Annotated in this window: 54 protein-coding genes (2 of these 54 only partly in view); 27 read left to right on the forward strand and 27 right to left on the reverse strand. The window is 60.2% G+C overall.

Annotated features, from left to right (window positions below):
- Positions 1-659, reverse strand: the 5' portion of a protein-coding gene (cynR, locus tag ACIQVE_RS02680) for a transcriptional regulator CynR (protein ID WP_402804247.1). It extends 229 nt beyond the left edge of the window; 659 of the gene's 888 nt are visible here — the first part of the coding sequence; its start codon is at positions 657-659; its stop codon lies off the left edge, out of view.
- Between the two features lie 120 nt (positions 660-779).
- Between cynR and cynS the strand changes: the two genes are divergently transcribed.
- Both cynS and ACIQVE_RS02690 read left to right on the forward strand, forming a co-directional pair.
- On the forward strand, positions 780-1247 hold the full coding sequence (cynS, locus tag ACIQVE_RS02685) for a cyanase (protein ID WP_402804250.1): 468 nt from the start codon (positions 780-782) through the stop codon (positions 1245-1247).
- Positions 1248-1307: 60 nt separating this feature from the next.
- The gene (locus ACIQVE_RS02690) at positions 1308-1958 is read left to right on the forward strand and encodes a carbonic anhydrase (RefSeq protein WP_402804253.1); all 651 of its coding nucleotides are present in this window, start codon (positions 1308-1310) and stop codon (positions 1956-1958) included.
- 120 nt (positions 1959-2078) lie between these two features.
- Here ACIQVE_RS02690 and ACIQVE_RS02695 read toward each other — a convergent pair whose 3' ends face one another.
- The 5 genes from ACIQVE_RS02695 to ACIQVE_RS02715 all read right to left on the reverse strand — a co-directional run bounded on the left by ACIQVE_RS02695 (position 2079) and on the right by ACIQVE_RS02715 (position 7547).
- On the reverse strand, positions 2079-3581 hold the full coding sequence (locus tag ACIQVE_RS02695; protein ID WP_402804257.1) for an aldehyde dehydrogenase family protein: 1503 nt from the start codon (positions 3579-3581) through the stop codon (positions 2079-2081).
- A gap of 201 nt (positions 3582-3782) precedes the next feature.
- On the reverse strand, positions 3783-4691 hold the full coding sequence (gene glsB / locus ACIQVE_RS02700; RefSeq protein ID WP_402804259.1) for a glutaminase B: 909 nt from the start codon (positions 4689-4691) through the stop codon (positions 3783-3785).
- 98 nt (positions 4692-4789) lie between these two features.
- The gene (locus ACIQVE_RS02705; protein WP_402804263.1) at positions 4790-6076 is read right to left on the reverse strand and encodes an ATP-binding protein; all 1287 of its coding nucleotides are present in this window, start codon (positions 6074-6076) and stop codon (positions 4790-4792) included.
- Complete coding sequence (locus ACIQVE_RS02710) at positions 6077-6784, reverse strand: response regulator (RefSeq protein WP_402804524.1); 708 nt, start codon at positions 6782-6784, stop codon at positions 6077-6079.
- A gap of 154 nt (positions 6785-6938) precedes the next feature.
- A complete protein-coding gene (locus tag ACIQVE_RS02715; RefSeq protein WP_402804266.1) occupies positions 6939-7547 on the reverse strand; it encodes a tRNA-(ms[2]io[6]A)-hydroxylase in 609 nt (202 codons plus the stop codon).
- 159 nt (positions 7548-7706) lie between these two features.
- On the opposite strand from ACIQVE_RS02715, the gene ACIQVE_RS02720 reads away from it, so the two are divergent.
- Positions 7707-8570: a universal stress protein gene (locus tag ACIQVE_RS02720; RefSeq protein WP_402804268.1), complete on the forward strand. Its 864-nt coding sequence runs from the start codon at positions 7707-7709 to the stop codon at positions 8568-8570.
- 155 nt (positions 8571-8725) lie between these two features.
- Here ACIQVE_RS02720 and ACIQVE_RS02725 read toward each other — a convergent pair whose 3' ends face one another.
- Positions 8726-9079 (reverse strand): DUF1428 domain-containing protein, encoded by a 354-nt coding sequence (locus tag ACIQVE_RS02725; protein ID WP_402804270.1) that lies wholly within the window; start codon positions 9077-9079, stop codon positions 8726-8728.
- Between the two features lie 2 nt (positions 9080-9081).
- A complete protein-coding gene (locus ACIQVE_RS02730) occupies positions 9082-10164 on the reverse strand; it encodes a hypothetical protein (protein WP_402804272.1) in 1083 nt (360 codons plus the stop codon).
- 302 nt (positions 10165-10466) lie between these two features.
- On the opposite strand from ACIQVE_RS02730, the gene ACIQVE_RS02735 reads away from it, so the two are divergent.
- Positions 10467-10742 carry a hypothetical protein gene (locus ACIQVE_RS02735; protein ID WP_402804274.1) on the forward strand — a complete coding sequence of 92 codons (276 nt, stop codon included), beginning with the start codon at positions 10467-10469 and terminating at the stop codon, positions 10740-10742.
- 57 nt (positions 10743-10799) lie between these two features.
- Here ACIQVE_RS02735 and ACIQVE_RS02740 read toward each other — a convergent pair whose 3' ends face one another.
- Entirely contained in the window at positions 10800-11012 is a 213-nt protein-coding gene (locus ACIQVE_RS02740; RefSeq protein WP_402804276.1) for a hypothetical protein, read from the reverse strand.
- 331 nt (positions 11013-11343) lie between these two features.
- Here ACIQVE_RS02740 and paoA point away from each other — a divergent pair, with 331 nt between their 5' ends.
- From paoA to paoC, 3 genes are read left to right on the forward strand one after another with little or no spacing between them, the layout of a single operon-like run.
- Positions 11344-12018: an aldehyde dehydrogenase iron-sulfur subunit PaoA gene (gene paoA / locus ACIQVE_RS02745; RefSeq protein WP_402804278.1), complete on the forward strand. Its 675-nt coding sequence runs from the start codon at positions 11344-11346 to the stop codon at positions 12016-12018.
- Complete coding sequence (locus ACIQVE_RS02750; protein WP_402804280.1) at positions 12015-12968, forward strand: FAD binding domain-containing protein; 954 nt, start codon at positions 12015-12017, stop codon at positions 12966-12968. Before paoA ends, ACIQVE_RS02750 begins: the two co-directional genes overlap by 4 nt.
- On the forward strand, positions 12965-15163 hold the full coding sequence (paoC, locus tag ACIQVE_RS02755) for an aldehyde oxidoreductase molybdenum-binding subunit PaoC (protein ID WP_402804283.1): 2199 nt from the start codon (positions 12965-12967) through the stop codon (positions 15161-15163). The genes ACIQVE_RS02750 and paoC overlap by 4 nt, the downstream gene beginning before the upstream one ends.
- A 300-nt stretch (positions 15164-15463) precedes the next feature.
- On the opposite strand, the gene ACIQVE_RS02760 is transcribed toward paoC, so the two are convergent.
- Complete coding sequence (locus ACIQVE_RS02760) at positions 15464-15940, reverse strand: cupin domain-containing protein (RefSeq protein WP_402804285.1); 477 nt, start codon at positions 15938-15940, stop codon at positions 15464-15466.
- A 145-nt stretch (positions 15941-16085) separates the two neighbouring features.
- On the opposite strand from ACIQVE_RS02760, the gene ACIQVE_RS02765 reads away from it, so the two are divergent.
- Positions 16086-16979, forward strand: coding sequence for a LysR family transcriptional regulator (locus ACIQVE_RS02765; RefSeq protein WP_402804287.1), 894 nt, complete (start codon positions 16086-16088; stop codon positions 16977-16979).
- Between the two features lie 5 nt (positions 16980-16984).
- On the opposite strand, the gene ACIQVE_RS02770 is transcribed toward ACIQVE_RS02765, so the two are convergent.
- Positions 16985-17929 carry an aldo/keto reductase gene (locus ACIQVE_RS02770; protein WP_402804289.1) on the reverse strand — a complete coding sequence of 315 codons (945 nt, stop codon included), beginning with the start codon at positions 17927-17929 and terminating at the stop codon, positions 16985-16987.
- A 112-nt stretch (positions 17930-18041) separates the two neighbouring features.
- Here ACIQVE_RS02770 and ACIQVE_RS02775 point away from each other — a divergent pair, with 112 nt between their 5' ends.
- Positions 18042-18812: an alpha/beta hydrolase gene (locus tag ACIQVE_RS02775; protein ID WP_402804291.1), complete on the forward strand. Its 771-nt coding sequence runs from the start codon at positions 18042-18044 to the stop codon at positions 18810-18812.
- Positions 18813-19019: 207 nt separating this feature from the next.
- Here the strand turns inward: ACIQVE_RS02775 and ACIQVE_RS02780 are convergent, their stop codons facing one another.
- Together ACIQVE_RS02780 and ACIQVE_RS02785 are read right to left on the reverse strand one after the other, a co-directional pair.
- On the reverse strand, positions 19020-20303 hold the full coding sequence (locus ACIQVE_RS02780; protein WP_402804293.1) for a Zn-dependent hydrolase: 1284 nt from the start codon (positions 20301-20303) through the stop codon (positions 19020-19022).
- 141 nt (positions 20304-20444) lie between these two features.
- Entirely contained in the window at positions 20445-21929 is a 1485-nt protein-coding gene (locus tag ACIQVE_RS02785; protein ID WP_402804295.1) for an NCS1 family nucleobase:cation symporter-1, read from the reverse strand.
- Between the two features lie 624 nt (positions 21930-22553).
- On the opposite strand from ACIQVE_RS02785, the gene hydA reads away from it, so the two are divergent.
- From hydA to preA, 3 genes are all read left to right on the forward strand, one after another.
- The gene (gene hydA, locus ACIQVE_RS02790) at positions 22554-23993 is read left to right on the forward strand and encodes a dihydropyrimidinase (protein WP_402804298.1); all 1440 of its coding nucleotides are present in this window, start codon (positions 22554-22556) and stop codon (positions 23991-23993) included.
- Between the two features lie 164 nt (positions 23994-24157).
- A complete protein-coding gene (locus tag ACIQVE_RS02795; protein WP_402804300.1) occupies positions 24158-25525 on the forward strand; it encodes an NAD(P)-dependent oxidoreductase in 1368 nt (455 codons plus the stop codon).
- On the forward strand, positions 25526-26800 hold the full coding sequence (preA, locus tag ACIQVE_RS02800) for an NAD-dependent dihydropyrimidine dehydrogenase subunit PreA (RefSeq protein WP_402804302.1): 1275 nt from the start codon (positions 25526-25528) through the stop codon (positions 26798-26800).
- A gap of 217 nt (positions 26801-27017) precedes the next feature.
- Here preA and ACIQVE_RS02805 read toward each other — a convergent pair whose 3' ends face one another.
- The 3 genes from ACIQVE_RS02805 to ACIQVE_RS02815 form a co-directional block, all read right to left on the reverse strand.
- Positions 27018-27638 carry a TetR/AcrR family transcriptional regulator gene (locus tag ACIQVE_RS02805; RefSeq protein ID WP_402804304.1) on the reverse strand — a complete coding sequence of 207 codons (621 nt, stop codon included), beginning with the start codon at positions 27636-27638 and terminating at the stop codon, positions 27018-27020.
- A gap of 89 nt (positions 27639-27727) precedes the next feature.
- Positions 27728-28870, reverse strand: a complete 1143-nt coding sequence (locus tag ACIQVE_RS02810) for an HlyD family secretion protein (protein ID WP_402804306.1) — start codon at positions 28868-28870, stop codon at positions 27728-27730.
- A complete protein-coding gene (locus tag ACIQVE_RS02815) occupies positions 28867-30531 on the reverse strand; it encodes an MFS transporter (RefSeq protein ID WP_402804308.1) in 1665 nt (554 codons plus the stop codon). The genes ACIQVE_RS02810 and ACIQVE_RS02815 overlap by 4 nt, the downstream gene beginning before the upstream one ends.
- A 385-nt stretch (positions 30532-30916) precedes the next feature.
- On the opposite strand from ACIQVE_RS02815, the gene ACIQVE_RS02820 reads away from it, so the two are divergent.
- The 6 genes from ACIQVE_RS02820 (at position 30917) to ACIQVE_RS02845 (ending at position 37119) form a co-directional block, all read left to right on the forward strand.
- Positions 30917-32152 (forward strand): OprD family porin, encoded by a 1236-nt coding sequence (locus tag ACIQVE_RS02820; RefSeq protein WP_402804526.1) that lies wholly within the window; start codon positions 30917-30919, stop codon positions 32150-32152.
- Positions 32153-32438: 286 nt separating this feature from the next.
- On the forward strand, positions 32439-33263 hold the full coding sequence (locus ACIQVE_RS02825) for an NAD-dependent epimerase/dehydratase family protein (protein ID WP_402804312.1): 825 nt from the start codon (positions 32439-32441) through the stop codon (positions 33261-33263).
- A 43-nt stretch (positions 33264-33306) separates the two neighbouring features.
- Positions 33307-34200 carry an SMP-30/gluconolactonase/LRE family protein gene (locus ACIQVE_RS02830; protein ID WP_402804528.1) on the forward strand — a complete coding sequence of 298 codons (894 nt, stop codon included), beginning with the start codon at positions 33307-33309 and terminating at the stop codon, positions 34198-34200.
- 60 nt (positions 34201-34260) lie between these two features.
- Positions 34261-35232, forward strand: coding sequence for a TRAP transporter substrate-binding protein (locus tag ACIQVE_RS02835; RefSeq protein WP_402804315.1), 972 nt, complete (start codon positions 34261-34263; stop codon positions 35230-35232).
- A 79-nt stretch (positions 35233-35311) separates the two neighbouring features.
- Entirely contained in the window at positions 35312-35839 is a 528-nt protein-coding gene (locus ACIQVE_RS02840; protein ID WP_402804318.1) for a TRAP transporter small permease, read from the forward strand.
- Positions 35839-37119 carry a TRAP transporter large permease gene (locus ACIQVE_RS02845; protein ID WP_402804321.1) on the forward strand — a complete coding sequence of 427 codons (1281 nt, stop codon included), beginning with the start codon at positions 35839-35841 and terminating at the stop codon, positions 37117-37119. Before ACIQVE_RS02840 ends, ACIQVE_RS02845 begins: the two co-directional genes overlap by 1 nt.
- A 48-nt stretch (positions 37120-37167) precedes the next feature.
- On the opposite strand, the gene ACIQVE_RS02850 is transcribed toward ACIQVE_RS02845, so the two are convergent.
- From ACIQVE_RS02850 to ACIQVE_RS02860, 3 genes are all read right to left on the reverse strand, one after another.
- A complete protein-coding gene (locus ACIQVE_RS02850) occupies positions 37168-37968 on the reverse strand; it encodes a sulfite exporter TauE/SafE family protein (protein ID WP_402804324.1) in 801 nt (266 codons plus the stop codon).
- 9 nt (positions 37969-37977) lie between these two features.
- Positions 37978-39222 carry an FAD-dependent oxidoreductase gene (locus ACIQVE_RS02855; protein ID WP_402804325.1) on the reverse strand — a complete coding sequence of 415 codons (1245 nt, stop codon included), beginning with the start codon at positions 39220-39222 and terminating at the stop codon, positions 37978-37980.
- A 172-nt stretch (positions 39223-39394) separates the two neighbouring features.
- Positions 39395-39736, reverse strand: coding sequence for an ArsR/SmtB family transcription factor (locus tag ACIQVE_RS02860; RefSeq protein ID WP_402804531.1), 342 nt, complete (start codon positions 39734-39736; stop codon positions 39395-39397).
- A 104-nt stretch (positions 39737-39840) separates the two neighbouring features.
- Here ACIQVE_RS02860 and ACIQVE_RS02865 point away from each other — a divergent pair, with 104 nt between their 5' ends.
- Positions 39841-40704, forward strand: coding sequence for an MBL fold metallo-hydrolase (locus tag ACIQVE_RS02865; RefSeq protein ID WP_402804326.1), 864 nt, complete (start codon positions 39841-39843; stop codon positions 40702-40704).
- Between the two features lie 2 nt (positions 40705-40706).
- Here ACIQVE_RS02865 and bkdR read toward each other — a convergent pair whose 3' ends face one another.
- On the reverse strand, positions 40707-41195 hold the full coding sequence (gene bkdR, locus ACIQVE_RS02870) for a Bkd operon transcriptional regulator BkdR (protein WP_096822555.1): 489 nt from the start codon (positions 41193-41195) through the stop codon (positions 40707-40709).
- A 185-nt stretch (positions 41196-41380) separates the two neighbouring features.
- On the opposite strand from bkdR, the gene ACIQVE_RS02875 reads away from it, so the two are divergent.
- The 5 genes from ACIQVE_RS02875 to ACIQVE_RS02895 all read left to right on the forward strand — a co-directional run bounded on the left by ACIQVE_RS02875 (position 41381) and on the right by ACIQVE_RS02895 (position 47603).
- Positions 41381-42616 (forward strand): 3-methyl-2-oxobutanoate dehydrogenase (2-methylpropanoyl-transferring) subunit alpha, encoded by a 1236-nt coding sequence (locus tag ACIQVE_RS02875; RefSeq protein ID WP_402804328.1) that lies wholly within the window; start codon positions 41381-41383, stop codon positions 42614-42616.
- Position 42617: 1 nt separating this feature from the next.
- Positions 42618-43676: an alpha-ketoacid dehydrogenase subunit beta gene (locus ACIQVE_RS02880; protein WP_402804330.1), complete on the forward strand. Its 1059-nt coding sequence runs from the start codon at positions 42618-42620 to the stop codon at positions 43674-43676.
- Positions 43677-44951, forward strand: a complete 1275-nt coding sequence (locus tag ACIQVE_RS02885; protein ID WP_402804331.1) for a dihydrolipoamide acetyltransferase family protein — start codon at positions 43677-43679, stop codon at positions 44949-44951.
- Between the two features lie 17 nt (positions 44952-44968).
- On the forward strand, positions 44969-46342 hold the full coding sequence (gene lpdA, locus ACIQVE_RS02890) for a dihydrolipoyl dehydrogenase (RefSeq protein WP_402804332.1): 1374 nt from the start codon (positions 44969-44971) through the stop codon (positions 46340-46342).
- Between the two features lie 241 nt (positions 46343-46583).
- Positions 46584-47603 (forward strand): branched-chain amino acid aminotransferase, encoded by a 1020-nt coding sequence (locus ACIQVE_RS02895; protein WP_402804334.1) that lies wholly within the window; start codon positions 46584-46586, stop codon positions 47601-47603.
- Between the two features lie 295 nt (positions 47604-47898).
- On the opposite strand, the gene ACIQVE_RS02900 is transcribed toward ACIQVE_RS02895, so the two are convergent.
- The 3 genes from ACIQVE_RS02900 to ACIQVE_RS02910 all read right to left on the reverse strand — a co-directional run bounded on the left by ACIQVE_RS02900 (position 47899) and on the right by ACIQVE_RS02910 (position 50802).
- The gene (locus tag ACIQVE_RS02900) at positions 47899-48723 is read right to left on the reverse strand and encodes a TIGR03915 family putative DNA repair protein (RefSeq protein WP_402804336.1); all 825 of its coding nucleotides are present in this window, start codon (positions 48721-48723) and stop codon (positions 47899-47901) included.
- The gene (locus tag ACIQVE_RS02905; RefSeq protein ID WP_402804338.1) at positions 48720-49940 is read right to left on the reverse strand and encodes a putative DNA modification/repair radical SAM protein; all 1221 of its coding nucleotides are present in this window, start codon (positions 49938-49940) and stop codon (positions 48720-48722) included. The genes ACIQVE_RS02900 and ACIQVE_RS02905 overlap by 4 nt, the downstream gene beginning before the upstream one ends.
- Positions 49941-50046: 106 nt before the next feature.
- On the reverse strand, positions 50047-50802 hold the full coding sequence (locus ACIQVE_RS02910; protein ID WP_402804340.1) for an ArsR/SmtB family transcription factor: 756 nt from the start codon (positions 50800-50802) through the stop codon (positions 50047-50049).
- Positions 50803-50881: 79 nt separating this feature from the next.
- Here ACIQVE_RS02910 and ACIQVE_RS02915 point away from each other — a divergent pair, with 79 nt between their 5' ends.
- Positions 50882-51991, forward strand: coding sequence for a cytochrome P450 (locus tag ACIQVE_RS02915; RefSeq protein ID WP_402804342.1), 1110 nt, complete (start codon positions 50882-50884; stop codon positions 51989-51991).
- A 61-nt stretch (positions 51992-52052) separates the two neighbouring features.
- On the opposite strand, the gene ACIQVE_RS02920 is transcribed toward ACIQVE_RS02915, so the two are convergent.
- Positions 52053-52577 carry a chalcone isomerase family protein gene (locus tag ACIQVE_RS02920; RefSeq protein ID WP_402804344.1) on the reverse strand — a complete coding sequence of 175 codons (525 nt, stop codon included), beginning with the start codon at positions 52575-52577 and terminating at the stop codon, positions 52053-52055.
- A 166-nt stretch (positions 52578-52743) separates the two neighbouring features.
- On the opposite strand from ACIQVE_RS02920, the gene ACIQVE_RS02925 reads away from it, so the two are divergent.
- Positions 52744-53514: a hypothetical protein gene (locus tag ACIQVE_RS02925; protein ID WP_402804347.1), complete on the forward strand. Its 771-nt coding sequence runs from the start codon at positions 52744-52746 to the stop codon at positions 53512-53514.
- Between the two features lie 74 nt (positions 53515-53588).
- Positions 53589-54152, forward strand: coding sequence for a hypothetical protein (locus tag ACIQVE_RS02930; RefSeq protein ID WP_402804348.1), 564 nt, complete (start codon positions 53589-53591; stop codon positions 54150-54152).
- Here ACIQVE_RS02930 and ACIQVE_RS02935 read toward each other — a convergent pair.
- From ACIQVE_RS02935 to ACIQVE_RS02945, 3 genes are all read right to left on the reverse strand, one after another.
- Positions 54142-54858 carry an alpha/beta hydrolase gene (locus ACIQVE_RS02935; RefSeq protein ID WP_402804349.1) on the reverse strand — a complete coding sequence of 239 codons (717 nt, stop codon included), beginning with the start codon at positions 54856-54858 and terminating at the stop codon, positions 54142-54144. The genes ACIQVE_RS02930 and ACIQVE_RS02935 overlap by 11 nt on opposite strands.
- A 191-nt stretch (positions 54859-55049) precedes the next feature.
- Positions 55050-56162 carry a succinylglutamate desuccinylase/aspartoacylase family protein gene (locus tag ACIQVE_RS02940; RefSeq protein WP_402804351.1) on the reverse strand — a complete coding sequence of 371 codons (1113 nt, stop codon included), beginning with the start codon at positions 56160-56162 and terminating at the stop codon, positions 55050-55052.
- Between the two features lie 201 nt (positions 56163-56363).
- Positions 56364-56978: the 3' portion of an ABC transporter substrate-binding protein gene (locus ACIQVE_RS02945; RefSeq protein WP_402804353.1), read on the reverse strand. 165 nt of this gene lie beyond the right edge of the window; 615 of the gene's 780 nt are visible here — the last part of the coding sequence; its start codon lies beyond the right edge, outside the window — the gene reads right to left on this strand; it ends in the stop codon at positions 56364-56366.

Consider the following 56978-nt stretch of genomic DNA (forward strand, 5'->3'; position numbering starts at 1 on the left):
ATGCGCACCTTGGGCGTGATGCCGTGCTGACGGAAATACTCATCCACCGATAACCGCGTGATGAAATCCGGCGCCAGCAGGGCAAAGTCCAGTTGCGCGATGTCGTCCGCCGTCAGCATCGAAGTGCTGTCGTACAACGGGTGCTCGCGCCCGACCATGATTCCCAAAACTTCGGTGAAGGCCGGAATGCACTCGATATCTGCATTGCGTACCGGTGTGAAGGCAATGGCGATATCCAGCGAGTCATTCGCCAAACCCGCCTCGATGTCGTCCATCGAAAGCTCGAAGATTTCCAGATGAATCCCCGGATATCGCGTCGTGTAGTCGCGCACCAGCGGCCCGACCAGATACGCCATGAACGTCGGCGTCATGGCCAGGCGCAAGGTGCCACGCGACAGATCTTTCACGTCATGCAGCGCCCGCTTGCCCGCCTCCAACTCCACCAGCACCCGCCGCGCGCATTCGATATAGGCCTCGCCGGCATCGGTCGGTTTGACCGACCGCGAGGTGCGATCGAACAGGTTCACCCCCAGGGTTTCCTCAAGTTGGCGAATCTGTTGTGACAGCGTCGGCTGTGAAACATGCAGCGCCTCGGCCGCGCGGGTGAAGCCGCCGTGATCGGCAACAGCGAGCAGATAACGCAAATGTCTTAACAGCATGAACACACCGTCTATAGGCAGGGCTTATGTGAAGCATTGTATATGGGTCTTGGACGCTATTGATCAATCGGCAGAAGATCAATCCCACACAGCAAGCCAACCCCTGAAAGGAGTGACACCATGCAACAGTCCCACGCCTACAACGACACCAGCCTGGCCCTGACCACCCGCATTCTCGACGCCAAGGCAGGCAAAAATCTGTCGTGGCAGGATCTCACCGACGGCACCGGCCTCAGCCTGGCTTTCGTCACCGCCGCCCTGCTCGGCCAGCATCCACTGCCGCAAAACGCTGCCCAAGTAGTTGCCGACAAACTTGAACTGGATGCAGACGATGTAGCGGCGATGCAGATCATCCCGCTGCGTGGCAGCCTCAGCGGTGTGCCGACCGACCCGACCATCTACCGTTTCCACGAGATGATCCAGATCTACGGCACCACCCTAAAAGCCCTGGTTCATGAGCAATTCGGCGACGGCATCATCAGCGCGATCAACTTCAAACTGGACATCAAGAAAGTCGAAGACCCGGAAGGCGGATCCCGCGCCGTGGTCACCCTCGACGGCAAGTTCCTGCCCCTGCGTCCATTCTGATGTGCCCCGGCCCGCACCGCTCGTGCGGGCCCACCGATCTCCATTGAAGAGGACATGCACATGAAAGCCCTGATCGACGGTTTCCTGAAGTTCCAGAACGAAGCCTTCCCGCAACGCACCGAACTGTTCAAACACCTGGCGACCACCCAGCAGCCGGGTACGTTGTTCATTACCTGTTCCGACAGCCGTGTCGTGCCGGAACTGCTGACCCAGCAGGAACCCGGCGAGCTGTTTGTGATCCGCAATGCCGGCAATATCGTGCCGTCTTACAGCCCGCATCCGGGTGGGGTTTCGGCGACGGTGGAATACGCCGTGGCGGTGCTCGGCGTGACCGACATTGTGATCTGCGGCCATTCGGACTGCGGTGCGATGACGGCGATTGCTAAATGCAAATGCATGGATCACCTGCCCGCCGTCAGCGGTTGGCTGCAGCATGCCGAGTCAGCGAAAGTAGTGAATGAGGCGCGGCCGCATGCCAATGACGCGGCGAAATTGAGTTCGATGGTGCGCGAAAACGTGATCGCGCAACTGGCGAATATCCAGACCCATCCGAGCGTGCGCCTGGCGCAGGAGAAAGGCTTGCTGAATTTGCATGGCTGGGTGTACGACATCGAGACTGGCTCGATCGATGCGCTGTCCTCTGATCGCCGCACCTTTGTGCCGCTGGCCGAGCAACCGGCGGTTTGTGCAGTTCAAGCAAAAGCCGCCTGAACAGACGATGATGAACCCTGTGGCGAGGGGATTTATCCCCGCTGGGGCGCGCAGCAGCCCCATCGGGGCGGTGCGACGTTTCGCTAAATCCCCTCGCCACAAGGACGATGATCGGCTCCTCTAGCGTTCTACCGTCAGGTCGACTTGAGTCATACGACTGCGAACAGTAAAGACCCCATCCCCCGAAAGAATCGCACTGCGTGCAAACAACCGCCCGCTTTCCCAGTTCGAAAGCCCCAGTTCTGGCTTGTTCAAGGCGTATTGGCCATCGACCCAACGGGTAATGCCATTGCCCACGAACGGCGCGTTGACCGCGTTGTAAAAGCGTTCCTGAACCTGCGCATTTTCGCTGATCAGCGACACGGTAAATTGCGGGCTATAACGGTTGAACAGCGCAATCGCCTGATCCAGATCGTCAACGATCATCAGGCTGACTTCCGGCGTTTCTTCCCATTCCCACTCGCGGCCCAACGCAGATTCCGCCAACAGTTCGGCCAGCGCTTCAGTCTGATAACCCTCGGCACGATAAACCTGCACCGTCGCGTTCTGCCATTCAGTCGGCAGGCAATTTTCACTGCCTTCGACGATGTGCAACTTGCAGCCCTGCCCGCGCGCGGTGCCGGCCTGTTGCAGTGCATCAAGGAACAGCGGCACCAGCTCAGCAGCACGTTCGCGCTGAATCAGGCAAACGTTCAGGGTGTTGCAGACCTTGCGATCCAGCGAATTGCGCACCACTGCCGCGAAGCGCTGAGCGTCAGCATCACGATCGGCAATCAGCCACGCGCCACCGGTGCCGTGCAGGCTGACCGCAGTGCCCGCCTGCTGCGCAATGCTGCCCAATTGACTGACCGCACGCCCCGACCCGCGAGCCACTGCCAGCGACAGACGCCGGTCGGCAAACATCGCCCAGCCCGCCGCGTGATTGACGCTCTCCACCAACGACACAGCGCCCGCCGGAAGACCCGCCGCAGCCAGCGCCGGGTTCAAGGCGTGAGTGACGATGGCTTGCGCCGTGCCCAACGCATCACTGCCAATGCGCAGCACCGCAGTGTTGCCGGTGCGCAATACACCGGCAGCATCGGCAAATACATTCGGGCGACCTTCGAAGACAAACGCGACAATGCCCAGCGGCGAGACTACTTGCTCGACCTTCCAGCCGTCGTGCTCGACACAACTGATGACTTTGCCACGCGTCGGCGGCGCATCACGCCAGGCTTGCAGACCGGCAATCATGTCGCGGCGCATGCGCTCATCGGCGAACAATCGCGTGGTGGAGCGCCCGCGAGCCTTGGCGCGTTCGATATCGGCGAGGTTGGCGGCTTCGATCTGCACCCAGCAATCGGCGGTTTGCAGACGTTGCGCGAACAGATCAAAGAATTGGCTAATCGCCTCGTCGGACACCGCCGACAATGCGCTAAACGCCGCAGCCGCACGCTCAATCGCCACAGCCGCCGCTTGTTGATCCACCACCGGAATCAGCAATAACTCGCCACTCACCTGCTCCACCAACAGGTGGTCACCGGGCTGAAAACGCGCGGCCAGTTCGGCGCTGACCACGGTGACGCGGTTACCAGCGAAAGGGATCGGCGTGCCAGCGACTAGACGTTCGAGCGCAAAAGACATGAAGCGGATTCACCATGCAGAGGGCGGTCGGAAAATGTAGCGGATTCTGCAATGAAACACACCCTATTCAAACACCACGGACTCTGTGGGAGCTGGCTTGCCAGCGATGAGGCCGGCACATTCAAAATTGATGTTGCCTGATCCGCCGCCATCGCTGGCAAGCCAGCTCCCACAGGTTTTTTCAGCGTTCGTGCTATAGGGTTAAAACACCGACCAGCCAATCCGCGAACTGAGCATCTCCAGCGCCGCCATGCCCGCCAGTGAATTACCCGCGGCATTCAGCTCAGGCGACCACACGCACACCGTGAATTGCCCCGGCACTACCGCGACGATCCCGCCGCCGACACCACTTTTGCCCGGCAGACCGACGCGATAGGCGAAGTTACCCGCCTCGTCGTACAAACCGCTGGTGGCCATGATCGAGTTGACCTGTTGGGTCTGGCGAGGCGTGAGGATCTGTTCGCCGCTGTGCTTGCAATAGCCGTCATTGGCCAGAAAGCAGAACGCCCGGGCCAGATCGATGCAGTTCATGCGCAGGGCGCAATGGCTGAAGTAACTGCGCAGCACCGTTTCGACGTCGTTGTGGAAGTTGCCAAAGGACTGCATCAGGTAAGCCATCGCCGCGTTGCGTGCGCGGTGCTGGTATTCGGAGTCGGCGACTTTGCCGTCGATCATGATCTGCGGGTTGCCCGACAGACGCCGGACGAAGTCACGCATCGACAGGGTTGGTGCGGCAAAACGCGACTGATTGATGTCGCAGATCACTAACGCGCCGGCGTTGATGAACGGGTTACGCGGGCGCCCGCGCTCGAATTCCAGCTGCACCAACGAGTTGAACGGCTGACCGGACGGCTCATGGCCAAGGCGTTCCCAGATCGCTTCGCCGGAATGATCGATGGCCTGCACCAGGCTGAATACCTTGGAAATACTCTGCACCGAGAACGGCGTCTCGGCGTCGCCGGCGCAATACATCTCGCCGTCATTGCCATACACGGCGATGCCCAGGGGCTTGGCCGGCACGGTGCCGAGGGCGGGAATATAGTCAGCCACCTTGCCCTGCCCGATCAGCGGCCGGACAGCGTCAAGGATCTCGTTCAACAGCGCTTGCATGCCGGGTTCCGAAGTCTCGCCCCATGGGATTGCGGGGACACAGGGGCTAGACGCTGCGGGCGCGTTTGGAATCACACCGGCCAGTGCCCGCGACAGCGTTAATCCAGATGCGCCCAGGTCATCCGAAACGACGCCCCGCCCCACGGTGAATCACCGACTTCAACCTGACCGCCATGGGACTGCGACACCCGCCGTACCAGCGCCAACCCCAAGCCAAAACCACCGGTGCGCCGATCACGACTTGCATCGAGCCGCGAGAACGGTTCGAAAATCTTCTCGCGACCATGCACCGGCACACCCGGCCCGTCATCGTTGACCCGCACTTCGTAATAATCTCCGGTTCGCACCAGCGTCACTTCCACGCGCTGCTCGGCATAGCGAATGGCATTGCGCAGCAGATTGATCACCGCCCGCGCCATGAAGCGCGGCTCGATGCGCACCGTGTCGAGCCGGCAATCACCAATCAACAACTGCACACCCGCTGCTTCCGCTTCCAGCGCCACGCTGCCGACCACGCTATCGAGCCAATTGGCCGCTTGGATGTTCTCGCGTTTGATCACCGTCGCACCCCGTTCAAGGCTGGCGTAGGTGAGCAGTTCTGAAACCATTTCCTCCAGCTCGCCAAGGTCGGCGTACATGTCGGCAATCAGTTCGCGGTTCTGGCTGGCGTCCGGCGACTGCTTGAGCTGGTCGAGTTCGAACGACAGCCGCGCAATTGGCGTGCGCAACTCATGGGAGACGGCGTTGGTCAGTTCGCGCTGATTGGCGATCAAGCCTTCGATGCGCGCCGCCATCAGGTTGAAGTGCTCGGCCAGATCACGGATGTTCGAGCGCTTGGACAACTGAATGCGCGCCGACAAATCGTTGTCGCCGAAACGCTCCGCCGCCAGGCGCAGCTTCTCCAGGTCACGCCAGTGCGGGCGCACCCAGAAAAACAGGACGATGCCGATCAACACCGCCAGCATCCCGTAAGCCGCCGCGATGTAGAACGGCATCAGGCTCGGTTCCGGCGGGAGCTTGATGCTGAGCACCTGCGAACCACCGTCGATATTGCTGATGAATTGCGTGTAGTTGTCGCGAATCACCAACATATTTTGCGCTAACTGGGCTTTTTCCTCTGGCGTCAGAGCCAGTTGATCGGCCTCGACCAGTTTCAGTGTCAGACCGTAATGTGGCCGCAAGCTCTCCAGTCGCTGCTCGCGATCGGCGCCTTGGCGTCCGCGCAAATGGTCCACCAACGACCACGCCTGACCGCGCACCGCCTCGCGGTTGTAGGCCTGCATCTGGTTGTCGAGCAACGCGTTGAAGGTGTGTTCGACCGTCTGCAACGCCAGCACCAGACCGACCGTCATCACCAGAAACAGCCCGAGGAATAACCGTAGCATCTACAACTCCCACGCAAACGGATTGAACAGATAACCCTTGCCCCAAACGGTCTTGATGCATACCGGTTCGCGGGGGTTGTCCTTGAGCTTGTTGCGCAATTTGCTGATGTACACGTCGACGCTGCGATTAAGCCCATCAAAGGCAATGCCGCGCATGCGATTGAGGATGTCATCGCGCGACAGCGTATTGCCGGCGGCACTGGCCAGCAGCCACAGCAGCTCGAACTCCATGGTGGTCAAATCGATGATCTCGCCCGCCAATCGCACTTCACGGCAACTGCGATCGATGCTCAACTGACCGAATTCAAGAAAATGCACCACGCCGCTGTCCGGCACCTGCCGGCGCTGCAACGCGCGCAATCGAGCCAGCAGCACCGGCGGTTTGATCGGTTTGATCACGTAGTCATCAGCACCGGACTCCAGGCCCAGAATATGATCGAGGTCGTCTTCCTTGGCCGTCAGGATGACAATCGGCGTGTCCGATACACTGCGTATTTCGCGGCACACGTGCAGACCGCTCTGCCCCGGTAGCATCAAGTCGAGTACCACGACTTTGGGCCTGAATTCCAGAAAAGCAGCCACGGCCAGATCTCCGCGATGCACCGTGCGCACCTCGTAGCCGTGTTGTTCGAGGAAGTGTGCGATCAGCGCGGCGAGGCGTTCATCGTCTTCCACCAGCAGGACTTTGCCAAAACCCAGGTTATCCATAACGACCATTAGCCAATCATCTGTGAAGTGGGCGGCATTATGGCGGCAATCAGGAGCAAGACGTTTATCGCAGGCAGCAAAAACCGGCCGCGTGGGCCGGTTTTCGGTGATGTTTCATACTCTTAAGAGTTTTTAACAGTTTTTGTGTACATGGCTACGCAGTGACGGGCACACCGCTGTGGAAACGGAATTCCTCATCCGGCGATTCGATCAGCTCTTGCTCGGCGGCCCGCACTCTCACGATCACCTGCTCAACGTCCTTGGCATCACCGTATTGATACGCCAGTTTCAGATAACCCTGGAAATGCCGTGCTTCGCTTTTCAACAGACCGAAGTAGAACTTGCCGAGTTCTTCGTCCAAATGCGGCACCAGTGCTTCGAAACGCTCGCAACTGCGCGCTTCGATAAACGCGCCGACCACCAGCGTATCCACCAGCTTCACCGGCTCGTGGCTGCGCACCACTTTGCGCAGGCTCGAAGCGTAGCGGCCGGCGTGGAGCTGGCGCAGTTCGATCTTGCGGCGTTTCATCAGGCGCATGACTTGTTCGTGGTGCACCAGTTCTTCCCGGGCCAGACGCGACATCATGTTGATCAGGTCGACGTGGGAATGGTACTTGGCTATCAGGCTCAGCGCGGTGCTGGCAGCCTTGAACTCGCAGTTCTTGTGGTCGATCAGCAGGGTTTCCTGATCGGCCAGTGCGGCCTGGACCCACGCGTCGGGTGTGCGGCAGCCAAGGAATTCGTGGATTTCGGGAAGGATCATGGGGCTCACGGTAAAAGGTGTTCGAGCGAAGGGCGCCGATTATACCGGCCTGTGGGCAGACCACCAGCGGCTGGCGTTGATATGCATCAAGTCGCAGGTGTTCAAGCAGCAACTATAGTTGTGCAACGCCGTGCCTTTTCTTTGCTGGAGACTCCGCTCATGCAAGCCATTCGCAGCATTCTGGTGGTCATCGAACCCGAACATTCGGAAAGCCTGGCGCTCAAGCGCGCCAAACTGATCGCCGGCGTGACCCAGGCCCATTTGCACCTGCTGGTATGCGACAAGAAGCACGATCACGCAGGCATGCTCAGCGTGCTCAAGACCGCGTTGCTGGCGGAGGGCTACAGCGTGACCACCGAACAGGCGTGGAACGAGAGCCTGCACGAAACCATCATCGATGTGCAGCAGGCCGAAGGTTGCGGGCTGGTAATCAAGCAGCATTTCCCCGACAGCACATTGAAAAAAGCGTTGCTGACGCCCGCCGACTGGAAGCTGCTGCGTCACTGCCCTACCCCGGTGCTGCTGGTGAAAACCTCAGGATCGTGGAAGGACAAGGTGATTCTGGCGGCTATCGACGTCGGCAATGCCGATGGTGAGCATCGGCATTTGCACACGACGATCATCGATCACGGCTTTGACATCGCCAGCCTGGCCAAGGCGCATCTGCATGTGATCAGCGCCCATCCTTCGCCGATGCTGTCGGCGGCAGACCCGACGTTGCAGCTCAGCGAAACCATTGCAGCGCGGTATCGCGAACAATGCCGGGCGTTTCAGGCCGAGTTCGACGTTGATGACGCGCACCTGCACATCGAGGAAGGTCCTGCGGATGTGTTAATTCCGTTTATGGCGCACAAGCTGCAGGCGGCAGTCACGGTAATTGGCACCGTGGCACGGACCGGTTTGTCAGGGGCGTTGATTGGCAATACGGCCGAAGTGATATTGGATGCGCTGGAAAGCGATGTTCTGGTGCTCAAGCCGCAGGAGGTTGAGGATCATTTGGTCGAGTTGACGGTGAAGCAATAGGGGGGGCGTTGATTGTCAGAACAGCCTCGCTGGCAAGCCAGACTCCCACAGGGATTGCGGTGCTTTCGGCACCACACTTAACCGGTGGGAACTGGCTCGCAAGGGTAGCGGGGCCTGGCAAATCGCGAGCGGGCTCACTCCCAAAGGGGATTTACTCAGGGTTCGATCAGGTACTGGAAGCCGCCGAAGATCATCCGCTGCCCATCAAATGGCATCGGGTTGACGTCCGGTTGCATGCGCGGGTCTTCCATCATTTTCGCCATGCCGGTATCGCGGGTGGCCTTGTCGGGCCAGATCAGCCAGCCGGACGCGACGGTTTCACCTTCCTTGAGTTTTACCGCCATGGGAAACGAGGTGAGCTTGCCGTCCGGCACGTCATCGCCCCAGCACTCGACCACGCTCAGGGCGCCGTATTCCTTGAAGATTGCTGCTGCGATTGCGGCGTGCTTTTTGTACTGTTCACGATTGGCAGTGGGGACCGGCGCAACAAAAATATCGATATAAGCCATGATCATTCTCCTGGGACGTTGGGTTCGATCTGCTGAGTAGTCGATTCCGGTGGACGCCATTCGACACGATTCGCCCCAAACCCGACCGACGGCTCTTCGCCCGCACCCAAGTTGCGCTCGACCTGCCCCGCCATGTGCAGCGTGCCGGCCATCACGCCAGTGGTCGGGTTCTGCACCAGTTTCAGCCAGGCCTTATCAAAGGTGTTGCCCAGGCTGCTGCGGATCAGCGCCTCACTGTCCGGCCGGTCGTTAGCCTGGAGGATCGCGCGAATGCCCATCACCCCGACGGAAATCATCGCCCCGGCCAGTTTGCCCGCCGCTGCGGCCACTGCGCTGGCGGCACCGCGCGGGGCCATTTCCGCCTCCATTCGCTGACTCGCGCGCTTGGCGACGGGCGCCATGCCGGCGTCGGTCGACGCAATGCCTTTGGCGCCGCCGTCGTTGTGAATTTTGTCGATCAAAGCGGCGTAGGCAGGCAGCGTATTCAACGGTTCGGTGCTGATCACCTTGTAAAGCGAGGCATCTCGCGCCGGCGGCGGCCCGAGGGCAATGGCCGGGATCTTCTGCAAGCGACCGTTGAGCTGGGCAACCGGCACGCCGTGACGCTGGGCGATGAGCGGCATCTGCCGGGCCATCAGCTCAGCGTAGAACGCCGTGGCCTGCCCCAGAATCGCATCCGGATCGACCTCCACCGCCACCGGTACCAGCACTTTTTTCTGATATTGATCAAGCAGATACGTCGCCAGGCGCTTGGCGGAAGCGTCCTGCTCGCCACCGGCGCTGATCGTGTACCAACTGACCTTCATCGACAGCCATTCCTGGGTCCAGTAGCTGCTGAACCAGGGGATGAAATTTTCTTCAGTTTGCTGATAGACGCGGGTGCGCCAATGTTCCATTGAGCCACGGGCGAACAATTTGACCTGCTCGGTGGCTTGTTGCGAAGCGCTGACGATTTCCCGGTCGATCTGTTGCCAGGTCGCGGGCGAAACCACAACGGTCTGCACAGCGATCACCGGAGCCCGGGGCGACGTGCCGCAACCGGCCAACAGAAACAGTGCGGCGACGACCAGCGCACGCAGGTTCACGGTGGGGGGTGTCCTTTAAATAGGGAGGGGGCAGATTTAAGTATAGGTCTGGGTGGTGAGCCGTTTGTCTGGTAGTCCTGTGTGCACATTCCCCTGTGGGAGCGAGCTTGCTCGCGAAAGCAGTTTGTCACTCAGAACACAAATGTTGACTGACCCGCCTCCTTCGCGAGCAAGCTCGCTCCCACATGGTTTTCTACCCACCATCAATGCCGTCGATATTCACCATCGCGACGATTGCCTTCCGTCCACCGCCCACCAAAGGCACGATTGCCCCATCCGAACCACAACGAGGAGTCCACATCATGATTCACACCATCACCCTCTCCGTGAGCTTCCCGGTGTTCGGCAGCAACTACTACGAACAACGTGTCGTGCCGCGCAAGGCGCAGACGCTGGTGTTCAACGAAGATTTTGCAGATCTGCTGATGCCCGCCGCCAGCAATCATTTCAGCAATGAAGTGGTCGGCATCAACGATCAGTTCCGTTTTCTGAGCGACATTCTCGCCACCCATTTGCTGGATCTCGAGGCCTCGGTGCCTGCGCGTTCCCGCGTCCAGGCGAGCGCTCATTTTATTTGATGACTGAAGGCCAATGATCGAGGGCGTTCCTTTGCGGGAACGCCCTCTTCAGTTCAATCAATCATCATCCCGATCGCGGTGATAGCGACGGCCATCGCGGCGGTCGTCATCGCGGTCATCCCAGCGCCGGTCATTGTCGTAATAGCGACCATGATCGCGATCACGGTCGTAATGCCGGCCGTGGCGGTGGTCATCATCAAAATCCGCCACACAGCCACCGAGCAATACGGCGGCGGTAACGGTCAGCAGCATCGTTGTAGCGCGCTTCATTCAATACTTCCCTAAAACCAAGGTCTTGACGACGGAATCAGCCACGCTGCCCTCCCCTTCAGGACGCGGTGCGCGCAGCCGTCAATACGACCGGGTAAAACAGGGATGATTCAGTGGCCACTGATGACCGTTTATCGCCTCGCCCGAACTGCCCGAACCGTGGGAGCGAGCCCGATCGCGAAGACGTCGGATCATTCAATCATGAATTTTCAACGCCTCAGAGGATTCATGAGCTGAGCACATAACTCTATAGCGCAAATCCGCAAAAACCTTTTCCTCTCTCCAGCAGTCACTCCTAGAACGAGACTGGCAAACATGCCGGCAAGCCCTTATGGGCCATTCGCAACCCTGCCGCCTGATTGAGAGAAAAAGGAATCGAACCATGCCGATTTCCCGACGTAAATTTTTGATTCTTGGCGCCGTGACCGCGACGGCATTCGCGATGCCGCCGTTTATCAGCCTCAAGGCCTACGCCGCGAACCTGGAGCAACCGGCCATGAATAAAGTGACCCTTCAAGTCAATGGCAAGCCTCAGGCCCTTGAAGTCGACAACCGCACCACTCTGCTCGACGCCCTGCGTGAACACCTGCACCTGACCGGTAGCAAAAAGGGCTGCGACCACGGCCAGTGCGGCGCCTGCACGGTGATCGCCAATGGCCGACGGATCAACTCATGCCTGACGCTGGCGGTGATGCACGAGGGCAGCGAAATCACCACCATTGAAGGCCTCGGCATGCCGGACAACCTGCACCCGATGCAAGCCGCGTTCATCAAGCACGATGGCTATCAATGCGGTTACTGCACGCCGGGGCAGATCTGCTCGGCGGTGGCGGTTATCAAAGAAATCCGCGACGGCATTCCCAGCCACGTCAGCCCCAGCCTGACCGAGTCGCCAAAACTGATTGCATCGGAATTTCAGGAACGCATGAGCGGCAATATCTGCCGCTGTGGCGCTTACTCGAACATCATCGAAGCCATCACTGAAGTCGCGGAGGTGCCGGCATGAGACCGTTCAATTACAGCCGCGCCGATTCTCCCGCCGCCGCTGCGCAAGCGGCGCAGATCGCGGGCGCGAAGTTCATCGCCGGCGGCACCAACCTGCTCGACCTGATGAAACTCGACATCGAAACCCCGCTGCACCTGATCGACGTTAATCACCTTGGCCTGGATCAGATCGAAGCCACACCCGAGGGCGGTTTGCGCATCGGCGCGATGGTGCGCAACACCGATCTGGCGGCCGACGCCCGGGTCAGAAAAGACTATGCCCTGCTCTCCCGCGCCTTGCTGGCCGGCGCTTCCGGCCAGTTGCGCAACATGGCGACCACCGCCGGCAACCTGCTGCAACGCACCCGCTGCCCGTACTTCTACGATACAAATCAGGCTTGCAACAAACGCAATCCGGGCAGTGGCTGTTCGGCGATTGGCGGGGTCACCCGGCAGTTGGGGATCATCGGCGTCAGCGACGCTTGCATCGCCACTCACCCGAGCGACATGGCGATTGCCATGCGCGCGTTCGATGCGCAGATTGAAACGGTGAAACCCGATGGCAGCACCCGCAGCATCGCCATCGCGGATTTTCATCTGTTGCCCGGCAACACGCCGAACATCGAAACCAGCCTCGGCGCCGGCGAATTCATCACGGCGGTGACGTTGCCCGCCCCCGTGGGTGGCACTCACATTTATCACAAGGTGCGTGATCGTTCCTCGTATGCGTTTGCCTTGGTGTCCGTTGGTTTGATCCTGCAAAAGGACGGCAGCGGCCGCGTCGCGGTCGGCGGTATTGCGCCGAAACCGTGGCGCGTGGAAGCGGCTGAAGCGCTTCTGCCCAAGGGCGCGAAAGCCGTCAGCGAACGCCTGCTCGACGGCGCCACGCCGACCCACGACAACCAATTCAAACTGACGCTGGTCGAGCGCACGCTCGGTTCGCTGTTGGCGCAAGCGAGGGATGAAGCATGAAATTCGACACGCCCGCCACCACCAACCCGATCGATCAATTGAAGGTGATCGGCAAGCCGACCGACCGCATCGAAGGCAAGCTCAAAACCTGCGGCCAGGCGCCTTACGCCTACGAGCAACACGAAGCCGTGGCCAATCAGGCCTACGGTTTCATGGTCGGTTCGGCCATCGCCAAGGGTCGCATCAGCCACATCGATCTCGACGCCGCGAAAGCCGCCCCCGGCGTGTTGACCATCGTCACCGCCGAGAATGCCGGCAAGCTTGGCAAGGGCCAGTACAACGCCGCGCACTTGTTGGCCGGATCCGAAATTCAGCACTATCACCAAGCCGTTGCGCTGGTGGTCGCCGAGACCTTCGAACAGGCCCGCGCCGCTGCGCAACTGGTCAAGGTCGATTACGTCGCGAGCAAAGGCGAATTCGATCTGGCCAGCGTGCGTGATAAAGGCGTCGAGCCGAAAGACGAATTGCCCGACGTCACCCACGGCGATTTCGCGACAGCCTTCGCCGCCGCCCCGGTGCAGTTCGACCAGACCTACACCACCCCCGACCAGTCCCACGCGATGATGGAACCCCACGCGACCCTGGCCGCGTGGAAAGGTGATCAACTGACCCTGTGGACGTCGAACCAGATGATCGCCTGGAGCGTCGGCGACATTGCCGAAACCCTCGGTCTGCCCAAAGAAAAAGTCCGCTTGATCTCGCCTTACATCGGCGGCGGTTTCGGCGGCAAACTGTTTATTCGCGCCGACGCGATCCTCGCTGCCCTCGGTGCGCGCATGGCTGGCAGACCGGTGAAAGTCGCCCTCGCCCGCCCACAGATCGCCAACAACACCACGCATCGACCCGCCACCAGTCAGCGCATCCGCATGGGCGCCACGGCGGACGGCAAGCTGACCGCCATAGCCCATGAAGGCTGGTCGGGCAATCTTGCGGAGGGCAAGGTCGAAGTCGCCGCGCAGCCGAGTCAGTTGCTTTACGCGGCGCAAAATCGCTTGGTCACCATGCGCCTGGCGCCACTGGATCTGCCTGAAGGCAACGCCATGCGTGCACCTGGTGAAACGCCGGGATTGATGGCACTGGAAATCGCCATGGACGAAATGGCCGAACAGCTCAAACTCGATCCGGTACAGTTCCGCATCCTCAACGACACCCAGGTCGACCCGGTGAAAACCGAGCGCCCATTCTCGCAACGTCGCTTGATCGAGTGCCTGCAAACCGGCGCCGATAAATTTGGCTGGGACAAACGCAACGCCACACCCGGCAGCCGTCGCGAAGGTCGCTGGCTGATCGGCATGGGCGTCGGCGCAGCGATCCGCAACAACCTGCTGATAAAGTCCGGCGCGCGGGTGCGGCTGGAGCGTGACGGCAAGATCACCGTAGAAACAGACATGACCGACATCGGTACCGGCAGCTACACGATCATTGCGCAGACCGCCGCAGAAATGATGGGCGTTGGCATCGACGATGTCGTGGTGCGGCTGGGGGATTCAAACTTCCCGGTGTCGGCGGGTTCTGGCGGCCAGTTCGGCGCCAACTGCTCGACTGCCGGCGTGTATGCCGCGTGCGTGAAACTGCGCGAAGCGGTCGCCGGCAAATTGGACATGGCGGCGGATCAGGCAGAGTTTGTTGACGGTCACGTGCGGGTCGGCGACAAGAGTGTGGCGCTGCGTGATGCTGCAAAAAATGGCGAGGTGGTGGCTGAAGACAGCATTGAATTCGCCGAACTCGAAAAGCAGTATCAGCAGTCGACGTTTGGCGCGCACTTCGTCGAAGTGGCGGTGGACGCGGCGACCGGCGAAGTCCGCGTGCGGCGCATGCTCGCGGTGTGCGCGGCCGGGCGGATTCTCAATCCGAAAGCGGCGCGCAGTCAGGTGATCGGCGCGATGACCATGGGCGTTGGCGCGGCGTTGATGGAGGAACTGGCAGTCGATAAAAAACTCGGTTTCTTCGTCAACCATGATCTTGCCGGATACGAAGTGCCGGTGCATGCCGACATTCCGCACCAAGAGGTGATATTCCTCGATGAGACGGACCCGATTTCTTCGCCGATGAAGGCCAAGGGAGTTGGGGAATTGGGGATTTGCGGGGTGAGTGCGGCGGTGGCCAATGCGATCTACAACGCCACTGGTGCACGAGTGCGGGAGTATCCGATCACGCTGGACAAGATTCTTGATTCGTTGCCGGCGATGATCTGAAGATCCGAAGAGCCCCTCACCCTAACCCTCTCCCATAGAGAGAGGGGACCGATCCGGGGATACTCAGGAGATACGCCGACGTGAACGTTCAGCTGTGAATCCATAATCGACGGCAGGCGCTTCAGAACTGACAGGCTTGTGATCGAACGAATCCATAATCAACACCGCTCTTTCAGGTCGATGCATAGCGACAGACACCTCGGTCGGCCCCCTCTCCCTCCGGGAGAGGGCTGGGGTGAGGGTAATGGTTATTCGCGGAAAAACTAACTCAGGTAGCGCACTAGCATGGGGTGCTAGGGGTCACTCGGTTCGCGGATACTGCGCCTCACTCACCTGCTCCATCCACTCCACCACTTTGCCGTCCAGCACTTCAGCAATGGCGATATGCGTCATCGCCGTCGTCGATACTGCGCCATGCCAATGCTTGGCTCCCGGTGCAATCCACACCGTGTCGCCGGGACGAATCGCGCGAATCGGCTGTCCCCATTCCTGCACGAAACCTGAACCGGCAGTAACGATTAACGTCTGACCCAACGGATGGGTATGCCACGCCGTGCGTGCGCCGGGCTCAAAGGTAACTGTGGCACCACTGACGCGCGCCTCATCGGTGCCTTTGAACGGCGCATCGACGCGCACGGTCCCGGTGAACCAATCTGCCGGCCCTCGAACCGAAGGCTGTGATGCATTGGGGGTAACAGTGACCCGTGAACGTTCATCGCCCTGAACATCCGCAGCCAACAGGGAAAGAGTCAAAGCAGAAGCAACAATCGGGTTCATGAAAAGCCCTCCAGAATCACAAATAACCCATGCAGGAACTGCCCAAGCCTGCGGCAGCTCCACAGGGAACTTGCTTCACTTTACCGGGCCGTACTCTTCGGATAATCGACTAGAATTCGATAAAACTTATGCAGGTAACTAATAAATGCTTCGTGAAAACGCCAGTGACCTGCTCGCCTTCCTTGCCGTGGCGCGCGAACGCAGTTTCACCAAAGCCGCGGCCAAACTCGGCGTCTCGCAGTCGGCGCTCAGCCATACCATTCGCGCACTCGAAACACGCCTGGGCCTGCGTCTACTGACCCGCACCACCCGCAGCGTCTCCCCCACCGAGGCCGGCGAACATCTGCTGCAAACCGTCGGCCCGCGCTTCGAAGAAATCGAGCAGGAACTCGCCGCCCTGAGCAACTTGCGTGAAACCCCGGCGGGCAAGATCCGCATCAGCGCCACCGACCACTCGCTGGACTGGCTGCTGCGCCCGGTGCTCAAAGAGTTTCTGCCGCAATACCCGGACATCGCCGTGGAGGTCTGCTGCGATTACGGTTTCGTTGATATCGCGGGCCAGGGTTTCGATGCCGGCGTGCGCTTGGGTGAAGACGTCGCCCAAGGCATGATCGCCACCCGCATCGGTCCGGACATGCGCATGGCCGTCGTCGGTTCGCCCGCTTACTTCGCCACCCGCTCAGCGCCACACACCCCACGCGATCTGACCGAGCACGCCTGCAACAATCTGCGCCTGCCCACCAACGGCGGGCTATACAGCTGGGAGTTCGAAAAGGACGGCGAAAGCCTCAAGGTGCGCGTGTCGGGGCAAGTCACGTTGAACGGTGTCTATCCGTTGCTCGATGCCGCACTGGACGGTTTCGGTCTGAGCTACATTCCGGAAAATATCGTCGCAACGCATTTGGCCGAGGGTCGTCTGGTGCAGGTGCTGGAAGACTGGTGCCCGACGTTCGCCGGTTATCACCTCTACTACCCGAGCCGGCGTCAGGCGGCACCGGCGTTTGCGTTGTTGCTGGAAGCTTTGCGTTATCGCGGCTGAAACACCTAGCCCACCAACGCAATCAACTGGTGACGCTGCGCATCGGTGAGCATCGGACCGAACCCGGCCTTGACGTTATCCGCCATGTAGCGCGGGTTGCCGGTACCGGGAATCACGCAGGTCACCGCCGGATGCGCCAGCAGAAACTTAAGCGCCAGTTGCGGCCAACTGTTGACCTGCACGTCCGACACCCAGGCCGGCAGCGGCTTGCCCTTGAGCCGCGCCAACAACTCTCCGCCACCGAAGGGCCGGTTGCAGACCACTGCCACCCCGTGCTCGCGGCACAACGGCAGAATGCGTTTCTCCACGCCTCGGTCATCGAGGGCGTAGTTGATTTGCAGGAAGTCCAGTTGCTGGGCCTTCAATACCGCTTCGACTTCGTCATAGGCCGAGGGTGTGTAGTGAGTGATGCCGATGTAACGAATGCGCCCCTGCTCTTTCCATTCACGCAAGGTCGGCAGATGGACTTGCCAGTCCAGCAGATTGTGAATCTGCATCAGGTCGATGCGCTCGGTGCGCAGCAGATTGAACGACTGCTCCATCTGCGCGATACCTTCCTTGCGGCCCCGGGTCCACACCTTGGTCGCCAGAAACGCCGGCGAGCGCGGTTCGTGGATCGACAGCAGTTCGCCGGTGGTCTGTTCGGCGCGGCCATACATGGGCGAGCTGTCGACCACGGTGCCACCCTTGGCGAACAGTTCGTCGAGCACCGCTGGCAGTTGCTTGTAGGCCGGGTCGCCCGGCGCGACGTCGAAGCCGCGATAGGTGCCCAGCCCCACCATGGGCAGGGACTCGGAGCTGGATGGGATGGCACGGGTCTGCATGGCTTGACCTCCGGAAGCGGCGGACGACGTGGCAGTGGCCAGCGCCCGATCAAAGGTGAACACCGCCGAAACGCCGGCAGCCAGCGTGAGCAAGCGGCGACGGGAGTAACCCTCAGTGTGGCTCATGCTGGTTCCCCTGCTGCATGGATCTGTTGCACGTTGTGTGCGCAAGCGGCCGCTTGCAAGCGCTGGACTACACTGCGACAGCGAACCTGCACACCCCGTTAAAAGTAGCCGAATGTCCCGAACTCTGATGTCACTCGTCGCATTGATCGTCGCCGCGTACCTGGTGCTGTGCGCGGCGCTGTTCTTTTTTCAGCGCTCGCTGATCTATTTTCCGCAGCCGAGCGCCGCAGATTCGTTGGGCTCGCGGCTGAAACTGTCGATGCCGGACGCGGACATCTGGGTCACCACCCGCGAACGCGTCGGGCCGCGAGCGTTGATCTATTTCGGCGGCAATGCCGAGGACGTGTCGCGCAATCTGCCAGAGTTCGCCGAAACGTTTCCCGATTACGCGCTGTATCTGTTGAATTACCGGGGCTTTGCTGGCAGCGGCGGCTCGCCGTCCGAAGAGGCGATTGCCGAGGATGCCCTGGCGTTGTTCGATCAGGTGCACACCCGCCATCCGCAGATTGCCGTGGTCGGACGCAGCCTTGGATCGGGCGTCGCGGTGCGCCTGGCCAGTCAACGGCCGGTGCAGCAACTGATTCTGGTCACGCCCTACAACAGCCTCGAAGAAATCGCCGCGCGGCAATATTCGTGGGTGCCGGTGAAGTGGCTGCTCAAGGATCGCTTCGAGTCAGGCAAATACGCCGCGCATATCCGCGTGCCGACGTTGTTGCTCGCAGCAAGTGATGACGAAGTGATCCCCCGCGCCAGCACCGAGCGATTGCTGGGCAGTTTTCCCAAAGGCGTGGCGGTGCTCAAGGTTGTGCCGGATTCGGGGCACAACTCGATTTCCGAGCGGGGGGAGTATTTGCAGTGGATGGGGGATGTGCTGAATCGATGAGGGTTATCGGGCTGGGAGTTTTTGTTGTCAGGGCAGGCCCCATCGCTGGCAAGTCGAATCGTCGCACCGCAGCTCCCACAGGGTCCGGTTGTGCATCCAAATCTGGTGAACAACATCGAACCTGTGGGAGCTGGCTTGCCAGCGATGGGGCCTGCCCTCGCAACACCAAAACCGACGGCCTTGCACGATGGGTCCAGCGCGCAATCTTCAGGCGGCGACTTTACCGCCCGCCACCATCGCCGAAGCCGCCAACATCGCCCGCAACAACACCGCGCACCCTGCTGCCAGATCGTCCGGTGCGGCGTTTTCGATTTCGTTGTGGCTGATGCCCCCTTCGCACGGCACGAAGATCATCCCGGCAGGCCCCAGTTCGGCGAGGAAAATCGCGTCATGGCCGGCACCGCTAACGATGTCCATATTCGACAAGCCCAAGCCATTGGCGGCATTGCGCACAGCGTCGACGCAGCCTTTTTCGAAGTACAGCGGCGGGAAGTCGGCGGTTGGGGTCAATTCATAAGTGAGGCCATGTTCTTCGCAGGTGGCTTCAATGACTTTCTTCACCTCGGCGATCATCGAGTCAAGGCGCGTCGGTTCCAGATGGCGGAAGTCGAGGGTCATGCGCACTTCGCCGGGGATGACGTTGCGCGAGCCCGGATAGGCTTGCAGGCAGCCGACCGTGCCGCAGGCGTGGGGTTGATGGCCGAGGGCGGCGCGGTTGACGGCGCCGACGATGACCGAGGCGCCGACCAGTGCGTCCTTGCGCAGGTGCATCGGGGTTGGGCCGGCGTGGGCTTCGACGCCGCGCAGCTTGAGGTCGAACCACTTCTGCCCCAATGCGCCGAGCACGACGCCGATGGTTTTATGTTCGTCTTCCAGAATCGGACCTTGTTCGATGTGCGCCTCGAAATAGGCGCCAACCTTGTGCCCGCTGACTTTGCGCGGGCCGGCATAGCCGATCGCATTGAGCGCCTCTCCTACGGTGACGCCGTCGGCATCGACTTTCGCGAGAGTTTCTTGGAGGGTGAATTTTTCCGCGAACACACCGGAGCCCATCATGCACGGGGCGAAACGCGAGCCTTCTTCGTTGGTCCAGACCACCACTTCCAGCGGCGCTTCGGTTTCCACACCGAGGTCATTGAGGGTGCGCAGCACTTCGACCCCGGCGAGCACGCCGAAACAGCCGTCGAACTTGCCGCCGGTGGGTTGGGTGTCGATGTGGCTGCCGGTCATCACTGGCGGCAGGCTCGGATTGCGCCCCGGGCGGCGGGCGAAGATGTTGCCGACCTCATCGACCGTGACGCTGCATCCGGCGTCCTTGCACCATTGCACAAACAGGTCGCGGGCCTGGCGGTCAAGGTCGGTCAGGGCCAGTCGACAGACCCCGCCCTTGACCGTGGCGCCGAGCTTGGCCAGTTCCATGAGCGACGCCCACAAGCGGTCGCGGTTGATGTGCTGATGGGTGGATTGCAGAACGTCTACGGCTGCGTTCATGGGGATCTTCTCAGGCAGTTCTCATGAGTTTTTTCAGGTAAATCTCAGGCGTAAGTCAGGCCGTATTCGCGAGCAAGCTCGCTCCCACAAGGGATACGCATTCCAACTGTGGGAGCGAGCTTGCTCGCGAAAAGGCGGCATTCACACCGCAGATTTCGCCACCGACGGGCTGCTGCGCATCACGCACAACCCGTAATAAATAATCCCACCCAACGCCGAGCCAGTGAACCAGCCATAGCTGTAGAACCAACTGAACGCGTCGCTACCCAGCGACGCCAGGGTCAGCACCACCGGCACACCAAACGCGATAAACCCAGCCCAGTTCCACGCCGGATAAACGTCATCACGGTACAACCCGGCCAGGTCCAGTTGCTGTTTCTTGATCAGGAAGTAGTCCACCACCATGATCCCGGCGATCGGCCCGAGCAGGCTCGAATAGCCCAGCAGCCAGTTGGAATACACGGTTTCGAGGCTGACGTCGGAGACGATCAGACCGAGTTTTTTCAACAGCTCATGGCCCATCAAAATCAGCCCCACCAACCCGGTCAGCAATACCGCTTTGGTGCGGTTGATCACCTTCGGCGCGATGTTCTGAAAGTCGTTGGTCGGCGAGACGATGTTGGCGGCGGTGTTGGTCGACAACGTGGCGATGATGATCAACGCCATCGCTATCGCCACCCATACCGGGCTCTGGATGTGGCCGATCAGGGTGACCGGATCAGAGACGGTCACGCCGACCAGTTTCACCGACGCCGCCGTCATGATCACGCCCAGAGAAGCGAACAGAAACATGGTCAGCGGCAGGCCAATAATCTGCCCGACAATTTGATCCTTCTGGCTCTTGGCGTAACGACTGAAGTCAGGGATGTTCAGCGACAGCGTGGCCCAGAAGCCGACCATCGCCGTCAGCCCGGCAGCGAAGTAACTGACCACGCTCGCGCCTTCCGGACGTTTGGGCGGGATCGCCAGCAGCTCGGTCATCGACACATTGGGCATCGCCCACACCAGCAGACCAATGCCGACCGCGATCAGCAGCGGCGCGGACAAGGTTTCCAGCCACTTGATCGACTCGGCACCGCGGATTACCACCCACAGGTTAAGTGCCCAAAACACCATGAAACCGATCACCTCCCCGGTGCCGCCAAGGGATTTCCAGCCGTCGAACACCGAGCCGAGAAACAGGTGAATCGCCAGTCCGCCAAACATCGTCTGAATGCCGAACCAGCCGCACGCCACCAGTGCCCTAATCAGGCACGGCACGTTGGACCCGAGAATGCCGAACGATGAGCGCAGCAACACCGGAAACGGGATGCCGTACTTGGTGCCGGGGAAAGCATTGAGCGTCAGCGGAATCAGCACGATGACGTTGGCGAACAGAATCGCCAACAACGCTTCGCCGACGCTCAGGCCGAAATACGCCGTGAGCACGCCGCCGAGGGTGTAGGTCGGCACGCAGATCGCCATGCCGACCCACAACGCGGTGATGTGCCATTTGTTCCAGGTTCGCTCGCGCACCTTGGTCGGTGCCATGTCGTGGTTGTAACGGGGACTGTCGAGTACGTCGCTGCCGGCTTCGAGCTCGAACAAGCCGTCGCGCTCGGTCACTTGCGATCTGATCTGTTGCATGGCCGCTCCACTGTTCTTCTGATTATTTTTTTGCTCATCAGGCGGCTGGCGCATGGGGCGCGAGCCGGACGATGGCCGGAGGAACTGACAACTTTCATGCACCGACCAAGGTGTCAGCGGCGGCATCAATAAACGTGCCGGGTGAATCGCTTAGCGCTTGGGTCGTGCTTTAAACGCATTGCAACTTTATGATATTGCTCGGTTTTAATTATTCACCGGCGGAGCCTTTGGAAACTTGTCTGGGCGCTCAGGCTAAACGCTTGGCAAGTTGTCCGAACAGACAGGACTCAAACTGGTGCACTGCACTTTTTTTATTTGTGAGCAATCAACCGCAGCTCAACTTCAAGCGGCTGATTTCACATAAGAAATCTTGACCATATTTCCATCCTGTCAAGTGCGTCAAAATGGTGAGCAGGCTCACCATTTTGGTGATTTTCTGTTTTTATTGTTAATTATCAGCAACTTAAATCAGATATAAGCTTATAAAAAATATTCTTGATCTATTGCAAAACTGAGACTAGTTTCTATTCCTGACAGCACTGACAGGAATACGCCCTTCAACGCTGTACATCAATAAAACATTTAGAACCGGCACAAGTCGGTCATGCCTGCGAGGAACTCGGAATGTCTCTGTTGATCCGTGGCGCCACCGTTGTTACCCATGATGAAAGTTACCGCGCCGACGTCTATTGCGCTGACGGCGTGATTAAAGCCATCGGTGAAAACCTTGATGTTCCCGCCAGCGCCGAAGTGCTCGACGGCAGCGGCCAATACCTGATGCCCGGCGGCATCGATCCACACACTCACATGCAACTCCCGTTCATGGGCACCGTGGCCAGCGAAGACTTCTTCAGCGGCACCGCTGCGGGTCTGGCCGGCGGCACCACGTCGATCATCGACTTCGTGATTCCCAATCCGCAGCAGTCGTTGATGGAGGCGTTTCATCAGTGGCGCGGCTGGGCGGAAAAATCGGCATCGGACTACGGCTTCCACGTGGCGATCACCTGGTGGAGCGAGCAGGTGCGTGAGGAAATGGCCGAGCTGGTCAGCCATCACGGCATCAACAGTTTCAAGCATTTCATGGCCTACAAGAACGCGATCATGGCCGCCGACGACACGCTGGTGGCGAGTTTCGAGCGCTGTCTGGAACTCGGTGCGGTGCCGACCGTGCATGCGGAGAACGGCGAACTGGTTTATCACCTGCAACGCAAGTTGATGGCCCAGGGCTTCACCGGCCCGGAAGCGCATCCGCTGTCACGTCCTTCGCAGGTTGAAGGTGAAGCGGCGAGCCGGGCGATTCGTATCGCCGAAACCATTGGCACGCCGCTGTACCTGGTGCACGTTTCGACCAAAGAGGCCCTCGACGAAATCACCTATGCGCGCAGCAAGGGCCAACCGGTTTACGGTGAAGTGCTTGCCGGGCATTTGCTGCTCGACGATAGCGTCTACCAACACCCGGACTGGCAGACCGCCGCCGGTTACGTGATGAGTCCGCCGTTTCGTCCACGCGGTCATCAGGAAGCGCTGTGGCGTGGCCTGCAAAACGGCAACCTGCACACCACCGCCACCGACCACTGCTGCTTTTGCGCCGAGCAAAAAGCCGCCGGGCGCGACGACTTCAGCAAGATCCCCAACGGCACCGCCGGCATCGAAGACCGCATGGCGCTGTTGTGGGATGAGGGAGTGAATACCGGGCGTTTTTCGATGCAGGATTTTGTTGCGCTGACCTCGACCAACACCGCGAAGATTTTCAACCTCTACCCGCGCAAAGGCGCGATTCGCGTCGGCGCCGATGCCGACCTGGTGCTGTGGGACCCGCAAGGTACGCGCACCATTTCCGCCGAGACCCACCATCAGCAGGTGGACTTCAACATCTTCGAAGGCAAAACCGTGCGCGGCGTGCCGAGCCATACCGTCAGTCAGGGCCGGGTGGTCTGGGCCGATGGTGATCTGCGTGCAGAACGTGGGGCCGGACGGTACATCGAACGGCCGGCGTATCCGGCGGTGTTTGATTTGCTGAGCAAACGGGCTGAGCAACATAAGCCGGTTGCTGTGAAACGCTGAAATCGAGGCCTTCGGCCTATCGCTGGCAAGCCAGCTCCCACAAGGATTTGTGAACACATAGCCCCCTGTGGGAGCTGGCTTGCCAGCGATGAGGCCATAACAGACAACGCAAATACCAATGCCCATCAGAGGCAGTTACCTCAATAACCGTGAGGCACACCACCGTGATCGAAACCCTGAACCATCTCCCCCACCCGCACGAAAGCGCGGCCGCCCTCGCCGGTCATTTCACCGATCTGGCGCCGCCGCTCAACGATCGGCAGGCCCATCTGGAAGCGTCGCGTTGCCTGTATTGCTACGACGCGCCATGCGTGAACGCGTGCCCGAGCGAGATCGATATTCCCTCGTTCATCCGCAACATCCATCAGGACAACGTGCCCGGTGCCGCGCAGAAAATCCTTTCGGCGAACATCCTCGGCGGCAGTTGCGCCCGGGTCTGTCCGACCGAAATCCTCTGCCAGCAAGCCTGCGTGCGCAACAACGCTCAGGAATGCGCGCCAGTGCTGATCGGCCTGTTGCAACGCTACGCCGTGGACAACGCGCATTTCACCGAACACCCGTTCCAACGCGCCGCCACCACCGGCAAGCGCATTGCTGTGGTTGGCGCCGGGCCGGCGGGTTTGTCCTGCGCGCACCGCAGCGCCATGCATGGCCATGACGTGGTGATTTTCGAAGCACGGGAGAAGGCTGGCGGCCTCAATGAATTCGGGATCGCCAAGTACAAACTGGTCGACGATTACGCACAGAAGGAACTGAATTTCCTCCTGCAAATCGGCGGCATCGAAATCCGCCACGGGCAGAAACTCGGAGAGAATCTGACCCTCAGCGAATTGCATCAACAGTTCGACGCGGTGTTCCTCGGCCTTGGTCTCAACGCCAGCAAACAACTGGGTCTGGCCCACGAAGACGCTCCCGGCCTGCTCGCGGCTACCGACTACATCCGCGAACTGCGTCAGGCCGACGACCTCACGCAACTACCGCTAGCCGAGCGCTGCATCGTGCTTGGCGCCGGCAACACCGCGATCGACATGGCGGTGCAAATGGCGCGCCTCGGTGCCCGCGATGTGAATTTGGTGTATCGCCGTGGCGCGGCGGACATGGGCGCCACCGGACATGAACAAGACATCGCCAAAGCCAATCAGGTGCGGCTGCTGACCTGGGCGCAACCGGAAGAGGTGCTGCTCGATGATCAGGGCCGCGTGCGCGGCATGCGTTTCGCCCGCACAGATCTGGTCGACGGTCGTCTGCAAACCACCGGGGAAACCTTCGAACTGGCGGCCGATGCGATCTTCAAAGCCATCGGTCAATCCTTCGACGGCAGCGCCCTCGCCGACCCGATGGCCCGTGAACTCAAGCGTCAGGGCGAGCGTATTCAGGTTGATGAAAACCTGCGCACCAGCATTCCCGGCGTGTATGCCGGTGGCGACTGCACCAGCCTCGATCAGGATCTGACGGTGCAAGCGGTGCAACACGGCAAGCTCGCCGCCGAGGCGATCAATGCTCAACTGATGCTTAACGTGGAGGCTGCGTAAATGGCCGATCTCTCGATTATTTTCGCCGGCATCAAAGCCCCCAACCCATTCTGGCTGGCCTCCGCGCCGCCGACCGATAAAGCCTACAACGTGGTCCGCGCCTTCGAGGCTGGCTGGGGCGGCGTGGTCTGGAAAACCCTCGGCGAGGACCCGGCGGCGGTCAACGTGTCGTCGCGTTACTCGGCGCACTACGGCAACAACCGCGAAGTGCTGGGCATCAACAACATCGAGTTGATCACCGACCGCTCGCTGGAGATCAACCTGCGCGAAATCACCCAGGTGAAAAAGGATTGGCCGGACCGCGCGCTGATTGTGTCGCTGATGGTCCCGTGCGAGGAAGAGTCGTGGAAACACATTCTGCCGCTGGTGGAAGCGACTGGGGCCGACGGCATCGAACTCAACTTCGGCTGCCCCCACGGCATGCCCGAACGCGGCATGGGCGCGGCGGTTGGTCAGGTCCCGGAGTACGTCGAGCAAGTGACCCGCTGGTGCAAGACTTACTGCTCGCTGCCGGTGATCGTCAAACTGACGCCGAACATCACCGACATCCGCGTCGCGGCTCGCGCGGCTTATCGCGGTGGCGCCGATGCGGTGTCGTTGATCAACACCATCAACTCGATCACCAGCGTTGATCTCGAACACATGGTCGCCCTGCCCACCGTCGGCAGCAAAAGCACCCACGGCGGTTATTGCGGCTCGGCGGTCAAACCGATTGCGTTGAACATGGTCGCGGAAATCGCCCGCGATCCACTGACTCAAGGCCTGCCGATCTGCGGCATCGGCGGCATCGGCAGTTGGCGTGATGCGGCGGAATTCATGGCGCTGGGCAGCGGGTCGGTGCAGGTGTGCACGGCGGCGATGCTGCATGGTTTTCGGATTGTCGAGGAGATGAAGGACGGTCTGTCGCGATGGATGGACAGTCAGGGTTACGCCAGCATCGCCGAGTTTTCCGGGCGCGCGGTGGGCAACACCACGGACTGGAAGTATCTGGACATCAACTATCAGGTGATTGCGAAGATCGATCAGGAGGCGTGCATTGGTTGTGGGCGTTGCCACATTGCTTGCGAGGACACTTCACACCAGGCGATCAGCAGTGTTCGAGAGGCCGATGGCACGCATAAATATGAAGTGATCGACGATGAGTGCGTGGGCTGCAATCTGTGCCAGATTACCTGCCCGGTAGCGGACTGCATCGAGATGGTACCGATGGAGACGGGCAAGCCGTTTCTGGACTGGAATCATGATCCGAGGAATCCGTATCACGTTGCGGTTTAGATTGCGTGCTGATCCAACAGCCCCCTCACCCTAGCCCTCTCCCAAGGGAGAGGGGACTGATTGGGGGATATTGGCGACATGCACCAACTTGAACGATTTGCTTTGAATCCATAATCGACTTGGTATTTCAGGTCGATGTATAACGCAAGACACCTCGGTCAGTCCCCTCTCCCTCCGGGAGAGGGTTAGGGTGAGGGTCGGCTTTTGATCGCGCTGGTCAGGGCTCCAACCCGATCCCGCGCAAGATCACACTCGTCACCGTCTGCACCGCCCGCTCGAACTGCATGTCCGACAGCGGCTGGTGGTTGTTCAAGATATTCACCTGATGATCAAAGTCGGCGTAGTGCTGGGTCGACGCCCAGATCATGTACAGCAGGCTCGATGGCTCCACCGGCAAAATGCGCTTGTCCTCGACCCATTGGCGGATCTTCGCTTCCTTCATCTTCGCCCAGTCATACAGGCTGACATCCAGCGCCTCACCCAGCGTCGGCGCACCATGAATAATCTCATTGGCCCAGACTTTCGAACCATAAGGCCGGCTGCGCGAGTGGTTCATCTTGGCGCGGATGTAGCTGCTGAGCACCACGCGAGGATCGTCAAACATCTCAAAGCACAACGCGTCCTGCTTCCAGACTTCCAGCAGGTCGAACAGCACCGCGCTGTACAACTCACTCTTGGTGCTGAAGTAGTAATGCAGATTGGAACGCGGCAGTTGCACCTCGGCGGCGATGTCGGCCATGGCGGTACTGCCGAAGCCTTTTTCGGCGAAGACTTTTTCCGCGGCGAGGAGGATTTTTTCGACGTTACTGCGGCGAATTTCGATCTTGTGATTGCCCATGTGGGCTCCCTGACAACAACGTTGTTGCAGACTAACACCCGCTCTGGCACCGGGGCGACCGCTGCAAACAAAACTTCGTACAGCGCTGATCAGTGAGGCTGCGTATCCCCCGCCGCCGTATCAATACTCACCACCACCGACATCCCCGGCCGCAATCTTTCCTCCTCCTGCTGATCCGGATCTATGGTGATTCGCACCGGCACCCGCTGGGCGATTTTGACGAAGTTGCCCGTCGCATTGTCCGCCTGCAACAAGGCGAATTCAGAACCGGTGCCTGGCGAAATATGCTGCACATGCCCGGTGAATTTGCGGTGGTTCAGCGCATCGACGGTGAAGTGCACGGGTTGCCCGACCCGCACGTTGTCCATCTGGGTTTCCTTCATGTTGGCGATCACCCATTTCTGGTTCGGCACCAGCGCCATCAACTGCGCCCCGGAGTTGACGTACGCGCCGAGACGCACGCCGATCTGCCCGAGCTGGCCGTCGCGCGGGGCGACGATTCGCGTGTTCGACAGATCGATCCGCGCCAGTTGCACGGCGGCGTCGGCGCTGGCGACTGCGGCTTCGAGCGAGCCGCGATTGACGATCACCGTTTGCAGATCCTGACGGGCGATTTCCAAATTGGCTTTCGCCTGAGCGACGGCCGCAACACTTTGCGCATTGGCGGCGAGCGCCACGTCCATCTCGCGTTTGGAGACCGAACCGTCACTCACCAGTTCCTTGTTACGACGCAGATCGGCCGCACTTTTGCGTAACTGCGCTTCGCTGTCAGCGACCACTGCCTGACGCAATTTGATCGTCGCTTCGGCGCTGTTGCTTTGCTGCACCACGTTGGCCAGCGCGGCTTTCTGCACCGCCAGTTGCGCCAGCGATTGATCGAGGCGTTGCTGATAGATGCGGTCGTCCAGACGCACCAGCAAATCCCCAGCCTTCACATACTGGAAATCCTGCACCGGCACTTCATAAACATAACCAGCGAGCTGCGGGCCGATGATCGTCACCTGCCCGCGCACCAGGGCGTTTTCGGTGGTTTCGACGGCACTGCTGAACGGTGGCAATTGCCAGGCGTACAGCACGATCAACACGCCGACGATGGCAATCGCGGCAAAACCCATCGACGAGATAATCCGCACTCGCAGCGAGCGCGGCTCGGTATTCGGTGATGACGGCGGCGCCACACCTTCGGGCGTGGCGGCAATAGCATTGGTGGTTGTAGTGGTCGGTTCGGTCATGAAGAAATGGCACCGCTGTCAGGGACGGAAGGCTTAACGGGAGTAGAGTCGACGGCTTTGGTGGTGCTCATCAGCCACAGCGCGCGAATGGATAACCAGATCATGGTCGCCACCGCGATCACCGCGATGAGCATGAACACATCGTTATAGGCCAGCACATTGGCTTCGCGCGTCGCGGCATTGGCCAGGCTGCGAATACCGGCCAGATTGCGTAAGTCTGGGTCAGCCAGCAACGAGCCGTAGGCCGAGCCGCCGCTTTGCACGCGCGCGGCCACTAAGGGATCGGACAGCGTCAGATGCTCGACGATCTGGCTGGAGTGAAATTTCTCGCGCACGATCTGAAAGGTGCCGAGCAACGCCGCACCAATCAAGCCGCCCAGGTTATTGCAGATCCCGAACAACACGGAAAAGCTCACCAGATTGCGTGGATTGGTCAGCACGTTGCGCGTGCCGAGAACCATGGTCGGACCGAGGAAAAAGGTACTGCCGAACGCCAGTAAAAACTGACTGAAATACAGGTTCTCCGGGCGGGTCAGGTTGTTGGAAAAACTGTCCATCACCGAGCCGGTCGCCATCAATGCCAGAGAAATGATCAGCGGCATCAGCAGGTGTTTCGGGTTGATCGTCAGCGCGCTGGTCAACAACCCGGCGACGCTGCCGATCAGCATCACCACGTACAGGCTGTGCAACTGCTGGCTGCTCATGTTGAGGTTTTGCATGAAGCCGACGGCGCCGGTGGATTGCTCCGAGGTGACCATACGAATCAGGATCACCGCCAGCGCCAGACGAATCATCACCCCGCTGCCGAGCCAGCGCGTCATCAACATCGGGTTGCTGCGGTTGTGCTCGATGGCCAGGCCCGTGAGGATCAACGCGATCGAGCCAGCCAGGGCGACGCCGATCCAGTCGGCCTCCAGCCACCAGTCGATCCGTCCCAGCGACAGCACCGCGCAGAGCAACGCCACACCGCTGGCCAGAATCGCGAAGGTGAGAAAGTCGAGTTTTTCAAAGGTCTTGAAGCGGTCGCCGGGCGGCAGTTTGAGCAGCAGCACGCAACCCAGCGACAACAGGGCCATGCCCAATTCAAACAGGTACAAACCGCGCCATTCAGCAATTTGCAGCAAATCCTCAGAGAACAGTCGCGCCAGCGGCAGCGCCAGTTGCGACGTGCCAAGGCCGAGCACCAGCGCCTTCAGCCGCCACTTCTCCGGGAACGCCTGCACCATGTAATACAGGCCCAGGGAACTCAACGCTGCGCCGACCATGCCGTGAGCCGCGCGCACCGCCACGGCCGAATTCAAATCGTTGACGAACAAATGGCCGAAGGTCACCAGCGCATACAGCACCAGGAACACCTCGGTGAACGCACGCAAACCGAACTGCTGACGAAACTTCACCAGCAGCAGGTTCATCGAGACGTTGGTCATCACATACGCGGCGGGCAGCCAGGCCATTTCCGCCGTGGTCGCACCGAGTGCGCCTTGCAGGTAAATCAGATTCGCGACCACCAGCGAATTGCCTAAACCGCCGGTCAACGCCACCAGCAACCCGACCAGCGCGTAGGCCACGCGCTTGGGATTGGAGTGCAATGGCGTCGAGGGGGAACCGGGCAAACTGGGCTTCTCGTGCGGCTGCCAGTTGCGCGGGGCGTATTGATCCATTGAAAAGCCTTGTGCGGGAGGTGACCGAAGTTTGCCGCATTTTTTCTGACAGCACACATTTCCATGGACAACAAAAAGCCCTGTGGGAGCTGGCTTGCCAGCGATAGCGGTGTGTCAGTGCACAAGGATGCCGGATCTGCCGGCCTCATCGCTGGCAAGCCAGCTCCCACAGGGCTCTATGTAGGATGGGTAATTTTTAACCTGCTCAAGTCATCGTATAACTTCCTGTTGACATTCCAGCAGAATCTGGGAAATATCCGCACCCATGTTGTACGACGACGTATAACAAATAATAAAAACAACAATCGATCCAGGGAGCGACCCAGTGAGCACACTCGTCTGCAATTCCGTCCGCCCTTCCCGCTTTTCCGTCACCCGCCCTCGCCTGACCTTAAGTCTGATCGGCTGTAGTAGCCTCGCCTTCGCCTTGCCCATGAGCGCCGACGCCGAAGGGTTTCTCGAAGACAGCAAAGCCACGCTGAACCTGCGCAACGCCTACTTCAACCGCAACTTCACCAACCCGAACGCCGCTCAGGGCAAGGCTGAAGAGTGGACGCAGAGCTTCATCCTCGATGCCAAGTCCGGATTCACCCAAGGCACCGTGGGTTTCGGCATAGACATGCTCGGGCTGTACTCGCAAAAACTCGATGGCGGTAAAGGCACCGGCGGTACGCAGTTACTGCCGATCCACGATGACGGGCGCCCGGCCGACAATTTCGGTCGCCTCGGTGTGGCATTGAAAGCCAAGGTGTCGAAGACCGAGTTGAAGGTCGGCGAGTGGATGCCGGTACTGCCGATCCTGCGCTCCGACGACGGCCGCTCCCTGCCGCAGACCTTTCGCGGTGGCCAGATCACGTCCACCGAGATCAATGGCCTGAGCCTGTACGGCGGCCAGTTCCGCGGCAACAGCCCGCGCAACGACGCGAGCATGGAAGACATGTCGATGAACGGCCGCGGCGCGTTCACCTCCGACCGTTTCAACTTTGGTGGTGGTGAATACTCCTTCAACGACAAGCGCACCCTAGTCGGCGTGTGGTACGCCGAACTCACCGACATCTACCAGCAGCAGTATTTCAATCTCAGCCACAGCCAGCCGCTGGGCGACTGGACGCTGGGCGCCAACCTCGGTTTCTTCACCGGCAAGGAAGACGGCAGCGCGCAGGCCGGCGATCTCGACAACAAAACCGCGTTCGCCATGCTTTCGGCCAAATACGGTGGCAACACCTTCTACGTCGGCCTGCAAAAACTCGGCGGCGACGATGCGTGGATGCGCGTCAACGGCACCAGCGGCGGCACCCTGGCCAACGACAGTTACAACGCCAGTTACGACAACGCCAAGGAACGCTCCTGGCAGTTGCGCCACGACTATAACTTCGTCGCCCTTGGCGTCCCCGGCCTGACCCTGATGAACCGCTACATCAGCGGCGATAACGTGCACACCGCCACCACCAGCGATGGCAAGGAATGGGGCCGTGAGTCGGAACTGGCTTACACCGTGCAGAGCGGGCCGCTGAAGAGCCTCAATGTGAAATGGCGCAACGCGACAATTCGCCGGGACTTCAGCACCAACGAGTTTGATGAAAACCGGCTCTTTATCAGCTATCCGATTTCGTTGTTGTAACTCATTGCTCGTATGTTGACCCGATCCTGTGGCGAGGGGATTCATCCCCGATCGGCTGCGCAGCAGTCGTCGCTGTTTTTTCTCAAGAACTGATTGGGGTGGCTTCGCCACCCATCGGGGATAAATCCCCTCGCCACAGGGAAATATTCGACAGACAGGACGGAACAGCCCTTCCGTCATTTACCCCAAAAGTCGCGTTGACAAGATCCGGAAACCCTACCGATACTTCAGCGCAGTCATACGACAACCTACAACAAACCTAAAAACAACGAGCTCAGGGATTGCCATGACGCCCACCACTACCTCCCGCGCCCCTTTCAATCGTCTGCTGCTGACCGGTGCCGCTGGCGGCCTGGGCAAAGTCTTGCGCGAGCGTCTGCGGCCTTACGCCAATGTACTGCGGCTGTCCGACATCGCCGCCCTCGCCTCAGCCGTGGATGACCGTGAAGAAGTCGTGCTCTGCGATCTCGCAGACAAAAACGCCGTGCATCAACTGGTCGAAGGTGTCGACGCGATCCTGCATTTCGGCGGCGTGTCCGTCGAGCGACCGTTCGAAGAGATTCTCGGCGCCAACATCTGCGGCGTTTTCCACATTTATGAAGCGGCGCGCCGGCATGGCGTGAAACGAGTGATTTTCGCCAGCTCCAACCACGTCATCGGCTTCTACAAACAGGACGAACAGCTCGACGCCAGCTCCACCCGCCGCCCCGATGGCTATTACGGTTTGTCCAAGTCCTACGGCGAAGACATGGCCAGTTTCTACTTCGATCGCTACGGCATCGAGACCGTGAGCATCCGCATCGGCTCCTCGTTCCCCGAGCCGCATAACCGCCGGATGATGCACACCTGGTTGAGCTTCGACGACCTCACGCAATTGCTTGAGCACTCGTTGTACACCCCGAACGTCGGCCACACCGTGGTCTACGGCATGTCCGACAACAAGGACGTGTGGTGGGACAACCGCTTGGCCAGTCACCTCGGTTTCGAAGCCCGAGACACCTCCGAAGTGTTCCGCGACAAGATCGAAGCGCAGCCGATGCCAGCCGCCGATGACCCGGCACGGATCTACCAGGGCGGCGCCTTCGTTGCGGCCGGCCCGTTTGGTGACTGACCTGTCCACTTGATCCCCTCCAATAAAAACCATGGGAATGAGTATGCAAGCCGAATTGATCGTCGACGCCCGCAACGCGGTCGGTGAAAGCCCGGTCTGGGTCGCGCAGGAAAACGCCCTCTATTGGGTGGACATTCCCAACGGCGGCCTGCAACGCTGGAGCGCCGACACCGGGCATGTCCACGCCTGGAAAGCCCCGCAGATGCTCGCCTGCATCGCCCCTCACAGCCGCGGTGGCTGGGTCGCGGGCATGGAAACCGGATTCTTTCGCCTACACCCCAACGCGGACGGCAGCCTCGACAGCGAGCTACTCGCCACGGTCGAACACAGCCGCGACGACATGCGCCTGAACGATGGTCGTTGCGACCGCCAAGGCCGATTCTGGGCAGGGAGTATGGTTCTGAACATGGGCCTGAATGCGCCCGAAGGTCGGCTCTATCGCTACGACGCAGGACAGTCTGGCGTAATCGAAGCGCAACTCGACGGCTTCATCGTGCCCAATGGTCTCGGCTTCAGCCCCGACGGCAAAACCATGTACCTGTCGGACTCGCACCCCAACGTGCAACTGATCTGGGCTTTCGATTACGACACCGCCAGCGGTACTCCGTCGAATCGCCGGGTCTTCGTCGACATGAATAAGCACTGCGGCCGCCCCGACGGCGCGGCGGTCGATGCCGAGGGTTGCTACTGGATCTGCGCCAACGACGCCGGCCTCGTCCACCGTTTCACCCCCGACGGACGCCTCGATTACTCGCTGCCGGTGCCGGTGAAAAAACCGACCATGTGCGCCTTCGGCGGCGCGCAAATGGACACCTTGTTCGTCGCCTCGATTCGCCCCGGCGATGACCACGACCCGCAGTCTTTGGCCGGCGGCGTGTTCGCCCTGAACCCCGGCGTCAAAGGCCTGCCGGAACCGCTATTCGACGATTTGCTTTAACCCACCTCTGCTGCACCGCTGTGCCTTGAACACAAAAATAACAAGACTGGAGACACCCCCATGGACTTCAAACGCACCTTGCTCGCCGCTGCACTTCCGCTGATGTTCACTTTCGCCGGTGCCGCTCAGGCCCTGGAAATCAAATTCGCCGACATCCACCCCGCCGGTTATCCAACGGTGGTCGCCGAAAAAAACATGGGCGAAGCCCTGACCAAGGAAACCAATGGCGACCTGACCTTCAAGTATTTCCCGGGCGGTGTGCTCGGCTCGGAGAAAGAGGTCATCGAACAGGCGCAGGTCGGCGCGATCCAGATGACCCGCGTCAGCCTCGGCATCGTTGGCCCGGTCGTACCTGATGTGAACGTGTTCAACATGCCGTTCATCTTCCGCGATCAGGCGCATATGCGTGCAGTGATTGACGGCGATGTCGGCGATGCGATCCTCGACAAGATCAGCAACTCCGAATTCGGTCTGGTGGCTCTGGCCTGGATGGACGGCGGCACCCGTAACATCTACACCAAGAAACCGGTGCGCAAACTCGAAGACCTCAAGGGCATGAAGATTCGCGTGCAAGGCAACCCGATGTTCATCGAAACCATCAACGCGATGGGCGGTAACGGCATTGCCATGGACACCGGGGAAATCTTCAGCGCCCTGCAAACCGGCGTGATCGACGGCGCGGAAAACAACCCGCCGACCCTGCTCGAACACAACCACTATCAGAACGCCAAGTTCTACAGCCTGACCGGGCACCTGATCCTGCCCGAGCCGATCGTGATGTCGAAAATCACCTGGAACAAACTCACCCCGGATCAGCAGGTGCTGGTGAAAAAAGCGGCCAAAGCCGCGCAGGCCGATGAGCGCACGCTGTGGGACGCCAAGTCCGCCAGCAGTGAAGAGAAACTCAAGGCTGCCGGCGTCGAGTTCATCACTGTCGACAAGAAACCTTTCTACGAGGCAACCGCCTCGGTCCGCGAGAAGTACGGCGCGCCTTACGCCGACCTGATCAAGCGTATCGAAGCTGTTCAGTAAGCCTCCCAGACCTCAATGAAAGGCCCGGCAGCGCTGACCTCGCTTGATGTCAGCGCCAGCCCGGTTACGGTGGACCCCAATGAAGAATCTACTGCTGAGCATCAATGACCGGATCTACATGGCCTGCATCTGGGTCGCCGGTCTGTCGGTGCTGACCATTTCCCTGATCATCCCCTGGGGCGTATTCGCCCGTTACGTCCTTGGCACTGGCTCGAGCTGGCCGGAGCCCACCGCCATTCTGCTGATGATGGTGTTCACCTTCATCGGCGCCGCCGCCAGTTACCGCGCGGGTGCACACATGGCCGTGGCCATGGTTACCGATCGCATGAACCCGGACATGCGCAGAACCATGAGCATCATTTCCCAGTTGCTGATGGGCACCATCTGCCTGTTCATGACCATCTGGGGCACCAAACTTTGCATGTCGACCTGGAACCAGTTCATGAGCGCCCTGCCGACCTTGCGCGTGGGCATCACCTACATGCCGATCCCGATTGGCGGCGCGCTGACACTGATTTTTGTCGTGGAAAAACTCTTACTGGGTGACCAGAGCAACCGCCGCGTGGTGCGGTTCGACCTGGTTGAAGAAAACGAAGGGGCTGCCTGATGGACGCATTGATTCTGCTGGGCAGTTTTATCGCACTGATCCTGATCGGCATGCCGGTCGCCTACGCCCTGGGCCTGTCGGCGCTGATCGGCGCGTGGTGGATCGACATTCCGTTCCAGGCCCTGATGATTCAGGTCGCGGGTGGGGTGAACAAATTCTCGCTGCTGGCGATCCCGTTTTTTGTCCTCGCCGGGGCGATCATGGCCGAGGGCGGAATGTCGCGGCGGCTGGTGGCATTTGCCGGTGTATTGGTCGGATTTGTTCGTGGTGGCCTGTCGCTGGTCAACATCGTGGCCTCGACGTTTTTCGGCGCAATCTCCGGCTCGTCGGTTGCTGACACCGCTTCCGTGGGCTCGGTGCTGATCCCGGAAATGGAGCGCAAAGGTTATCCGCGTGATTTCTCCACGGCAGTGACCGTCAGCGGCTCCGTTCAAGCGCTGCTGACGCCACCGAGCCACAACTCGGTGCTCTACTCGCTGGCCGCTGGCGGTACCGTGTCCATCGCATCGCTGTTCATGGCCGGCGTAGTGCCGGGCTTGTTGATGAGCGCGTGCCTGATGGTGCTGTGCCTGATTTTTGCGCGTAAACGCAACTATCCCAAAGGCGAAGTCATCCCGATGCGCCAGGCCCTGAAAATCTGCGGCGAAGCGCTGTGGGGTTTGATGGCGATGGTGATCATCCTCGGCGGCATCCTTTCGGGGATTTTCACTGCCACCGAATCGGCCGCCATCGCGGTGCTGTGGTCATTCTTCGTGACCATGTTCATCTACCGCGACTACAAATGGAGTGAACTGCCCAAGCTGATGCATCGCACTGTGCGGACGATTTCGATCGTGATGATCCTGATCGGTTTCGCCGCGAGCTTCGGCTACATCATGACCCTGATGCAGATTCCGGCGAAGATCACCACGCTGTTCCTGACCCTGTCGGACAACCGTTACGTGATCCTGATGTGCATCAACGTCATGCTGCTGTTGCTCGGCACGGTGATGGACATGGCGCCGCTGATCCTGATCCTCACGCCAATCCTGATGCCGGTGATTCTTGGCATCGGCGTCGACCCGGTGCAGTTCGGCATGATCATGCTGGTCAACCTCGGGATCGGATTGATAACACCGCCGGTGGGCGCGGTGCTGTTTGTCGGTTCGGCGGTGGGCAAGGTCAGCATCGAGAGCACCGTGAAAGCGCTGCTGCCGTTCTACGCGGTGCTGTTCCTGGTGTTGATGCTGGTGACGTACGTGCCGGCAATTTCGTTGTGGTTACCGCATTTGGTGTTGTAACAATGAACGGGTGGCGAGGGACTTGGCTCCCTCGCCACCGTGTTTACCTCAAGCCCGCAACAACATGTACCCCGCCACCACCAGACACACACTCGCAAACCCCACCTGCAACCCCCGCGCCGGTACTCGCGCACAAAGCTTGCGCCCAATGATCATGCCGACAACGCTGGCGACAATGAACGCCGCGCCGAGGCTGTCGATGCGCACGCCGGCATGGAATGCGCCGATGACGCCGATCGCCGAAATCAGGCTGATCACCATCAACGACGTAGCGACGATGCCGCGCATCTGCACGTCGGTCAGTTGCTTGAATGCCGGGACGATCAAGAAGCCGCCACCGACGCCCAATAATCCGGAAACAACGCCCGTCACCGCGCCCAATGCTGCCAGGGTTGCCGTGCATTTGGCCGTCCAGTCGAAGCGTCCGGTCTGTTCATCGAGCATGCAATTCTTCTGGCCCCAACTGGCGTGACCATGATCGCTCGGCCCCGCCTGCTGACGCTCGCGCCGCAGCATGCGCCAGGCAACCATGACCATCAGCAGACTAAACAGAATCATCAGAATCTTCTCCGGCAACTGATGCGCGAAGTAGATCCCCAGCGGCGAAAACACCGCGCCCAGTGCGGCAATCAACAGCGCCGCGCGGTAACGTACCAGACCATGACGCAAACCATCGATAGCGCCAACCGCAGCCGCACTGCCGACCGCAAACAACGCCACCGGCGCCGCTTGCGTCATCGACCAGCCGAGCCCGAGCACCAGCGCCGGCACCGCAAGAATCCCGCCGCCAGCCCCGGTCAAACCGAGGACCAATCCCATCACCACGCCAAACAGACTTGCCAGCAACATAGGGTTTTCTCAGTCGACTCTGGACAGGCTGGTCAGCCATTCGCGGCCCTTGAGCATGCCGTTCCAGTAGAACCACGGCAGCAGCGTTGCCTTCAACCACCATGCCGAGCGACGCGCCACGGTCGGGTCCAGAGGAAAAGTCGGCAGCAGCTTACCGGCGTAACCGAATTCGGCGAGGATCACCTTGCCCTTCTCCACCGTCAGCGGGCAGGAACCGTAGCCGTCGTACTTCAGCGGCAGCGGTTGTTGCTTGCGCAGGGCCAACAGGTTTTGTGCGACCACCACGATTTGCTTGCGCACCGCTGCTGCGGTTTTCGCATTGCTGGTGCCGCAGATATCACCGAGCGCAAACACCTCGGGGTAACGTGGATGCTGCAGGCTGTGCGGATTGACTTCGCACCATCCGGCGGTATCGGCCAGGGAACTCTGTGCAATGAAATCCGGCGAAACCTGCGGCGGCACGACGTGCAGCAGATCGAAGGTTTTCGCCTCGCGGGTGACGTTGCCGTCCGCGTCCTTGACCTCGAACCACGCGGCTTTCGCCGGGCCGTCGACCTTCACCAAATTCGAGTTGAACGCCAGATGCGCGTTGTATTTCTCGATGTATTTCATCAGCGGCGGCACGAACGTCGCCACACCGAACAGCGCGGCGCCTGCCAGATTGAATTCGACATTGATGTTATTCAGCGCGCCGCTTTTAAGCCAGTGATCGCAGGACAGGTACAGCGCTTTTTGCGGCGCACCAGCGCATTTGATTGGCATTGCCGGCTGAGTGAACAGCGCCTTGCCGCCGCGCAGTCTCTGCACCTGATCCCAGGTGTATTGCGCATGCTGATAGCTGTAATTGGAAGTGACACCGTGCTGGCCGAGGCTGTCCTGCAACCCTTCGATTTTCTCCCAGGCCAGACGCAGGCCGGGGCAGACGATCAGGTTTTGATAGCTGACGGTGCGTTGATCGCTGAGGGTGAGTTGGCGGTTGTCTGCGTCGATGCCGGTGACCGCCGCTTGAACCCAGGTGGCCTGACGCGGCATGACTTTGCTCATCGGCCGAACGGTGTCTTTCACATCGTAAGCACCACCACCGACCAGCGTCCACGCCGGTTGGTAGTAATGCTGAGCACTTGGTTCGATAACGGTGATTTTCAGGTGCGGGTCGCGCTTGAGCAGGCTGGCGACGAAGGCGATACCGGCACTGCCGCCGCCGATGACCACGATGTCTGCACTGATGGATGGGCCCCAGTGTTGATCGTTCATTGCTTGTTCCTTATAGCTGCACGCAAGGATTTTACAGGCCGACACACCACTGCCCATGTGGGAGCGAGCTTGCTCGCGAAGAGGGCGTGTCAGTCAACATTGATAGAGATTGGCCCACCGCTTTCGCGAGCAAGCTCGCTCCCACAGGGCTGATTGGCGTGACGAAAGATATTTATTGGTGGCCCAGACTTTTCAGCACAGCGCCGCAGTAGAGCCCGGACAATGTCTTCATCACCTGAATCACTTCAGGACTGGCCAGACCGTAGAAGATGTACTTACCTTCCCGCCGAGTTCCCACCAGTCCCTCATCACGCAGGATGCCCAGTTGCTGGGACAGCGTCGGCTGGCGCACACCAGTCATCTTTTCCAGTTCGCCGACATTGCGTTCGCCCTGCGTCAGTTGACACAGGATCAACAGGCGATCCTCATTGGCCATGGCCTTGAGCAGTGAACAGGCCTTGGTGGCCGAGGCGCGCAATTGGGCGACTTCACATTCGGTCAGACTGGATTGCATTTGCATGATGCCTTCAACGTCACTTAAGCTGCGAACATTATGTTTAAACATAAAGTGTTGCAACCCATGACAGTCTTTTCGTTCTCCCGCACAGGTTCATGTCCATGCCCGCGTTGATTGAAGCCTTCCTCGACCACGCCTCCTCGACCTACAGCTACGTGGTCTATGAGGCCGACGGCGGACAGTGCGCAATCGTCGACCCGGTGCTCGATTACGATGGCGCTGCCGGCCGCACCTGCACCGCGCAGGCCGACAAGATCATCACCTTCGTTCGCGCGCACAGTCTGCAAGTGCAATGGCTGCTGGAAACCCACGCCCACGCCGATCATCTGTCCGCCGCACCCTACCTGCGCCGGGAGCTGGGCGGCAAGATCGCCATCGGCGAGTCGATCAGTAAAGTGCAGAACGTATTCAAGGCGCTGTTCAATCTGGAGCCGGAGTTCTGCGTGGATGGCTCGCAGTTCGATCACCTGTTCGCGCCGAACGAGTCATTCAGGATCGGCAACGTCAAGGCCACGGCGCTGCATGTGCCCGGTCACACGCCGGCGGACATGGCTTACCTGATCGAAGGCGAGCAGATTATGGTCGGCGACACGCTGTTCATGCCGGATGTCGGCACGGCGCGCTGCGACTTCCCCGGCGGCAATGCCCATCAACTGTTCAACTCGATTCACAAACTGCTGGCCTTCCCTGCCAGCGTGAAACTCTACGTTTGCCACGACTACCCGCCTGAAGGCCGCGAAGCCCACTGCCAGACCACGGTCGGCGAGCAGCGCAAAAGCAATATTCATGTGCATGACGGTATTGATGAAGCGGCGTTCGTCGAGATGCGTACCCAGCGTGATGCCGGGCTCGGCATGCCGACGCTGTTGCTGCCGGCGATTCAGGTGAATGTGCGGGCGGGGAATTTTCCGGCGGCGGAAGACAATGGCGTGGTTTACCTGAAGATTCCGATTAACAAGCTTTAACGTCAGACACCCAACGTCAACCCGTTCGCCGGCAACGGTAACGCCGTTTTATAGCGCACCTGCTTGAGCGCAAAGCTCGACCGAATGTTCGCCACCCCCGGCACTTTGGTCAGAAAATCCATCATGAATCGCTCCAGCGACTGAATAGTCGGCACCAAAACCCGGATCAGATAGTCCGGGTCGCCGGCCATCAAATAGCACTCCATCACCTCGGGGCGATCGGAAATCGCTTCCTCGAAATGCTGCAACGCCTCCTCCACCTGTTTCTCCAGGCTGACGTGAATGAACACGTTCACATGCAAGCCCAGCAGATCGGCGTCGAGCAGCGTGACTTGCTCGCGAATCAGACCCAATTCTTCCATGGCCTTGACCCGGTTAAAGCACGGCGTCGGTGACAGATTCACCGAGCGTGCGAGGTCGGCGTTGGTGATGCGCGCATTCTCCTGAAGACTGTTGAGAATGCCGATATCGGTACGGTCCAGTTTGCGCATGAGACAAAACCACCTGTTTTTTATGTTTATGCAGATTTTTTATCTGCAAATCGTCTCCAGCGCAACGAAACAGAGATAAATATTCTTCTTGCCCGCGCCTATGATTGTTGTAGGACAAGATTTCTTCTACCGAAGAATGACTGCCAGCTCACTACAAGAAATTCACAAGATCGAGCGTAGAAGCCATGACCCAAGCGTACGAACCGCTGCGTCTGCACGTCCCTGAACCCTCGGGCCGTCCAGGCTGCAAAACCGACTTTTCCTACCTGCATCTGACCGATGCCGGCACGGTGCGCAAACCTCCCATCGACGTAGAACCTGCCGACACCGCCGACCTGGCGCGTGGCCTGATTCGCGTGCTCGACGATCAGGGCAACGCCCTCGGCCCATGGGCTGAAAACGTGCCGGTCGAGATCCTGCGCAAAGGCATGCGTGCCATGCTCAAGACGCGCATCTACGACAACCGCATGGTGGTCGCCCAGCGTCAGAAAAAGATGTCGTTCTACATGCAGAGCCTTGGCGAAGAAGCCATTGGCAGCGCCCAGGCGCTGGCGCTGAACGTCGACGACATGTGTTTTCCGACCTACCGTCAGCAAAGCATTCTGATGGCGCGCGACGTGCCGCTGGTCGACCTGATCTGCCAGTTGCTGTCCAACGAGCGCGATCCGCTCAAGGGTCGCCAGTTGCCGATCATGTACTCGGTCAAGGACTTCGGTTTCTTCACCATTTCCGGCAACCTCGCCACCCAGTTCATTCAGGGCGTGGGCTGGGGCATGGCTTCGGCGATCAAGGGCGACACCAAAATCGCCTCGGCCTGGATCGGCGACGGCGCCACCGCAGAATCGGACTTCCACACCGCCCTCACCTTCGCCCACGTTTATCGGGCGCCCGTGATCCTCAACGTGGTCAACAACCAGTGGGCGATTTCGACCTTCCAGGCCATCGCCGGTGGTGAAGCCACCACCTTCGCCGGACGCGGCGTTGGTTGCGGCATCGCTTCGCTGCGTGTTGACGGCAACGACTTCTACGCGGTCTACGCAGCTTCCGCCTGGGCTGCCGAGCGCGCCCGCCGCAACCTCGGCCCGACCATGATCGAATGGGTCACCTACCGCGCCGGCCCGCACTCGACCTCCGACGATCCTTCCAAATACCGTCCTGCCGATGACTGGAGCCACTTCCCGCTCGGCGATCCGATTGCTCGTCTCAAGCAGCACCTGATCAAGGTCGGCCACTGGTCCGAAGAAGAGCACGCCGCCGTCAGCGCCGAACTCGAAGCCGAAGTCATTGCCGCGCAGAAACAGGCCGAGCAGTACGGCACCCTCGCCGGCGGCCAGATCCCAAGCGCCGCGACCATGTTCGAAGACGTCTACAAAGAGATGCCGGAGCACTTAAAGCGCCAGCGTCAGCAGTTGGGGGTCTGAGATGAACGATCACAACAACAATATCCAGCTGGAAACCGCCATGACCACGACCACCATGACCATGATCCAGGCCCTGCGCTCGGCCATGGATGTGATGCTTGAGCGTGACGACAACGTGGTCGTGTTCGGCCAGGACGTCGGTTACTTCGGCGGCGTGTTCCGTTGCACCGAAGGCTTGCAGACCAAATACGGCTCTTCGCGGGTGTTCGACGCACCGATCTCCGAAAGCGGCATCGTCGGCGTCGCCGTCGGCATGGGCGCTTACGGTTTGCGTCCGGTGGCTGAGATCCAGTTCGCCGACTACGTCTACCCCGCATCCGACCAGATTATTTCCGAAGCGGCGCGCCTGCGTTATCGCTCGGCGGGCGAGTTCACCGCACCGATGACCCTGCGCATGCCATGCGGTGGCGGTATCTACGGCGGCCAGACCCACAGCCAGAGCATCGAGGCGATGTTCACTCAGGTCTGTGGCCTGCGCACGGTCATGCCGTCCAATCCGTATGACGCCAAAGGCCTGCTGATCGCCTCCATCGAAAACGATGACCCGGTGATCTTCCTCGAGCCGAAACGCCTGTACAACGGCCCGTTCGACGGCCACCACGACCGCCCGGTAACCCCGTGGTCGAAACACCCCGCCGCACAGGTTCCGGACGGTTACTACACCGTGCCGCTGGACGTCGCCGCGATCACTCGTCCGGGCAAGGACGTGACCGTGCTGACTTACGGCACCACCGTGTATGTCTCGCAAGTGGCCGCTGAAGAAAGCGGCGTCGATGCCGAAGTCATCGACCTGCGCAGCCTGTGGCCGCTGGACCTGGAAACCATCGTCAACTCCGTGAAGAAAACCGGCCGCTGTGTTGTGGTTCACGAAGCCACTCGCACCTGCGGTTTCGGGGCGGAACTGGTGTCGTTGGTGCAAGAGCATTGCTTCCACCACCTGGAAGCGCCGATCGAACGCGTCACCGGTTGGGACACCCCCTACCCGCACGCGCAAGAGTGGGCGTATTTCCCTGGCCCGTCCCGAGTGGGCGCGGCTTTGAAACGGGTTATGGAGGTCTGAATGGGCACGCACGTTATCAAGATGCCGGACATTGGCGAAGGCATCGCAGAAGTAGAACTGTCGCAGTGGCACGTCAAGGTTGGCGATCTGGTGGTTGAAGATCAGGTGCTCGCGGACGTGATGACGGACAAGGCGATGGTCGATATTCCGTCGCCGGTACATGGCAAGGTGATCGCGCTCGGTGGACAGCCGGGTGAAGTGATGGCGGTCGGCAGTATCCTGATCAGCATTGAAGTGGAAGGCGCAGGCAATGTGAAGGAATCCGCTGCGCCGGCGCCTGTTGCTGCGAAAGAAACTGTTGCACCGAAAGTCGAAGCTGTCGTGGAAACCAAACCCGCCGCAGTTGCATCCCGTCCGGCTGCCACTTGCCAAGGCCCGATGGTTGCTCGCGAGGCGAATGACCGTCCGCTGGCCTCCCCGGCCGTGCGCAAACATGCGCTGGATCTGGGCATTCAATTGCGTCTGGTGCGCGGCAGCGGCCCGGCCGGTCGCGTGTTGCACGAAGACCTCGACGCCTATCTGGCGCAAGGTCAGTCCAACGTTTCGGCACCAATCGCCGCCGCTTACGCCCAGCGCAACGACGAAGAACAGATTCAAGTGATCGGCATGCGCCGCAAGATCGCCCAGCGCATGCAGGATGCCACCCAGCGTGCCGCGCACTTCAGCTACGTCGAAGAAGTCGACGTCACCGCGATTGAAGAACTGCGCGCGCACTTGAACGAAAAACACGGTGCCAGCCGTGGCAAGTTGACCTTGCTGCCGTTCCTCGTCCGCGCACTGGTGGTCGCCCTGCGCGACTTCCCGCAGATCAACGCCCGTTACGACGACGAAGCCCAGGTCATCACTCGCCTTGGCGCCGTGCATGTCGGTGTCGCCACGCAAAGCGATGTCGGCCTGATGGTGCCCGTGGTGCGTCACGCTGAAGCGCGCAGCCTGTGGGACAGCGCTGCGGAAATCTCGCGTCTGGCCACCGCCGCCCGCAATGGCAAGGCCAGCCGTGATGAACTCTCCGGCTCGAGCATCACCCTGACCAGCCTCGGTGCGCTGGGCGGCATCGTCAGCACGCCGGTGCTGAACCTGCCGGAAGTGGCGATCGTCGGCGTCAACAAAATCGTCGAACGCCCGATGGTCGTCAAAGGCCAGGTAGTGATCCGCAAGATGATGAACCTCTCCAGCTCCTTCGATCACCGCGTGGTCGACGGCATGGACGCGGCGCTCTTCATCCAGGCCATTCGTGGCCTGCTCGAACAACCCGCGACCTTGTTTGTGGACTGATTTTTGTGGAGAGCACCATGCAAACTCTGAACACCACGCTGCTGATCATCGGCGGCGGCCCCGGCGGTTACATCACGGCAATTCGCGCCGGACAACTGGGCATTCAGACCATTCTGGTCGAAGGCCAATCGCTGGGCGGCACTTGCTTGAACATTGGCTGCATACCGTCGAAAGCGCTGATTCATGTGGCTGAACAGTTCCACCAGACCCAGCAGCACAACCAGCATTCGGCGCTGGGCATCAGCGTTTCGGCGCCGACCCTCGACATCAGCAAAAGCGTCGAGTGGAAGGACGGCATCGTTGATCGCCTGACCACCGGCGTCGCCGCATTGCTGAAGAAGAACAAGGTTCAAGTCATCAACGGCTGGGCCAAAGTCATCGACGGCAAAACCGTTGAAGTTGGCGACACGCGTATCCAGTGCGAGCATCTGGTGCTGGCCACCGGTTCGACCAGTGTCAACCTGCCGATCCTGCCGATTGGCGGGCCGATCATCTCCTCCACCGAAGCGTTGGCGCCGAAAAGCGTGCCGAAACGCCTTGTCGTGGTTGGCGGTGGTTACATCGGTCTGGAGCTGGGCATCGCTTATCGCAAGCTGGGCGCTGAAGTCAGCGTGGTCGAAGCGCAGGAACGCATTCTGCCGGCCTACGATGCAGAACTGACGCAACCGGTGCATGAAGCGCTGAAGCAATTGGGCGTGAAGCTGTATCTGAACCACAGCGTGATGGGTTTCGACGGCACCTTGCAGGTGCGTGATCCAAACGGCGACACCCTGAATCTGGAAACCGATCAAGTGCTGGTAGCCGTGGGTCGCAAACCAAATACCCAGGGCTGGAATCTCGAAGCGCTGAATCTGGACATGAACGGCTCGGCGATCAAGATCGACAGCCGCTGCCAGACCAGCATGCGTAACGTCTACGCGATCGGCGACCTTAGCGGCGAGCCGATGCTGGCCCACCGCGCCATGGCCCAGGGCGAAATGGTCGCCGAGCTGATCAGCGGTAAAACTCGCGAGTTCAATCCGACCGCCATCGCTGCCGTGTGCTTCACCGACCCGGAACTGGTGGTGGTCGGCAAGACGCCGGACGAGGCCAAGACTGCCGGGCTCGATTGCATCGTTTCCAGCTTCCCGTTCGCCGCTAATGGCCGGGCGATGACGCTGGAGTCGAAAACCGGCTTCGTACGGGTGGTCGCGCGTCGCGACAATCATCTGATTGTCGGTTGGCAAGCGGTGGGGGTCGGCGTTTCGGAATTGTCCACGGCGTTTGCGCAAAGTCTGGAAATGGGCGCGCGGCTGGAGGACATCGGCGGCACCATTCACGCGCATCCGACGCTGGGTGAAGCGGTGCAGGAAGCGGCGTTGCGTGCTCTTGGGCATGCGTTGCACCTGTAAATTCTCCAGTTTGAGGGTGACAGTGATGGCCTCTTCGCGAGCAAGCTCGCTCCCACAGGGGAATGCATTCCAGATGTGGGAGCGCGCTTGCTCGCGAATTGTTGAGGCCAACGCGATTAATCTGTCTGTCATCCGATAGTCCGGGCTGCGAAACCGCTCAAGAATGAAGTATTGTTGTGCCCATCCAAAAAACGTCAGAAGCCTGAACCGTTTCGACGGTTGTTCAGTGATAGAGGGTGTCATGGGTAACGAAAGCATCAATTGGGACAAGCTGGGTTTTGACTACATCAAGACCGACAAGCGCTATCTGTCGTACTTTCGCGATGGCGAGTGGGACAAAGGCACCCTGACCGAAGATAACGTGCTGCACATCAGCGAAGGCTCCACTGCCCTTCACTATGGCCAGCAGTGCTTCGAAGGCATGAAGGCCTATCGCTGCAAGGACGGTTCGATCAACCTGTTCCGCCCGGACCAGAACGCCCTGCGCATGCAACGCAGCTGCGCGCGTCTGCTGATGCCGTTCGTCGAAACCGAGCAGTTCATCGAAGCCTGTAAAGCAGTGGTTCGCGCCAACGAGCGTTTCATCCCGCCGTACGGCACCGGCGGCGCGCTGTACCTGCGTCCGTTCGTGATCGGCGTGGGTGACAACATCGGCGTGCGCACTGCGCCAGAGTTCATCTTCTCGATCTTCTGCATTCCGGTCGGCGCCTACTTCAAGGGCGGCCTGACCCCGCATAACTTCCAGATCTCCAGCTACGACCGCGCCGCCCCACAAGGCACCGGTGCAGCCAAGGTCGGCGGCAACTACGCAGCCAGCCTGATGCCGGGCTCGAAAGCGAAGAAAGCCAACTTCGCTGACGCGATCTATCTGGACCCGATGACCCACACCAAAATCGAAGAAGTCGGCTCGGCCAACTTCTTCGGGATCACCCACGACAACAAGTTCGTGACCCCAAGCTCGCCATCGGTACTGCCGGGTATCACCCGTCTGTCGCTGATCGAACTGGCGAAAACGCGTCTGGGTCTGGAAGTGGTTGAAGGTGACGTGCTGATCGACAAGCTCGCAGACTTCAAAGAAGCCGGTGCCTGCGGCACTGCAGCGGTGATAACCCCGATCGGCGGCATCAGCTACAACGACCACCTGCATGTGTTCCACAGCGAAACCGAAGTTGGCCCGGTTACCCAGAAGCTCTACAAAGAGCTAACTGGCGTGCAAACCGGCGACATCGAAGCGCCAGCGGGCTGGATCGTCAAGGTTTGATCTGACGGCTGCTGATGTAAAAAAGCCCTCCATTGAGTGATTGATGGGGGGCTTTTTTGTGGGTGATTGGTTTGGGTATGTGGTGTTGTCGAGATCGATCCCCCTCACCCCAGCCCTCCCGAAACGTCGGACCGCCCCCAAGGGGGCGAGGGGAAAGGGAGCCGATCTCCATGTTTCTCAAATTCCGAGTTCGACTTGATCTTTCAGGTCAATGTAAACCGCATAAACAACGCAGTCGGCCCCCTCTCCCTCTGGGAGAGGGCTGGGCGGGCGGCGATCCGATGAGGGTGGGCTTTTAGCTCTTCAACGCAATCCGTTTGCCAGTACGCCCGGCAATCCCGCTCGCCTGCCCATTCTGCTGCTTGCCCATCCGTGCTTGAGTAATCAACCCGGGAATCAATTCCCCCTCCGGCAGATTCTTCCAGAACCGCACCGGCAAATGCCCTTGCATCACTTTCGGGTTCAGCCGCGCCGGGTTGAAGATGTGGCTGTAATAGGTCAGCCACAGATCGCCGTGCGGGTCGTCGACGTTCTGCGCCATTTGCTGCCACTCCACCGGGCATTGGCGCTCATGGATCAGTTGTTCGCCATCGTAATAAACGCCATCACGCGGGGTCGCGATCAGCCAACGGTGCCGGCCCATGCGCGCGACGAAATGCTCGCTGGCGTTGTGCAGGATGTCGTGGGCCGGTTCGTGCCACGCCACATATTGCGGACCCGGCAAATCTTTTGGTCGCTCGATGAAGCGCACGAAGGCATGCAGGTGATGGGCCTCGCGGTGCACTTGCTTGATCCGCCGCTGTAACTCGCTGCCCAGTTTGTCGCCGGCCATCATTGCCGTGCGATCACCGTGGCTGACCCGCCACAGCACCTCGTACAAGAGGCTCCAGCGCTGGTCGCCACGATATTGTGCGGCTTGCCCAAGCGTGTCGAGCAATGCTCGCGGGATCCGCGCCTGAAACGGCCCCTGCCCTTCAGGCACCTGATGATCACTGGCGAACAGATCACTGACACCCTCACTGGCCCAACTCACCACACTCGGGTCGACTTCATGGCTGAGCAGCCAGCGTGCCTGCTGGCGCCAAGTGTCGAACAGGTCGTCGCAATCGAGATTGATCATCCCCACAACCCCATCTGCTGCGGCATCGGCCGGTCGCGCAATTGCTGATAGAGCATTTGACTGGTGACCTCAGCCTGCTGCGGGTGGTAATCGCTGGTGATGATGAACGGCTTGGCCTTGGCCAGAACACAACGCATGCGCGCCACGTCTTCGTAACGGATGCGCCGCTGCCGGCGCAGCTCCACCAGGCGCTCGGTGGTGCGCAGGCCAATCCCGGGAATGCGGGCAATCAACGACGGTTCAGCACTGTTCAGGTCCAGCGGGAACACCTCGCGATTCTGCAGCGCCCATGCCAGTTTCGGGTCGATGTCCAACGCCAGGTTTCCCGGCCCCTTCAGCAGCTCACCGGCGCTGTAGCCGTAGCTGCGCAACAGAAAATCGGCCTGATATAAGCGATGCTCGCGCATCAGCGGCGGTGCGGCCAGTGGCACGCTTTTCGGGCTGTCGGGGATGGGACTGAACGCCGAGTAATAAACCCGGCGCAGTCGGAAGTTTCCGTACAAGGCCTGGGCACCATGGAGAATGGTGCTGTCGTCGGTGTCATCGGCGCCGACAATCATCTGCGTGCTTTGCCCGGCCGGCGCGAACTTTGGCGCGCGCGGCTCGTTGAGTACGGTCTGCTCGCCGGTGTAGATGGTCTGCATCGCCTGCTTGATCGAGCCGATGTGCTTCTCCGGCGCGAGGATTTGCAGGCTGGCATCGGTCGGCAGCTCAATGTTGACGCTCAGGCGATCAGCATAACGCCCGGCCTGCGCGATCAATGCAGGATCGGCTTCGGGAATGGTCTTGAGGTGGATATATCCGCGAAATTCGTGCTCTTCGCGTAGCAATTTGGCCACCCGGACAAGCTGCTCCATGGTGTAGTCCGCCGAGCGGATGATCCCGGAACTGAGAAACAGTCCGCTGACACAGTTGCGCCGGTAGAAGTCCATGGTCAGCGCCACGACTTCCTCGGGCGTGAAGCGTGCGCGGGGTACATCGCTGGAGCGGCGGTTGACGCAGTATTGGCAGTCGTAGAGACAGAAATTGGTCAGCAGAATCTTGAGCAGCGAAACGCAGCGCCCATCCGGCGTGTAGCTGTGGCAAATGCCCATGCCATTGGTCGAGCCCAGACCACTCTTGCCCTCGGAACTGCGCTTGGGCGCGCCACTGCTCGCGCAAGAGGCGTCGTACTTGGCGGCGTCGGCGAGAATGCTGAGCTTGTCGATGATTTGCATGGCGCGGGCTCTTTACTGGTTGCATATACAGTATCGAGTCTGCCTGATCGGCACAAGGTGCAAAACCAGATCAAAATATCGCAGCCTTCGGCAACTCCTGCTGGGTTCAGGTATATGCCGTCTTTGCAGGAACTGCCGCAGGCTGCGATCTTTTGATCTTTGCCTCAGTCGGCCACTCAATGCCAAACCGCGTACTGATTTCTTTACGCCCCACCACCGTCAACGCCAACGCCCGACTGTCCAGATCCTGCGTGACCCATTTGCGCTTGAGCACCGCTTGCAGCAACGCCGCCCCCAACGACCCGCCGAGATGGGGCCGGCGCATGCTCCAGTCCAGGCACGGGCAGGCAAATTTGCGCCGCAGTGCGGTCAAGTCCTCGACCTCAATGCCCAATCCCGAAAACAGCGCCTCGCCGCTGTCGCTCAAGCGATAGGCCTGCTCGTCGGTTGCCAGCAGCCACCCCGCTTCGAGCAAGCGGTCGTGCAGCACCACCGCCAGAGTCCCGGCCATATGGTCATAGCAGGTACGGGCAAATCGCAGGCGATCCGGCGTGTGCGGCTTGAAGGTGGGCGCGGCGTTCTGGCCGATCACCATCAACGCTTCCAGCGCCTGCGCGACACGTTTGTCGGCAAGGCTGTAATACCGATGGCGGCCCTGAACGTGCAGACGCACCAGCGCCAGGTCCTTGAGTTTGGCCAAGTGAGCACTGGCGGTGGAAGCGCTGACTTCGGCAACGGCGGCCAGTTCGGTGCTGGTGCGAGCGTGGCCGTCCATCAGCGAGCAGAGGATTTTCGTCCGCGCCGGCTCGGCGATGGCGGCAGCCACCTGCGAGACGCCGATGTCTTGATGTTCTGCGTGCATATTTCGCTCCCGGACGAATCGTCGCCGTTACGGACTGCAGATAGTAGCAACACTTTCCCCATCGACAAGGCTGCGAACCATGGACCCGATCATCGCTGCGACTCACGCCGATCCCTATCGCTACTACGCAAAACTACGAAGCGCGGGTGGACTGACCTTTGATCCAGAACTGAAATTGTGGGTCGCCAGCAGCGCCCGCGCCGTCTGCGCCGTGCTGGCTCACACCGACTGCCGGGTGCGTCCGGCGCAGGAGCCGGTGCCCAAAGCGATTGCCCGAGGCACGGCCGGCAAGGTCTTCAGCCAACTGATGCGGATGAACGACGGCGAACACCAGCGCTGCCCACGATCGGCATTTGAGCCGGCGCTGGGGTTGATCGATCTGGACGACGTCGGCGCGCAAGTGAGCGCACGCCTGATCACCGCCGATGCCGATGGCTTGTACAACGCCATGTTCCGCGGCCCGGTGTGCGTGGTCGCTGCACTGCTCGGTTTCACCCCGGCACAGGCGCGGACGATCAGTGAGCTGACCGCCGATTTCGCGGCGTGCCTGTCACCGTTGAGCAACGAATTGCAACTGGCGGCGTCCGACGTCGCGGCACAAAAGCTACACGGTCAATTCACCGAGTTGCTGGCAGAGCCTGACGTCCACAGCGCGTTGCTCGCGGGCATCATGCAGCGTTTTGAGGGTGATGCGGACACCTTGATCGCCAATCTCATCGGCCTGTGCTCGCAGACATTTGAGGCCTGCGCCGGACTGATCGGCAATGCGCTGCTGGCGTTGCGGCGCCAACCTGAATTAGGTGCCGCGCCGACGGGTGCGCTGTTGGCGGAGGTCCAGCGCTTCGACCCGTCGGTGCAGAATACCCGGCGTTTTGTCGCTGCCGCCTGCGATATCGACGGCGTGCGCGTGGAGGCCGGCGCTGTGATTCTGGTGCTGCTCGCTGCGGCCAACCGTGATCCGGCGCTCAATGAAGATCCGGATCAATTTATCTGGGATCGCCCGAATCGGCGTAGCTTCAGCTTTGGCAGCGGGCGGCATCAGTGTCCGGGGCAAACGCTGGCGATGAGCATTGCCAGTGCGACAGTGAGGGAGATTCTAAATCACGGTATTGAAGTGGATCGCCTGAGTTGGCATTACCGGCCTTCGCTCAATGGGCGGATTCCACTGTTCAGTTTTGTCGGTGGCTGACAGGCTCGCTCCCACACTGGACCTGCGTCGCTCACAAATCCCCTTGTGAGATGAGGCTTCTTCAGCGACTCGCACCCAACAACTGCTCGCGCAACTCAGGGTTGCGCGTTCGTGGGTCCAGCCAGATATCAAAAAACGCCCTGGCAAACCGCGGATCATTAATCTCGTGCTGAAACTGCTGGCCAACAAAAAACCGCGCGCCCTGCCCCGGCAGGTAAACCCCGGTGATGCGCGTGCCAGCCTGCACATCGACGAACGATTGCTGCATCTGAACCTGCCATGCGGCAAGTTGCGCAGGGCTGACCGTATTGCCGGCCAGTCGTTTGATTTCATCGACGCTGGCCTGCACCAGATCGTCCCGGGAAATTTTGCGCTGGTAGATAAGCTCCAAAGCGAAAGGCTGGCCGTCCACCAACGGACGCGAGGCACTCCATAAACGTGCGTTATACACGTCGAAGCCGAACACGCTGAATTCGCCCCGGCCAATGATTTGCGCGCCCGGCACCGCGTCCTGCCAATTGGCCCAGGCGGGGGTGAGTAGCAAAGACCACAGGCCGATGCCGCAGCATCCACGTAACATCTTCATCTTCAGCGCTCTGTTCATTGCAGCATCGACTCCGGCAGTGGCCCTGATAGTCGAAGCATAGCCGGATATCGCATCGGAAACCTGTATACAAAACCTCCTAAAACTTGCAGCAATCGGCGTCTGGCAATGCTACGGTGGCCCTCTCTCACCCGACGGAGACACCTGCGTGCTGATCCTCAAACTGTTGCTGATTCCCGGTTTTCTGCTGCTGATTTCGTTGGCCGGCAAGCGTTGGGGGCCGAGCGTGGCCGGGTGGCTGTCGGGGTTGCCGGTGGTGGTCGGGCCGATTCTGTTTTTCCTGGCCATCGAACAGGGGCCGCAATTTGCCGCGCAATCAGCAGTGGCCGCGTTGTCGGCGATGTTCGCCATGATTGCCTTCTGCATCACCTATGCGCAGGTCGCGCAACGGGCGAACTGGCCGTGGGCACTGAGTGCTTCGCTGGCTGTCTGGGCTGCGCTGGCGCTGGTGCTGTCGCTGATCCCCGCGTCACTGCCCTTTTCCGTAGCGGCGGCGGCAGTTGCTTTGCTGGCCGCTCCCTATCTGTTTCCCAACGTGCAACCGGTGTTGAACAGCCCGGCGCCGAAGTCGGACAAGCTGATCTGGCGGATGATCGCCGGCGCTGCGTTGACGCTGTTGGTGACGATGCTGGCCAGCACCGTCGGCGAACGCTGGAGCGGATTGCTCGCAGTATTCCCGGTGCTTGGCAGTGTCATGGCGGTGTTTTCCCAGCAGACGCGCGGCCCTGAGTTCACGGCGGCGTTGTTGCGAGCGACAGCGACCGGGATGTACTCGTTTTCGGCGTTTTGCCTGGTGTCAGCGCTGACCTTGTCAAGTCTGGGTCTCAGCGGATTCGCCCTCGGCGTCGCCGTGTCGGTGGCAATGCTCGGCGTCACGCGCAAGCTGCTGGCCAAACCGGCACCGCAACCTCAAGCCTGACGAGACGGGCTGGAGTACCGAGGCGCTGCGTGGGATGATCGCCCGCCTGGCACGACCACTTCCCGGAGATTTACATGTCATTGTTGAGCAAGAAAGCCGTCGTCCTGTTGCTGGCGGCGGTTGCCGGCCTCGGCGCCATCAACGCTCATGCGGCCACGGCCAAGGAAAAAGCCGCCACCGAGAAGGTCTCGATGCTGGGCGGCAAATTCACTTTCACCTTGCCCAAAGGCTTCGTTGCCGAACCGCTACCGGCCAGTCCGACCGGCGCCAAAGGCACGATGTACACCAACCAGACCAGCAAAACCGTGGTGATCGCCGCAGAAAACCAGATCCCCGAAGGCAGCAACGTCAAGGACAACGACAGCGAGTTCCTCGACGGCAGCGTGTCCGATTTCATCGAAGCCCAGCGCAAAGCGCTGCCGGACTTCAACAAACTCAGCGAAAAAAGCCTGACCCAAAAAGGCACAGGCCTGGGCCTGCGTCAGGTCGACAGCACCGCCAGCCAGGGCGGCGGCCAGACCCTCAACACGACGTTGATGGCCGGTTCCGGTACGCGCATGGCGCTGGTTCAGGTGATCTCCCGGGTCAGCGACAAGAAAGGTCACGATGCGCTGGTGAAAACCATCATCAAGGATTGAGCTGTTGCAGCCAGGCGTTCAAGTCGCGCAATTCGGCCGCAGTGATGCTGTGGCCAATGCCCGGATAGGCGTGAAACTGCGGCTTGTACGCAAGCTTTTGCAGCAACGCATTGGCTTCGGTGCCGTCGCGGTACGGCACACGATCGTCGGCAGTGCCGTGGCCGATGAAGATGTTCAGTGGCAGCGGTTGTTGCTCGGATTTGAGTTCGGCTTTCAACACCGGCAATAAACGTCCGCTCAACGCCGCAATACCGCCCACCGCCATGGGCGGCCGCAATCCCACCTCGTAGGTCATCATCGCGCCCTGGCTGAAACCGATCAGGTAAACCTTCTGCGGGGCAGCGTGATATTTCTTCGCCGCTTGTGCGACAAAATCCCGAAGCTTTTGGCCGCTAACCTTCAGATCATCGGTCTCGCCGTTGTAGGCACCTTCGCCCTTCTTGCGAAACCATTGGAAACGCCCTTCGCCCAACGCCAGCGGTGCCTGCACTGAGAGGTAGTTGTATTGCGCCGGCAGCTGGAACTTCATGCCGATCAGATCGGCCTCATTGCTGCCGTAACCGTGCAGGAAAATCACCAGCGGACGCGGATCGGCGTCAGGGTGAACCTGTTCGATGTACTTGAGTGGCAGATCGGATTGCAGCGTGGTTTGAGCATGGACGGCGGTGGACGCCAGGAGGGTCAACAGAGCAAACACCTTCAACATAAAGCCTTCCTTCACAGGGTGCAGGGTTCGGTGGGGAGCCTAACATCCTGAAGCAAGGATCCAAATGTTGTGGTGTTGCTTATTGCCCCTTCGCGAGCAAGCTCGCTCCCACATTGGATTTGTGAACAGCTCACATCTAATGTGGGAGCGAGCTTGCTCGCGAAGGGGCCGGAAAATTTAACGAAGGTCTGTCAGTCGTTATTCAGTTTGCCCGTGCGAAACGGCACCCGCCCCGCCACTTTCGCCTGCCAGATCCCAGGCTCGGTATAGCGCCCGCGATCAATCGCAAACAACACCCCACTGGTGCCGGCACGCACGGTGGTGACCAAATCCTGCAACGGATCAACCACCTCGAACAACGCATCACCCTGCTCTACCCACTCGCCCGCCGTGCGCAGAAAACTCACCACGCCATGGTGCGGCGCGAACAGGTATTCGGTGCCTTCGAACGGCATGCCTTCACAGCATTCACTCGGCGCCAGCGACCATTCACCACTGATGAAACCCTGTTCCGCCAGAAACCCGAGAATCGCCTCGCAATTGGCCTGAGCCTGATCGACCCGGGTATCGCCCATGCTGCCCAGCTCCAGCGTGGTCGCAAGGTTGGCCGCTGGAATCGCCGCGTTCGGGAAGGCTCGCGCCAGGCGTAACCACGGCGTCGAGCAGGATTCATCGAACGAACTGCCGCCGGAATCTTCACACAACAACGCCACGCCAGCCTTCAGGCGCGCCGCCAGCGACTGCCACTGCGGCCAGTGCTGCGGCAGCGCGTAAAGGTGAATCGCGGCGTCGAAATCACAGTGCAGATCGAGGGTGATGTCAGCGTCACAGGCGTGCCGCAGGAGCAAGCGGTGCAGCGCCTCCAATTGCGAGGCCGGTGCCGGCAGCTCATCGAAAACCTGGCCCATGGTCTGGCGAATCAAGGCAATGTTGGCTTCGGCGTCAGTCCCCAGACGCTCGCCGATCAGCGCTGCCACCGGTGCGCTGAGTTCAACAAATGCGCGGTTGAAGTTCTTGCCGCTGCCCAACTCGAAGCGGCCCATGTGATTGCCTTGCAGATGCTGGTCGAGCCCGATCGGGTTAGCCACCGGCACCAGCTCGATCACACCTTGCAAACGTCCCTGCGCTTCAAGTTCGTTCAGGCGTTTCTTGAGTTCCCACGCAGTGCGCATGCCCGGCAGTTCATCGGCGTGCAAACTGGCCTGGATGTAAACCTTGCGGGCACCCGCGCCGTAACGGAACACACTGAGTGAGCGCTCACTGCCCAAGTGGCTCCAGGGCAGCAGATGGTCGATGCGTTGCATGAGTAACTCCTGAGTACCAAATTGGCGAAAAACGCCTGTGGGAGCGAGCTTGCTCGCGAAGGCGGCGTATCAGTCAACGAAGATGTTGAATGTTAAACCGTATTCGCGAGCAAGCTCGCTCCCACAAGGTTCTCATCTCACATCTCGCGGGCATAAAAAAAGTGGTCACCGCGCAAACGGGGCCACTTTTTTCACGGCGTATTAATGGCCGTACACGTCAAAGTCGAAGTACTTGTCTTGCACTTGCTTGTACTTGCCGTTGGCGCGGATTTCGGTGATGGCTTTGTTGAACTGCTCAGCCAGAGCGGCATCGCCCTTGCGCACAGCAATCCCGGCGCCGCCGCCGAAGTATTTGGCGTCTTCGTAGGTCGGGCCGACGAACTCAAAGCCTTTACCGGAGTCGGTTTTCAGGAAACCGTCGCTGAGGTTGACCGAGTCGGCCAGCATCGCATCAAGACGACCAGACGTCATGTCGAGGTTAGCTTCCTGCTGCGAACCGTAACGCACCAGATCGATCCCGGCCGGGACCAGCACTTCAGTGGCGAAACGGTCGTGGGTACTGGCACGCAGTACACCGACTTTCTTGCCTTTGAGCTGAGTCAGCGGATCGGTGACGTTGGAGCCTGCCTTCATCACGAAGCGGGCCGGTGTGTGGTAGTACTTGATGGTGAAATCGACGTTTTTCTTGCGGTCGTCAGTGATGGTCATCGAGGACAGGATCGCGTCGATTTTTTTCACTTTCAGCGCCGGGATCAGGCCATCGAATTCTTGCTCGACCCAGGTGCATTTGACTTTCATCTGCTCACACAGCGCATC

It is taken from the genome of Pseudomonas sp. NPDC098747 (assembly GCF_044760045.1).
GTDB lineage: Bacteria > Pseudomonadota > Gammaproteobacteria > Pseudomonadales > Pseudomonadaceae > Aquipseudomonas.

Coding starts and splice junctions, on each gene's coding strand:
- ACIQVE_RS02740 (WP_402804276.1), bottom strand. CDS start 11,012: ATGAAGCGCGCTACAACGATGCTGCTGACCGTTACCGCCGCCGTATTG.
- ACIQVE_RS02885 (WP_402804331.1), top strand. CDS start 43,677: ATGGGCACGCACGTTATCAAGATGCCGGACATTGGCGAAGGCATCGCA.
- preA (WP_402804302.1), top strand. CDS start 25,526: ATGGCCGATCTCTCGATTATTTTCGCCGGCATCAAAGCCCCCAACCCA.
- ACIQVE_RS02765 (WP_402804287.1), top strand. CDS start 16,086: ATGCTTCGTGAAAACGCCAGTGACCTGCTCGCCTTCCTTGCCGTGGCG.
- ACIQVE_RS02895 (WP_402804334.1), top strand. CDS start 46,584: ATGGGTAACGAAAGCATCAATTGGGACAAGCTGGGTTTTGACTACATC.
- ACIQVE_RS02760 (WP_402804285.1), bottom strand. CDS start 15,940: ATGAACCCGATTGTTGCTTCTGCTTTGACTCTTTCCCTGTTGGCTGCG.
- ACIQVE_RS02775 (WP_402804291.1), top strand. CDS start 18,042: ATGTCCCGAACTCTGATGTCACTCGTCGCATTGATCGTCGCCGCGTAC.
- ACIQVE_RS02710 (WP_402804524.1), bottom strand. CDS start 6,784: ATGGATAACCTGGGTTTTGGCAAAGTCCTGCTGGTGGAAGACGATGAA.
- ACIQVE_RS02835 (WP_402804315.1), top strand. CDS start 34,261: ATGGACTTCAAACGCACCTTGCTCGCCGCTGCACTTCCGCTGATGTTC.
- ACIQVE_RS02715 (WP_402804266.1), bottom strand. CDS start 7,547: ATGATCCTTCCCGAAATCCACGAATTCCTTGGCTGCCGCACACCCGAC.
- ACIQVE_RS02695 (WP_402804257.1), bottom strand. CDS start 3,581: ATGTCTTTTGCGCTCGAACGTCTAGTCGCTGGCACGCCGATCCCTTTC.
- ACIQVE_RS02770 (WP_402804289.1), bottom strand. CDS start 17,929: ATGAGCCACACTGAGGGTTACTCCCGTCGCCGCTTGCTCACGCTGGCT.
- lpdA (WP_402804332.1), top strand. CDS start 44,969: ATGCAAACTCTGAACACCACGCTGCTGATCATCGGCGGCGGCCCCGGC.
- ACIQVE_RS02915 (WP_402804342.1), top strand. CDS start 50,882: ATGGACCCGATCATCGCTGCGACTCACGCCGATCCCTATCGCTACTAC.
- glsB (WP_402804259.1), bottom strand. CDS start 4,691: ATGCAAGCGCTGTTGAACGAGATCCTTGACGCTGTCCGGCCGCTGATC.
- ACIQVE_RS02690 (WP_402804253.1), top strand. CDS start 1,308: ATGAAAGCCCTGATCGACGGTTTCCTGAAGTTCCAGAACGAAGCCTTC.
- paoA (WP_402804278.1), top strand. CDS start 11,344: ATGGGCCATTCGCAACCCTGCCGCCTGATTGAGAGAAAAAGGAATCGA.
- ACIQVE_RS02935 (WP_402804349.1), bottom strand. CDS start 54,858: ATGTTGAAGGTGTTTGCTCTGTTGACCCTCCTGGCGTCCACCGCCGTC.
- ACIQVE_RS02705 (WP_402804263.1), bottom strand. CDS start 6,076: ATGCTACGGTTATTCCTCGGGCTGTTTCTGGTGATGACGGTCGGTCTG.
- ACIQVE_RS02860 (WP_402804531.1), bottom strand. CDS start 39,736: ATGCAATCCAGTCTGACCGAATGTGAAGTCGCCCAATTGCGCGCCTCG.
- ACIQVE_RS02720 (WP_402804268.1), top strand. CDS start 7,707: ATGCAAGCCATTCGCAGCATTCTGGTGGTCATCGAACCCGAACATTCG.
- paoC (WP_402804283.1), top strand. CDS start 12,965: ATGAAATTCGACACGCCCGCCACCACCAACCCGATCGATCAATTGAAG.
- hydA (WP_402804298.1), top strand. CDS start 22,554: ATGTCTCTGTTGATCCGTGGCGCCACCGTTGTTACCCATGATGAAAGT.
- ACIQVE_RS02920 (WP_402804344.1), bottom strand. CDS start 52,577: ATGAAGATGTTACGTGGATGCTGCGGCATCGGCCTGTGGTCTTTGCTA.
- ACIQVE_RS02875 (WP_402804328.1), top strand. CDS start 41,381: ATGACCCAAGCGTACGAACCGCTGCGTCTGCACGTCCCTGAACCCTCG.
- ACIQVE_RS02825 (WP_402804312.1), top strand. CDS start 32,439: ATGACGCCCACCACTACCTCCCGCGCCCCTTTCAATCGTCTGCTGCTG.
- ACIQVE_RS02810 (WP_402804306.1), bottom strand. CDS start 28,870: ATGACCGAACCGACCACTACAACCACCAATGCTATTGCCGCCACGCCC.
- ACIQVE_RS02785 (WP_402804295.1), bottom strand. CDS start 21,929: ATGCAACAGATCAGATCGCAAGTGACCGAGCGCGACGGCTTGTTCGAG.
- ACIQVE_RS02910 (WP_402804340.1), bottom strand. CDS start 50,802: ATGCACGCAGAACATCAAGACATCGGCGTCTCGCAGGTGGCTGCCGCC.
- ACIQVE_RS02725 (WP_402804270.1), bottom strand. CDS start 9,079: ATGGCTTATATCGATATTTTTGTTGCGCCGGTCCCCACTGCCAATCGT.
- ACIQVE_RS02780 (WP_402804293.1), bottom strand. CDS start 20,303: ATGAACGCAGCCGTAGACGTTCTGCAATCCACCCATCAGCACATCAAC.
- ACIQVE_RS02930 (WP_402804348.1), top strand. CDS start 53,589: ATGTCATTGTTGAGCAAGAAAGCCGTCGTCCTGTTGCTGGCGGCGGTT.
- ACIQVE_RS02850 (WP_402804324.1), bottom strand. CDS start 37,968: ATGTTGCTGGCAAGTCTGTTTGGCGTGGTGATGGGATTGGTCCTCGGT.
- ACIQVE_RS02865 (WP_402804326.1), top strand. CDS start 39,841: ATGCCCGCGTTGATTGAAGCCTTCCTCGACCACGCCTCCTCGACCTAC.
- ACIQVE_RS02805 (WP_402804304.1), bottom strand. CDS start 27,638: ATGGGCAATCACAAGATCGAAATTCGCCGCAGTAACGTCGAAAAAATC.
- bkdR (WP_096822555.1), bottom strand. CDS start 41,195: ATGCGCAAACTGGACCGTACCGATATCGGCATTCTCAACAGTCTTCAG.
- ACIQVE_RS02940 (WP_402804351.1), bottom strand. CDS start 56,162: ATGCAACGCATCGACCATCTGCTGCCCTGGAGCCACTTGGGCAGTGAG.
- ACIQVE_RS02905 (WP_402804338.1), bottom strand. CDS start 49,940: ATGCAAATCATCGACAAGCTCAGCATTCTCGCCGACGCCGCCAAGTAC.
- ACIQVE_RS02855 (WP_402804325.1), bottom strand. CDS start 39,222: ATGAACGATCAACACTGGGGCCCATCCATCAGTGCAGACATCGTGGTC.
- ACIQVE_RS02735 (WP_402804274.1), top strand. CDS start 10,467: ATGATTCACACCATCACCCTCTCCGTGAGCTTCCCGGTGTTCGGCAGC.
- ACIQVE_RS02900 (WP_402804336.1), bottom strand. CDS start 48,723: ATGATCAATCTCGATTGCGACGACCTGTTCGACACTTGGCGCCAGCAG.
- ACIQVE_RS02750 (WP_402804280.1), top strand. CDS start 12,015: ATGAGACCGTTCAATTACAGCCGCGCCGATTCTCCCGCCGCCGCTGCG.
- cynS (WP_402804250.1), top strand. CDS start 780: ATGCAACAGTCCCACGCCTACAACGACACCAGCCTGGCCCTGACCACC.
- ACIQVE_RS02845 (WP_402804321.1), top strand. CDS start 35,839: ATGGACGCATTGATTCTGCTGGGCAGTTTTATCGCACTGATCCTGATC.
- ACIQVE_RS02840 (WP_402804318.1), top strand. CDS start 35,312: ATGAAGAATCTACTGCTGAGCATCAATGACCGGATCTACATGGCCTGC.
- ACIQVE_RS02880 (WP_402804330.1), top strand. CDS start 42,618: ATGAACGATCACAACAACAATATCCAGCTGGAAACCGCCATGACCACG.
- ACIQVE_RS02830 (WP_402804528.1), top strand. CDS start 33,307: ATGCAAGCCGAATTGATCGTCGACGCCCGCAACGCGGTCGGTGAAAGC.
- ACIQVE_RS02815 (WP_402804308.1), bottom strand. CDS start 30,531: ATGGATCAATACGCCCCGCGCAACTGGCAGCCGCACGAGAAGCCCAGT.